The sequence below is a fragment of the Acinetobacter beijerinckii CIP 110307 genome (assembly GCF_000369005.1).
GTDB lineage: Bacteria > Pseudomonadota > Gammaproteobacteria > Pseudomonadales > Moraxellaceae > Acinetobacter > Acinetobacter beijerinckii.
Map to the genome: position 1 here is coordinate 1 of NZ_KB849767.1, position 57,212 is coordinate 57,212.

A 57,212-nucleotide genomic window follows, 5' to 3' on the forward strand; every position below is an offset into this window, starting at 1 on the left:
TATATTTTCAACATAGATAGTTGCAAATATAACCTAGGTTATATATAATAAAGACTCCTAAACCGAAATGCCGAAAGGCTTGGAGTCAGAAAATGTTAGAAATTAATAATGGTATAAGTGGTGAATCATTAGATAATCACGATGATTTAAATGTTATTCCTAATGTCTTAAATAGCGCAGTTGGTCAAGTGGTGGAAACAGAGGGGAGAATATTTTCAGCACCGGAAATTGATCTAAGTTTTTATGATCTCATTATTGTGAGTATGAGTGGTGGAAAAGACAGTATCGCATCTTTACTGCATCTAATAGATATGGGCGTGGATATGTCAAAAGTAGAGTTGTGGCATAACCTGGTTGATGGCAATGAAAGTGATACCTTCATGGATTGGCAGTTTATGGATAGCTATAATAAGCAGCTTGCCAAAGCATTTAAATTACCACTCTATAATAGTTGGTTAAAGCATGGGTTCCAGGGGGAAATGCTAAAAAATAACTCTATTAGTCATGAGTATGTTGTAGAGACACCTGATGGAAATATCATCATTCCACGTAAACGTGCAAAGGTCGGAACACGTTTGAAGTTTCCACAGCAAGCAGCTGATCTAAATGTTAGATGGTGTTCGTCAGCACTAAAAATAGAAGTTGGACGCAGAGCCTTTTCCAATCAAGAACGATTTAATGACACTAAAATTTTGTTTGTTACTGGTGAAAGACGTGAGGAAAGTCCTAATCGTGCAAAATATTTTCAGCTTGAGACTCATTTTTGTGATAACCGTAATGGCAAAAAAGGAAGATTAATTGATGCTTATCGACCTGTCTTGGAATTTACTGAACGTCAGATATGGGAGATTTTAGAACGCCATAATATTGCACCACCTGTTCCTTATCGCCTAGGATGGTCAAGATCAAGCTGTATGACTTGTATCTATAACAGCCCTAAAATTTGGGCGACAATCAAACACTATTTTAAAGAAAGAATCGAGCCGATTGTTGGATACGAAAATCAATTTAAAACCACAATTAGCCGTAAAAAGCTGAATGTTGTTGAGATTAGTGAGGGTATAGAGCCTTTCGATGTTGCTGATATGGAAGCATTAGCCCAGGCAATGAAAAAAGAATATACATTGCCCATTTTTACAAATAACTGGCAGCTGCCATTGGGGGCGTTTAGTGTAGAAGGGTGTGGTTCGGTTTAAAATAAATCTGTTAAATTCATTATATTTTCAGGAAAAGCCCATATTTTAATGGGCTTTTTTTATTTAAATAAGATTATGGATGAGGAAAAAAATTGTATATATTTTCAACATAGATAGTTGCAAATATAACCTAGGTTATATATAATAAAGACTCCTAAACCGAAATGCCGAAAGGCTTGGAGTCAGAAAATGGGTAGTTGGACTGCAAAAAAATTGATCGAGTATGACGAGAAAATTACTGAACCTGTTATTACTCAATTTAAAAAAACGGCACAGCAAGTTACATATAGCACTTTCTCAAGAAAGTTGGGTACTGATCTATTGGATATGGTACGCAAGAAAATGAACTATGCAAAAGACAAACGTTCGGGTGTCACAATCTCAACAGATGATACAACAAAGTTTTATCGTGGTTTTTACGATGAAAAACGAGCTTTGGTCATTGAAAATAATAACAAGTGCATGGTGTTTACCTATGAAGCTGGAAAATTTGGAGGATGATATGATTTTTAAAATATTAGCCTTAAAAAATTTCTGTATTGGTAATTACAGGGGTAATAAAGGCATAGGATCAATTGAGGGCATCCAGCCAAGTATTAACTTCAATGGTGGGTTAGATTACCTGGGCGAATATATGTATCACTGTGATGATTATATCATTGCTGAGCTGGGCACCTGTAAGCAATTCAGGGAGTACATTACTGGACTGGAAAAAATTAATTCCATTTTGGAAGATTGTCCATTCCTGGAAGCGTGTAAATCAACCAATACGTTAACCGGTTCAATCATTACAGAGTGTCAAATTTGGTGGGAAACGAACATAGATTTAATTTTCAAACCACACTTGTTAAAAGACTTCTTTACAAGTGAGCTGGAGCACCTACAATTTCAGGCCATGCACCTTAAAATGCTTGAACTATTCCGTTTTTGTGCAAAATTTGGATTTATCCAACTGGCTACAAGCAAGAACTAAAGTGTTACGTGTAATTAAATTAATATCTTATAAATAGGATGAAATACCATGACATATCCAGTACCAAAACTTTTTGAACCAACTCAAAAGGAAAAGGACGAAATGATGAATAATCTACTTACTTCTTTGGAAGCAGATGGGGCTTTCAGTACGAAAGCCCATGAACAAGGAGAACCAGCTCTATTCCGCTTGATCAATATCGCTGATAGTGATTCAGGTCAAAGTATCACTGTTCGCAAATTTTTATTGGGATGCTATAACGGAGCACGTTTTCCGTTTGACTTGACCGATTTAAGAAGCTTAGACACAGCTATTGTTCAAGACTGTTTAAGTGTACTGGCTATGGATTCAAGACTAACACAGGAAGTTCATCGCTATATCGAAAATGGTAGTCAAATCTTTGAGGGATGGGCGCAGACAGTTTGGTCAAGAGGACAACTGGAAACTAAGGCAAAAATGGAAGGTATGGTTGAAGTCTTGGATTACTTTATATTTGGGAACGACTTAAAAACTACGATGAGTCATGTATATACAGAAGAATTTGAAGAGCATTTAGCTATGCTGGATAGAACCGGTGATTCAGTTCGCAGATGGATAAAAAATAATTTAGATTAAGTGCATCTTTTAATTTGTGAATAGGTAAAAGTATGGCAGCAGACGTTTCGGTTGAAAACATTACCAGTGATAGATTCAGCTATGAACATGGTAAAATTTTACACCTTTCACTAAAACCGGCTAATGATTCTGAAAAAATCATTATGACCGTTGATGATAAGGAGTTTTTTTCAACTGATCTAAACTTTCAATGCCATGCAAACTTGTTACTTGTTAGTCATAACCACTATGTAGAACCTCATAGATTTGAGTTGATATTGCCTAAACATTCCTTTGTGAAAATAGAGATAACCGAAGCTGCATATAATTTACTTAGCACAGCAATTCAGGAAAATTCTTCACGATATGAGGAAGAACAACGAGAAGCACGAAGAGCACTCTTTTTTAACAGGATGAATGACTTAAATGGGAGTAAAGATAAATAGGGTAAAACTTGATTTTATAACCTAGGTTATATAAAATATAAACTCATAACCGAAATGCCGAAAGGCTTGGCGTGATTCTGAAATATATGGAATCTTGGAATAGGAAATAAAAACGATATGTATTATTTGTTAATGCTTTTGCTTGCAATACTAGACCCAACGGCTTTTACGTTTGGTGTGATGATTTCACTATGTTCATTAATTTTTGTTCTTTCGCTCTTCTATGTGAATTTTAGAGTATTGATCATGGTGATCTTGATTGTCTTTGCTCGTTTTACTATAAACAATTTCTTGTTAGTTGATATGGGGCAAGAGCAACTTGCAACATTCGCTAAGTTTGATTCAATGTTTAAACTGGCAGATATTCTTTTAGGCATTCTTCTCATTATATCAATCCTAATGGGTGTGGTCATCGGTAGACCATTAATAGGGGAAAGCCTGTACCAGGTAATCCGGAGACAATGGATAAAAAGAAAAGCAACGAGAGCCATCAATAAAGCGATTGGGAAATAAAGGGAATTGCTGTTTATGTGACAGCATTCCTTAAAATTTTGTTTAACAAAGAAGCCGAAAGGCTGGGAGTAAGAAAATGGGTTCACCTAACTTTTATACAAGTAATGAAGCTTTACTTAACTTTGGAATTGATTTTGACAGCAACCAGGATGAGGAATTGTTTTGGTCTGATGTGCGTGACAAGATCGGGGAAAGTTTAGATAAGGCCAATGATCAATTAACATTTCATAAAATCATTGAGAGCTTTGGCTACCATTCAGGAATGCAGATCTACTTGGTTAAACCAAATAGTGCAAGCTATTATTGGGAAAACTATGCTCAGTATTGGAATGAGGAAAATGATGCTGGGTTTTACAATGAGCAAGGTTACTGGGTGGGCGTTTCATTAAACGCTGAATATCAAAGCCACGTGGACAAAAAAACTTTTTCTTTTCATCACTTGGTAGAGATTATCAACTCAGAGTATCAATTTGCTGAAAAACTGATTAAACAAATAGCGCAAACATATTCCTTTGGTGAAGTGGTCGGGAAAGGCTTCACTTCATCTGTTAAATATGGATGGTTTGTAGCTTGAAAATAAAGCTGGTAGTTGCGGTGACGCAACTACCAGCTTTTTTGTGAGGACACATGATTATTTTGATTATCATTGTTGTTCTGTGCTGTTCGGGATGTGTAATAGCAATGCTGATTTCAGCTGTGAAATATAAAGAAAAACGCGAGTATTTTATAGCAAGTGCGATAGCAGTTATCCTGGGCGCAATGGGAATAATTACATTGTTAGCAGAACATCAATCAAGTGAGAAAAGCTATGTTAAGCAGACTTATATAGGAAATAGGAGGGGTTGATGATTGATCTTGTTAATGTGGTAGTTATGGTTGGAATTATTGGGGCAATTGCTACATTTGCCTGGACACGAGAGTATGAAGTACCAGTATTAATACTTATCGTGATGGGGATTTTGGGTGGAGCATTTACCGTGTTGAATCCGGATGCATTAAATGATAGGCAACGTTATATTAGTGCTGATGAAAAAAGAGCAGCCACAATGTTTAAGCAGAACTGTAAACAAGTAGGTTTTGTTCAGGCCAATAACTCAACAGATGTAGGTATGGGAGTTAGCACAAGTGGCAAGCCAGTGATTGGAACAATCTTTAGTTCTAATGAAGATAGTTATGTTTATCGCTGTGATGATGGTATCCAGTACACCTTAAAGTATGATATTGAAAAATACAGACAGTATTATAAATAAGAATGAATAAGTTGATCATGGAGGGAAAATAAAGATTGATTATATAACCTAGGTTATATATAATAGAGACTCCTAAAACTGAAAGGCCGTAAGGCTTGGAGTAAGAGAACATGAACTCTCATGTAAATCTGTGTCAGCAAGTAAGTCACTCTCGTATTGAAAATTTGAAAGCCAACTTCAAAGAAGTTTTTATGTCTTTTGATCGCAGCAAAAACCGTTATGAAGTGTTTAAAGACTTTGTATTGTGTTCAGCGTATGCATTAAGAAATAGCCTTCAAGGTATTCATAAGAGCTTTCTAGTGCAAGAGCTAGAAGATGACTTCATTAAGATCAATGCGAAATACAAACGTGAAGATCAACTCAAAATACCTGAGCTGTTTCATCTGATGAAAGAGTTAATGGAAGCCTATGCGGTTCCTCATGATGTATTAGGCGAGTTCTTCATGGAATTTGAATTAGGTTCTTCACATAATGGGCAGCATTTTACGCCCTCTGGAATTTCTGACTTGATGGCAATGGTACACGGTGAGAACATAGCAGATAAAATAAAAACTAATGGCTTCATAACAGTTAGTGACCCGGCTTGTGGTGCGAGTTCTACGTTGTTGGCAGTAGTCAAACAGGTAATTCTACAAGGTTTTAACCCTTTTCATCACATGTATGTCGAGGGGGTTGATATTGATCGCTTAGTGGCCTTGATGAGCTATATCCAGCTGACCTTATGGCATGTTCCAGCAAAAATTTTTGTTGGGGATAGTCTTACTCTTAAATACCGTGAGGAATGGATAACACCGGCTTATGTGCTGGGTGGCTGGAAGTCAAAACTTAATTAACTCTAACTAAAGTTGCCTATCTCTTTTGGGATAGGCAATACATTAATAAGATTAAAGGTAAATCACATGAAATTTAAGAAAACATTATTGGCAATCGTACTGGGAATAAGTACATTTTCTATGTCTACTATTAGTTTATCTGCTTCTAAATCAGGTTATTCATCTAGTAGCAGATCTTCTATGTCATCGAGCAGCAGCCGATCATCTAGCTCATATAGTAGCAATAGCCGGAGTACATCTAGTTCAAGCCCAGCTAAAAGTAGTAGCACATCCCTTAGCTCTCTATCTGCATCATCCAGTTCTACAGTTTATCGGCCTGTCGCTTCATCCAGCTCACTAAAAAACACACCGTACAAACAGGAACCTAAAAAATCAGTTCCACCTAAACAAGCAACGGCACCAGTAAAAAAAAGTGGTACAAGCTATAAAGAGCTGAAAAAGAAAGAATATGCAAAAAAAGGTAAAAATAGCAATTTCTTATCATGGGTGCTCTTAGCCTGGATTCTTTCTGAGTCCAGTCAGTCATCGGCAAGTAGTCCAGCAACTAAAGAAATCATTGTTGATTGTAAGCAATGGCTAAAAGATAACGCTCATAAGTTAAAAAACCCTAATGAGTTAAACGATAAGGAGTTTAGGCAGATCAAGGAATATTGCGAAAAAATAGTTGAATAAACGGTGTTCCAGGGCGTGTATTCGGTCTGAATGGACTCCCTGGTATTCAATCTGTAATATTCAGGCCAGGAATAATAAATATGTGTAGAGAGCAGCTTATCAGCCGTGTGGATGACTTCAATCGTGGCGATTTAATCAGGCTTGCCATAATGGTGAATGGTTCATATTTAAAAGGAGTAAATGATGCGTCAGCGCAACTCTAACCAAAAAGTTCAAGGAAGCGGATTGGCTGTCTATGCTTTTACGGCCACAACATTTATGCTTTTGATTGCCGTAAGCACTGCTAGTTTATATAAAGATAATCCTGAAACCCCTTTTAACTATGGAATTAGCGCAGGATGGTGGCTGTTTGGCTTTTCATGTGTTGCTTGCGTTTTGTATTTTTGCTTTGCTAACCGCAAGTCAGAAGATTTTCCATATAATATGTTCAAATTTTTAATATTGCCTGTGATTTCTCTTATTGGTGTGGTGGGTATTTATTTTTTACGTGCTCAACTATAGGCCAAGGTACTATTTGGGCGTTCCCTTTCAGGTCGGGCTAGTTGGCTTCGCTCGAACCACTTGTGAAAATCAATCCTAGAAAGATTTAAATTCTAGTTTCAAGCATAGCTTGAACCTGAATTTAATATCTTTCCAATCTTAATTTTTAATCACAAGTGTTTCGCCCCTACGGGCAACATCCCTAACGCACCCACGTCCACTGGATTACTCGATAGCAGTTCTAGGCACGATCAAAGTGGCCAGCATAGATAAATTCATCTATGAATAGGGTAGTTGATGTCTTCAGCATAGATAAAAATGTCTATGCTCGATTTAATAAAGAATACGCAAGAATAAAAGGCTAATTGGTTTCAGTGCATTTTAATGCTTTCTAGCAAGCGTTAAATAATTTTGGTTGCCTATCGTTGTATTTTTGAGATTTGTCGCTGTATGGCGATTCTATGAGCATGTAGGTGGTGTTTTATAGTTTCATGTCACAAATTGGAGTGTGCTGCAAAAAATCACAGATTTTTATTGCCCCCACCAATTTGCTTTGCTGCCACCACGTTACAGCGACTTAAGGGATTTGGTCATTAGGGAGTAGGAAGTTTCTGAATTTTAATATCCCGACTGTGGCGGTAGACACCGCCTACAGGTTACTACGGTGCGAGGTTCAAGCCATTGATTCTATTGAGGAAATATAATAAAAAGTGTGTTGAAAATAATATTTAAGTTATTGTTTTTTAAGGGTTTATATACTTGCATATATAACCTAGGTTATATATAATCTAATCTCAACCAACAAATGCCGAAAGGCTTGGAGTCAGAAAATGCAAATTCAATATTTAACCAACGTTTCAAACTTAGCAGAATTAAAAAAAGCTTATCAAAGACTATGCTTTAAACATCATCCTGATCGTGGCGGTAAAACTGAGGTCATGCAGACCATCAATGCTGAATATGATTTTCTGCTGCAAAACCTAATTGATGAAGAAGATGAAAGCAATTATTCAGAAGAAAAATTTTGGAAAAGCAAAGAGCATCAAACCGAAGTTGAAAAACTGGTGCAGGAAAAAATTTATGAGTTGGTCGGGAAAGGTTTTAAAGGCATCCGTATTGAACAAGTAGGCGTGTGGATTTGGGTTTCAGGGGATACCAAGCCATATAAAGAAGAGTTGAAAGAAATGGGCTTCAAATGGAGCACCAGCCATAAAAAATGGTCATTCGCTGGTCAAAAAAGTGGATGGACAAAAAAAGGCATGAACTATATACGGAAAAAATACGGTGCAAAGACTGTGAAAAATGAAAATGACCAAGACACAGGAAAGCAAGACAACAAACAAGGGCGAAGCATCCCGAATAAAGCAAAATTAGCCTAAGCAGCAAAAAAGCCACTGTAAAAAGTGGCTTTTTTTTCGGCTGTTTTTAATGAAAATAGTCTAATTATTTTTAACATAGATACTTGAAAATATAACCTAGGTTATATATAATTAAGCCTCAACAAATCAACAAATGCCGAAAGGCTTGGAGTCAGAAAATGTTTAACAAAGTTTTATCATATACCGCTTGGCACAATGGCAAACATATTGAATCAATGTATGGTTACATGGAAGAGCCGAGCAAGGAAACCATTAAACGGATTAAAGGGCTATCAACGGAATCAATGCAAGCTATGCTTGATTTAACGGTCACAAAGAAAGATCAAGTTGATTATGGCTATCGTAGTGGAATCATGCACCCAATGAGCCAAAAAAGAGCAAAGGATCTGTATGGGCGCAAGGAAATTTTTAAGTTGTTCCAGGATGGAACGGAAAGCCTGGTTGAAGATGAATCAGAAATTGATTCTCATGATGGGTTATTTGGAATTGAAAGCATAGATTTATGCAATTTGCTGATTGAAAATGAATGCAAAACCACATGCGGACAGAACGTGGACAGCGTGAAATTAAAACTAAAAGAATGGGGCTATAAGGACATTATCGTGCAGATCGTAGATGAACAAGCCTATTTTAGAAGTACGTTAAATGCTGGAAAGGTGGAAGAGACAGAAAAAGCGGTTTTTAATGACATGCTGAACGTATTGCCACCACAACGCCATTTTAACACTTCAACCTATGAAATCTTTATGATCAGTGAAGAAATTGGCGGAGGGATATTTCAGTTTTATGCACGTGTAGAAGATCGTTATTTTGAGTTTAAAGAGCATTTTAAAACGGATTATGATGCGCTTGAAAGACTGGTAAGGAAATACATAGAAAGCAATGCTACAGCAGCATAAGCGATAAAATGAGGGCTTAAAAGCTCTCATTTTTTTGATTATTTTCAACATAGTTGATTGAAAATATAACCTAGGTTATATATAATAGAGACTCCTAAAACCGAAATGCCGCAAGGCTTGGAGTCAGAGAAAATGAACCACAATTATTCAGCAGTTTTTAAAAAATTAGGCATCATCACACTGGAAGAGTTTAGAAGTAACGTAATAGATTTTTTTGAAAACGGTCAAAAATATAACATCATCATCACTGAGCTTGATTCATTGAGTGAAGAGGAAGTTTATAACCACCTTAATGACTATAGCAGTGCTGCAATGATTCCTTGCCACAATAAGGAACAATTTGAAACTGCATACCGATCATTTGAGAGAATGTTCAATATTGGCGGTGGGGTGAGCACTTATTTTCTGATTGAGCCAGTAGCAGAAAAGCAGAATAAGCAACAAGGGTATTTTTTTAATAATCTTACAATGCCAGTTTTTGCAATCAGCAATATTTTTACTGATACAGATAAAATTTTTATCAATAGCATTAAAGACTTTAAACGCAATCCAAAGGAAAATTTTAAGCTGTATGACTTCTTAATTGAGTTAGAAGAACGTGTTAAGGAGGAATTTAAAAACAGGGCAAAAGGATACGATAATTTATTAGATGCAAACTGGTTGCTGGGTAATGGGGCATTCATTCCAGATAACCTAATTTCATTTGAAGATGAACAAAGGGAACAACTGTTTGAGCTGGTGATCTATTGCAATATCATTGCAGTGAATCACTTTTTATTACCAAGCGAACTTAAAAAAATAAAGGTAACTCAAGATGAGTTACACGTATTAATTAAATACCTAAATTGCATACTAGATTTAAATTTCAAATATTCAATATCAAACCTAAAAATTGGCACTTTAACAGAGTATGAAATTTTGTCTGAGGGCTATTACTTCATTGAAAAACTTGATAGTGATGAAGTGGACGAAATTTTTAATGAAAGAGATTATAAGATTTATCTAATGCGTGTAGAGGAGGGAAAATATTTACCTGAAACCATTCGAGAAATACACGATTCTTATAATAATGGCTGGGTTTATGATCTTCGAGATATTATCGAAAATTTATCAGATTTCATAGATACGTCAGGCGTTCAATTTTTGGCAAGACTAAGCAAATAATTTATAGAGAATAGCCATGTATAACATGGCTATTTCTTTCATAGAAGCCGAAAGGCTGGGAGTTAGGGAAATGACTAAGCAAGCGGTAAAGATCACCAAAACCACGCTAAATTTCGCAGAACGGCGCAAATTAAAAGTAGTTGTAGACGATGAAAACAAAGTGGTGTATCTATTCAAAGAGAAGAATAAAAAACGCTGGCTGATAAGTTATGAAATTAACAACAGAGGGCTTTTTTTTAAAAAGTCATATCTGCCACAAATCATAAAAGAGGAGCTTCCATACTGGATAGAAACAGATCAACATCATAGAGAAGTGATTGACTTCATAGGGCAAGAATTGAAAAAAATAGCAAGCAAGAATTGAACAATATAACCACTGTAAAAAAGTGGTTTTTTTTCAACATAGATACTTGAAAATATAACCTAGGTTATATATAATTAACCCTCAATCAACAAATGCCGAAAGGCGTGGAGTAAGAGAATGTCTGTTAAAATTGATGCAAAACTGATTACCATTGGCAATGATCAAGTAAATTTGATGGGTGACTATGGGATAGAAAAAATCAATTATCTTGATATGTTTAAAAAACATCAAAATGATGAAGAAAATGGACACCATACAACACAGGAAATGTGGAATTTTCTGAACCAATTAGAAAACTATATATACTACTTTGCTGGTGATCTAGCTGGTGAACAATATACTGGTGGGTACTGGTCAATGGACAACGGTTTTTTCATTCTAAATGGCTCAGATGATAAAAAAATCAGATTAGAAAGTTGTTTCGGAAATCCTTATGAATTATCTCTTTTGGAGTTCTCAATTGTGGTTAACTTGTTTGCGCTAAGTCACTTATGTATGTGGGCTTACGAAAACAATAAATCGCTAATAAATAGTCTAGCGGTATTCTTTTCGGACTATGTTAAAGAGACAATGAAGGCAAATGAAGATTACTTGCAGTTAGAGGCTATATACACATTAATTGATTAACAGATGGGGAGGGCGAAAGCTCTCCTTTTTTTTAGTTGCGTCACCGCAACTAAAAAAAATCAAGTTCTATTCATTTCATTTTGTTTGTTTAATTCATCATAATGATTGATGCAATACATCAAAAAATCCTTCTTATTTTTGATGGTCTGCCACTTTTCAAAAACTTCATTTTCTACTGGCTTAGCTAAATAAAGGTCAATTGAAATAGGTTGACGCTTATTCTTGGTTTTAAATTTAGTGATTGCTCTTTCCAGTGGGGTTTTTTCTTGATCATTGGATTTAGTTGTCACAGATAAATTATTCCTTATTTGCTGAAAATTCGTTGTATCTCAAATGAGATTTGATTATAGCACAGGTTATATTTTTTTGTATTCTTTTTTATTGGGCGTTCCCTTTCAGGTCGGGCTAGTTGGCTTCGCTCGAACCACTTGTGAAAATCAATCCTAGAAAGATTTAAATTCTAGTTTCAAGCATAGCTTGAACCTGAATTTAATATCTTTCCAATCTTAATTTTTAATCACAAGTGTTTCGCCCCTACGGGCAACATCCCTAACGCACCCAAATCCACTTGATTACAGAATAGTGAATACTGGAAGAAATTTTATGTTGAAAAAGGTCATTGATCATAGGCTATCATCTAATCATATTATGGTTTTTTTGCCTGTGGATTTATGGACAATCGCAAGCGACCGCACATTCCTAATCTGTGCATAACCATTGTGGAAAAACCGTTGGTATTTACCACAAGGTTACACACAGGGAATGGCTTTGCCCACAAGCTCCACAGGCATCATAATCATTTTAAAAAATTTAAATTTTTAAGAGCATTGTTTATATGCTTGCAGTCACAAAATTTAGTGTTCTTCAAAAAATCACAGATTTTTATTGACCCCGAAATTTTGTTCGGTTGAGACCACGTTAAAGCGACTTAAGGGATTTGGTCATTAGGGAGTAGGAAGTTTCTGAATTTTAATATCCCGACTGTGGCGGTAGACACCGCCTACAGGTTACTACAGGGAGAAATTCAAAAAAAATAAAAAATATTTTCAACATAGATAGTTGCAAATATAACCTAGGTTATATATAATTAAGGCTCATTCAAGAAATGCCGAAAGGCTTGGAGTCAGAAAATGTTTAGTTCTAAAGCTGTTAAAACTGTTATAAAAAATCACATGGATTTAGATAAATCTTTTCAAAAAAATTGTGAGACATACACACGTTACAATAGTGAAAATGTTGAAATAAAAGTACACTTTAGTTATACAACAATTGAAATTTATAAGGGTGAGAATGCCAAACCAAAATGGATATATATTTTAGGTGCAGATAGTCAGAAAGAGTTTGAATTGAGCGTAAAAAGTTGTTTGAAATTTATAGAAGATAATACAAAATAATAAAGCCCGAAAGGGCTTTTTTTTTAAAGATCAACATCATTTTTTATCTTAGTGATATAGCGTAAAAGTGTTAGAAATATTGCAGCAACAATAAGTAAAAAACCTAAACTGGTTGCTGAATTTTCGGCAACAAATAAAAGATAAGCCATAATTAAAATGAGACAAATTCCAGCGATAAAAGCCAGTATCAATTTTTGACGTTTTTTCATAAAAATTACTCTTTACATGAACTTTAGACGATTAAAATTATAGGATAATTTAAACAAAAAAAAGTAATTATTTTCAACATAGATACTTGCAAATATAACCTAGGTTATATATAATTAAACCTCAATCAACAAATGCCGAAAGGCGTGGAGTAAGAAAATGTCAGCTATTAATCAAGCTAAAGCACAAATCAACTATTTCGTAAAAAAATCGGCTGAATGCACGATCTATGAACAAAGCGATGAAACAAAAGTCTGCTTTGGTGAGAATATAGTTATTGTTCTTAACCTTGCAAAAAACCGCCTAACTTATAAAGAATTTACTTTTGAGAATGGCAAAGCAAAAGTAGTTGTTCAGAACGTTGTGCGTTTGACTGGTGCAGAAATGTTTACAGTAAAACACCACTTCAAAAAAGCACATCAAATGAAAGATATTAAGTCTGCATAATGTGAATTTTTGATAAAAAAATGACTGCTTATGCAGTCATTTTTTTTTAAGCTTTTAGCTTTTCGGCTATCTCTTTTATATGTTGTTTCCAAACTGGTAATGGAATATCAAGTAATTTTTGCTTGTCCAATAATTTCATAATATCTTGTGAATTTTTTTCTTTCTCTGCTTCCTGTTCTTTCTCTAATTCCTGTTTAGCAAGCTTTAATTTTTGTTCAGCTTCATAAACTTTCTTTTGAGCTTTTGTCATATTTTTTGTTGGATCATCGCCAGTAGAATCAATATCTGATTTTTCAGTATTTTGGATATTTTGATCTTTTTTAGGTTGTATATCAGATTGATCTTTTTGTAGTGTTGAATCGGTATTTAATTCATTGGCTGGTTGAGTAGCTTGTTGTGTTTGTTGGTCATTCATAGATATATCCTAATTTAAAAAATTTTCCCTATTCTATTCAATGTATGAGTAGACGTGCAAGCCTAAATAACGACAAACCACTAGCAACTATCTTTAAAGCTAAAATGTTGTGTAAGAGTAGATAATCTCGCCACAGGGCGAGGAAAAAATTTTCACACACCACGCATCTAACGATGCAGCCACGAAACCTATACTGTGTAAGGTTTACATAGATATTTATACTTTTTAAAACATGTACAAAAAAACAGGTTAAAAATACATTAAAGCTTTGTTATTAAAGCATAAATTTATGTACAACAAGTTGTACATAAATTTATATCAAAACAACATGTAACAACATGTTTTAAAAGATAAAATTTATGTACATTGGTTTGTACAATAAAAACATAATAAATGCTTATAACTCATTGTTATATTTGAAAAACAATTTGTACATTTATGATTGAGAGTTTATGTATTACAATACGAGGGAAATTTCGAGAGGATGGCAGTATAAATGACAACAAAATACAGAACGTATGCATTACGCCTGGATGAAGATGTTGCAGTATATTATGAAGGATTGGCTGCTACTGATGGTATAAGGCCGAGTAAACTTTTTCAGAAAATACTGACTAATAACTTTCAGTCTGTAGGTATTAAACACCAGGCGGATAGAATAGAACAGTTAGTTGATGATTTTGAAAGAAAGCTAAAATTCACGCTAGAAAAATTTCAAAATGACAACTCATTGAATGAGAAGTATTTTGAAGATTTTGGAGGTATTTATATGATGTTGTTAGGTGTCTTAATGAAGCAAAATGTCGTTAAAGATGAAATCAAAGAGATGCAAAGTAAAGGGGCTATTTACGCCAAGAAAAACTTCATAGGTGAACAATCATGAAAAAGAATAATCCATCCAAATTTATTGACTTCACAAGGGGGAGTGAGATTTGGATACACCAGTTAAAAATGTTCTTAACTGGAATATCAAATGTTTTGATTTTGGGTGTGTTTTTAACAATCTCTATCATGGGATTGTTTTTATATTTGAAGCTAGACAATCGACATTTCTATGCTCTAAAAACAGAAATGGAAATTGTATATAAACAGTCTTTAAATGTTCCTAACCAGGAGATTGAGCTTGTATTAAATAATGAACCAACAAAGCTAACAATTGAGCAGGCTGAACAGGTAGTTCAACCGTATGTGAATAAGTTTTGGTGGGCTGTGAAAAGGTCACTTTTGATAGGGTTGATTTTCAGCTTTGCTATTGTAGGTGGGTTAATTTGGTACTGGTATTCTTATGGTCGTAAAATCATGGAAGATGAGCAATTAAGGGGGGCTAAATTAGTTGAAAAAGAAAAGTTGATAGAACTTATTCAGACAAACAAAGATGCTAGTCCTTATAAGATTGCTGGTGTTCCTATGCGTAAGGGTACTGAGGGTACAAACGTTTGTTTTGTTGGGGCACCATTCTCAGGTAAGTCACAGGCAATACGTGCATTATTGGCTCAAATTAGAGGACGTGGAAAAAAAGTAATTTGTTACGATCCTAGTGGAGAATTTACTCAAGAATTTTATCGAGAAGGTAAAGATATTATTCTGAATCCTTTTGATGAAAGAAGTCCACAATGGAATGTTTGGAATGAAGTAGAAGAGGATCATCACATAGATTCAATTGGTGATGCATTAATTCCTATTACACCGAATGGCGATCAGTTTTTCCCACCAGCTGCACGTAGATTAATTGCTGATGTTATAAGAGTGCTTGGGCAAAATGAAAACACCAAAACAAATAAGAATCTATATGAGTCAATTTCACTTGCAACATTGCAAGAACTACATGAAATGTTAGCTGGTACTTCTGGTGCAACCTATGTTGATCCAAAGACAGAAAAAACTGGTGTTAACATCAAAATGCAAATCCTAAACTATCTAACACCATTTAGATATTTAAAGGATGAGGGTGAAAAATTCTCTATTCGTAATTGGATTCATGAAGAAGATGATAGTTGGATTTTTATCACAACAAAAGAAGAGCAAAAGGAAGCAATTAAGCCAATTATTTCTCTTTGGATAAGTACGGCAATAAAAGCTACTATGTCGCTACCAGCGATCCATAGAGAGCGTATGTGGCTATGTATTGATGAAATGCCAACATTGCAGAAAATGGATGATTTGGTCTTATCTCTTACGAATACACGAAAGTATGGTTTATGTCATATTATTGGGCTACAAGATTTTAGCCAATGTGACAATACCTATGGTAAAGACGTTACCAGTACAATTATTTCTACACTCCAAACCAAGTTGATTTTACGTGTTACTGATAGCGTATCGGCTGAGCGATTATCAAAGATTATTGGGCAAATGGAAGTTGATGAAAAGAATATGTCTCGTAGTATGGGTGTTCAAGACAACCGTGATGGTGACAGTTTCTATAGTCAACGAAAAGAAAGAAATATTGTCATGCCATCTGAGATCATGGATTTACCTAATTTGGTTGGTTATTTGAAAATTGTAGGAAACTATCCTGTAGCAAAAGTAACAACAACCTATGTTCCATTTGCTGATAATGCAATTCCTTTCATTCCTAGAAAAAAATCAATCAATATTGAGCTTATAGATGAGTTAACAACAAGGAATCCTAAAGTTGTTATTGATTCTCTAACACATAAAACTCCATTGGAAGAAAGTATAGAAGATTCTGAAAGTCCTATAGTTAATAGTGATGCAACTTCTAGTGTAAAAGTAGAGGATGGTGTTTCTAATCCTGGTGGAGACATTGAGCAATCTAACTCAAAGAATATTGAATTAATTGACGGAAAAACTGATCCTGTAGCGGTGAATGAAGAGGTGGTTGAAGAAATTAAATCTGATGATATTGATATGAAATCTGAAACTAAAAAAACAGTTTCATTATCGGATGAATTAAAAAATGAATCCAAAGCGAATGATGATAAGAAAACTTATCAAACAAGTTTTTTTGACAATATGGATGATTTAACTGGGAGTAAATAATTATGATGAGTATGACTACTTTGAAGTCAGCGTCACAGGCTTCAACTTATTATTCAAAAGATAACTATTACACTAAAGAGAACACAGCTGAGAGCTTAGAAAATGCTGGATGGTATGGTAAAGGCGCAGCTGTTTTAGGCTTAGAAGAGGAGAGTTTTGATCCTGATAAGTTTAAGGCTTTATTGCAAGGTGAAATTGATGATGATAAGAAAATTGGTCGTACTGTATATGATGAAAATGGTGTTGCGTCAACGCAACATCGCCCAGGTGTGGATTTAACATTCTCTGCCCCTAAATCTGTCTCAATTCTTTCTGAGGTTTTTAAGAATGAAGATGTAAGGCAAGCTCATGAGGATGCAGTTAAATCCACACTTGATCTAGTTGAAAAAAAGTATGCTCAAACACGAGTTGGTGTTGATGGCTCGATGCAAAAAGAAGATACAGAAAATCTTATAATCGCTTTATTCTCACACAACAATAGCCGTGAGTTAGACCCTCAGACTCATACTCACGCAGTTATCATGAATGCTACATTGAATAGTAAGGGCGAGTGGACAGCATTAAGTAATGAACAGATATACCAAAACCAAAAATTAGTAGGTGCAATATATAATTCAGAATTGGCAAGCAACTTAAAAAATTTAGGTTTGGATTTAGAGTTTAAACCAAATGGAAATTTTGAAATATCAGGAATACCGCAAGATATAATTGATGAGTTTTCAAAGCGAAGAATGGCAATGTTAGAAAGTGCTGAAGCAAAAGGGATTGATCTTTCTACTGCTTCAGCAAGTATGCGAGAGGTTATCGCACTAGACACAAGAAAAACTAAAAAAAACGTCACACAAGAAAGTCTTGATAATGACTGGAAAGAACGAGCTGATTCATACGGATTAACAAAAGAATATGTTGAAAGCCTTTTTTCAAAAGATAAAGTCAGAGTCAAAGATAAAACAGAACCTGAAAATAAAAAACCTGAACTTAGTGCTGAAAAGTCTGATCAAGAGAAACAGCAGCCTAATAGAGCTAAAGAACAAACTGAACACGGTGCTGAGCAAGGTGATACTGGCAAGAGGCAGCCTGACGCTTCTAAAGAACAAACTGAGCATGGTAATAATCAAGCTGATACAGGCAACAAGGAGCCTGACAGTCATAAGGGGAGGTCTACAGCTGATAACAAGGAACCTGGGAATAGTAAGCAACCTGATAGCAGTAAAACTAAAATGGTTGAACAGGATGTAGAGGATACAAGTGAAAAAAAAAGCTGGTTGGATCGCCTATGGAATTTTTTAAAAAAAGATAATCCTGAGAGCAAGGGGAAGAGTAATAATATAGGCGTAAAACAAACTGATAAACCCTTAAAAGAATGGGAAGGTTTGTCTGAAAAAGAACAAGCATTAAGAGAAGCAGTGTTTTACTCGATTGGTCATCACACAGAAAGAGAAATGATGATTAAGAGGGGTGATATTGAAGCTACTGCATTGACTAAATCTGATGGGCTATTTGGGTATAAGGATGTAGAAGGCGAAGTAAATCGGTTATTAAAATCAGATATTCTAGTTGAAACTAAAGCCGGAAGGGTTACAACAAAAAGACTAGCCCATAGCGAAATATGGTCAATTGATCATGTTAGAGAAGAGCGTAAGGCCGTTGATAAAATATTAGATTCAGATGTGATTAAATCTGAAATAGCAGAAAGAGAGGCATTGCAAAAATTTAAGTATACAGATGGACAAAGGAATGCAATTGAAAGCATTTTTACAACCGATAGCCGTTACCATTCAGTAAACGGTTTGGCTGGTACAGGTAAGACTACAATGCTTACTGCATTGAATAAAATTGGCGAAAAGCAGGGGTTCATTGTTAAAGGAATGGCGGGATCGGGAACAGCTGCAAAGAATCTTGAAATTGAAACAGGGATACCATCATCGACTAACGCTATGTTCCAGCTTAATGAAAGTAAATTACAAAATGATTTGGCGAAAACTAATGGGGTAGTAAGTAGGAAGAATGAAATTTGGGTGGTTGATGAATCAAGTATTACAGGCCAGGAAAACTTTGCTGAGATTATGAAATTAGCAAAATCAGCAGATGCAAGAATAGTATTCCTAGGAGACAAACTACAACTTCAAGCAATTGATGCAGGTAAACCATTTGAGCTTTTACAAAATGAAATGTCATTCTCTTCGATGGAAAACATTAACCGCCAAAAAACACAAGAACTTAAGGATGTTGTAGCGGTAATTACGGCTAAGAACTCAAAGGGTGAAATTGCGTTATCTGAGAATGTTAAAGCATTCGATATGCTGGATGAACAAGGGCGAGTGGTACAAGTTGGGCAAGAGGACTTGCATCATGAGTTGGTTAATGAATACATGAGCCATGATCAGGCCAAAAGAGAGAATAGTTTAATTATTACACCATTCAATAGTGATAGAAAAATCATAAATGAAATGGTTAGAGAGAAGCGTGTAGAAAAAGGAGAGTTAACAGGGGAAGAGTTAAAATTTTCCACATACTCTAATAAGAATTTAACTAAAGCACAGCAAAGTGAAGTTGTAGAATATAAGCCTGGTAATGTTGTTAGATTTAACAAATCATATAATCCAGAAGGTAAGAACTTTAAAAAGGATGAATATTACACTGTGGTTGATACTTATAAAAATACAAAGGGAAAAAGGGAGCAGGGATTGTTACTTAAAGATAAGGATGGGGTTATTCAAGAGTGGAATAGTAAAAATAAAAATTTAATAGAAGTTTACGAAAAAGAAGAAAAAAAATTATTAAAGGGCGACCTAATAAAAATTAATAGAACAAATGGGGATTTTAAAAACGGTGAAAAGTACACTTTTAAAGGTATTGAGGGTGATCATGTGTTGTTAGCAAATGAGAAAAACGAAGAGCATAGAATGGCTTTAAATGAGTTTAAGCACTGGGATCATGGATATGCAACAACAATATATTCGAGCCAGGGGTTGACGAAAGAGAGTGTTTTTATGTTAATTAATAGTAACACTTTATCTAGTGCTCAAAATGATGAAAAAGCTGCAAAAAATTTAGGAAAAATTTTTGGGAATCGAGCTTTTTACGTGGGTGTGACACGTGCATCTAAAGAATTGAAAATTTACACTCATGATAAAAATGTAGCTCGAATGGCGGTTGGGTATTCACAAGACAAAACAAGTTTTGCACAAGAAACTCAATATGGAAAAGATGAAACTCAATTTGAAAAGAATAAAGGTTTTGACATGGAACATTGATGCAATTAGAAACTTAATGAGTACCTAAAAATCTAAAGACTGTACTACAAAATTATAGCTATAATGCTATACAAATAACTATGGTTATTGATGTTTTTAGGGGGTTTGGAAAATGGGCGAGTTAGTGGTTGAAAAAGGCATAATGAGTAATGTAAGTGCAAAATTATACGATGAGAAAAGGACAGTAGATACTCTGTACCTGGAGCCTGAGTTAAAGAAATTTGCTACTTCATTAGGTAAGAGAACTAATCTTTCTCTAACTTATGTTGTATCAAGGATTATTGAATTTTGTGTGGAAAATAAATCAAAAATATTTTTTGATGAAAGCCAGCTTGAAAGTAAAATTTCAAAGAATGGATTAAAAACCACTGTGCGAGTAAAAAAGAATATTTATTCTAGCTTTACAGGTTTTGTAGAGCAGTTGGGATCGCAGTTGGATAGAGAAGTCAGTAGATCAGCATACTTGAATATGATTTTAAGAAAAATGTATGAAAGACAAGAAGCGGATTATGAATTTAGTGCTAAGTTTTTAGAAGAAGCTTTGATTGTATAAAAAAGCATAATTAGCCCATTAAGGGCTTTTTTTTTGTTTAAAGATTTATTTTTCTGTTGAAAAAAAGTAAAATGAAAAAAAATAGAGTTGACTGTTCTGTCTATTTTTGAAAATAGACCAAAATAAAAGCGATTTTTATATTTTGTTAAAAAGTTTTGTTAATAAGAAGTAATAATAAATTTGTAAATACTTATATAAATCAATTACATGTTAAATATGGTTTGAAAGATATTTTTAAACGTCACTTTGACAGCCAAAAAGAAAACAGTGATAATTATTGAGCAGTTAAAAGGTGCAACAATTCTCTGAGTTTGATTGACTGGTCGATAAAAATAAAAAGTGTCTACTAATTCACTTTATTATGTTATTGGGTTGTTAATGAAATGTAAGTGGGTATGGGGTGGAAATCTCTATCTTTGAAGAGATTTAAGAAAGTACAAGTTTTACGCATAAGAAAAGAAATTTATTGGAGTCTTTATGGACTTAACAACCCAAATGCTTTTGCCGATAAAAATGGTAGTTGAGCGTAAACAACACTTTATTTGTTAGCTATATCAACAATTGGCTGTACTCAGCAACTCTAAAATTCAGGTGAGTACTGCCAAAAGATTAATACTCTTCCGGATTATTAATCTTTGTGTGTTAAGCCCTGGTCACAAAAAAATTGGGGCACTATTAAAACATATTGAGAGGAGTTCCACATGGAATTGGCGTTACAGACCCCATCACAAAAGATGGATCAATTCATGGTGCGTGTTCGCCCATTGCTTCGCACAGTTTTGTTAGTGCTTGCTGTATTGGCAATGGGAACAATGCTGGCAATGTTTGCAGAAGCAGCGTCAACAACAGCTAAAGAGTTCGATGCATCTGCTACCAAGGTAGAGGCATGGATCAAAGGTAACTTAGGTAAAACGATTATTTTAGGTGGCTTGATCTTCTCATTAGCAGCATTCGCATGGACACGTGATTTTAAATTGTTGTTCTTGCCTTTAATCGCAGCGGTGGTTATCGGTGTTGTGATCGGGATTATTAACTCGTCATTTACGGCAGTTATCTAATTCTAATTAGCTAAAAAGAAAGGTGATGTATGAACGATGATCTACAACATTATGTACCGACTAAATTAGATGATCCGGGTAAGTTTTTGATCTTTGATCAAAGCGTAGCAATCCTAGCGTTAATGTTATTCATTGCTGGTTATTGGGTAAATCATCCGTTTATAGGCTTGGTTGTAGGTATCGGCTTGGCATATTGGTTTAACAAAGTGAAAGCTGGGTATCACATCGGTTTTGTACAGCACCTTTTTTACTGGGTTTCGGGTACTCCTAAATTGGAAGAACTGCCCGAATCAGGTAATAGATTCTTCTTTGGATGAACTTTTGTCGAAGATTTTTAATTATTTTATTGAGCAATTTTTGGAATACCGCATAAGACAATGTTTTTTATAAAGAAAATATTGTCTTATGCGGTTTATTTTTTTGGACTTCACTTTGACAGCCAAAATAGAAAAAGTGATAATTATTAGGTGCTTTTAACACCATTTGGACTTTGAATATGAGTGTTTTTAAAGATCTGAACTTACTGACTAAGACCAAGAAAATATTTGGTGGAATTGTGTTGGTAGTGGGTGCTTTCAGTGTTCAGGCAGTTCATGCCGAGTGCTGGGATGAAGCAGCTGCTATGTATGGTCATGATCCATATTTACTAAAAGCAATTGGCTGGAAAGAAAGTAGAGGGCATGTCGGGGCGGTTGGCTCATTACTACGTGATGGAAATAGAGCATTAGGGTTAATGCAGATAAACACCATCCATTTGCCAGCTTTAAGCAAGCAAGGCATAACCAGGGCTGATCTATTTGACCCATGTACATCACAAAAAGTCGGTGCATGGGTTTTGGCTGATTGTTTAAAGAAAAAAGGTGAAGTGTGGACAGCGGTTGGTTGTTACTACGGTGGCCCAGCATCTAAGGCTTACACAGCAATGAGGAATTATGCGAATGATGTAAGACGATATTACGAGGGGTATAAGCGAAAAGCTGGACTCCCTACAACATATCAGCCTTTGATTGGTTATAAACAACCAGCAACATTGCCAAGTCCTTTATCGAATAAGAGCCAACAGGTTTCTTATAAGAATAAAGAAGAAACGCAAGTAAGCAGTTTCAAGATAATCCAGTTCTAAACATCCCTAAATGGTGAGGTGATAGCAGATGAAGTTAAAAAAAATATTGATAGTTGCTGCATGTTGCGTTACCGCAACAGCAGCAATGGCAACTGAACCGAATAAGTCTAAAAAGGAAAAGGCTCAACCAATGAGTGAACCTAATCCAGTTCAGGCTTATGTGAATGTTATACCTCAAGGGGGCGAAGGACGTGACACGTCCTTTATCCTTTGTGAGCATTCACAAAAAGGTTGTGAGAAGCCAGTTCGGACAAAAAAGCATTTGGCAGTATCCAACAACTCAACTCAAATTCAGGTGGGTACTGCCAAAAAAAACAATAATCTTCCGGATTATTGATTTTGGTGTGTTAAGCCTTAGTCACATATAAAAAATTGGGGCATTTCGTCAAAAAACAAGTTAAAGGAGTTCCACATGGAATTAGCGTTACAGACCCCATCACAAAAGATGGATCAATTCATGGTGCGTGTTCGCCCATTGCTTCGCACAGTTTTGTTAGTGCTTGCTGTATTGGCAATGGGAACAATGCTGGCAATGTTTGCAGAAGCAGCGTCAACAACAGCTAAAGAGTTCGATGCATCTGCTACCAAGGTAGAGGCATGGATCAAAGGTAACTTAGGTAAAACGATTATTTTAGGTGGCTTGATCTTCTCATTAGCAGCATTCGCATGGACACGTGATTTTAAATTGTTGTTCTTGCCTTTAATCGCAGCGGTGGTTATCGGTGTTGTGATCGGGATTATTAACTCGTCATTTACGGCAGTTATCTAATTCTAATTAGCTAAAAAGAAAGGTGATGTATGAACGATGATCTACAACATTATGTACCGACTAAATTAGATGATCCGGGTAAGTTTTTGATCTTTGATCAAAGCGTAGCAATCCTAGCGTTAATGTTATTCATTGCTGGTTATTGGGTAAATCATCCGTTTATAGGCTTGGTTGTAGGTATTGGCTTGGCATATTGGTTTAACAAAGTGAAAGCTGGGTATCACATCGGTTTCGTACAGCACCTTTTTTACTGGGTTTCGGGTACTCCTAAATTGGAAGAACTGCCCGAATCAGGTAATAGATTCTTCTTTGGATGAATATTAGATGCTTAGAAAAAATGGTGAAAAAACAATAGGAGAGTTAAGTGCTGATAGGAGGGCAAGTAGAGTATTTTCGCTGATTATGAGTATATCCAATATAGGTCTGATCGGATTGCTTGGATATGCACTCATGAATCAAAGAACAATTGTTATTCCCTCACAGCAGTCAGCTCAATATTCAATCGGCAATGATCAGGCTAATAAAGAATATTTTATCGACACCACAAGAGACTATCTCAACCTTTTATACAACGTAACTCCAATCAATGTTGATGAAAATTTTGGAAAGTTGCTAGAGGGTGCATTACCTGAACATCAAAAAGATATGAAAAATTATCTTGATAAGGCAGCAGAGCAAATCAAACGTGATCAAGTAACTCAAGTTTGGTCAACCACCGGAATGTATGAATTTATCCCAAGTGAAAACGCGGTAATTGCTAACGGTGTAACAAAAACATATTTAGCAGACAAACTCGTTACATCCAAAAGTCAATACATTCGTTTTGATTATGTGATGAAAAATGGCCGTTTGTATCCTAAAAGCATAATGGAAGTTAAGCAGGATGAGACTCAGTAAATTCGCATTAATACCACTATTGCTTGCAGTTAGTGGATTTACATGCGCTGCACAGCATGTAGAGAAAGCTTACCTTGATAACGTTACTGTCAATGTGTCGAGCACTGAACAAAACGTTTTGGCAGTAGATGGAAGAAAAATTACAAGTGTCATCCCATCAATTGGTGATGCGCTTGAATATCAAAAGGATATTAACCAAGGGGTTCTGTATTTCAAAGTTGCACCTTGGTATGCAAATCGCACGATTTCGGCATTTGTTAATGATGATCAAGGTACACGATATAAACTCGTAATGCGCCCAACCGCAAGCTTAGGTGCAGAAGAAGTCATTTTAATACCACCCAAAGCAAATGATTCAGCTGGCTCAGATAAAGGGGCGCAATCATTTTTACAGCAAATTAAAGAGCTGATCTATGTGATGGGTGATGATTCAGATGATCCACAAGATGAACTGGCAATTTCAGGGATCAATCGTAGCTTTGTGAATCAACCTATCCCATTGTGGAAAGAAGCAAATATGCTCTTTGTTGCACGTTATGAGGGTGACGAATTATACGGTGAACATTATCAGGTTACGAATAGTACGGCTTCTAATTTAATTCTATTAGAGCAAGAATTTTATCGTAAAAAGGTTCTAGCTGTATCAATTGAGCACCTTAATTTGCTGCCTGGTCAAACTACCAATGTGTATGTGGTTCGAGAGAGATAGGGAGTAGATTATGAGTGACGATATAGAATTAAACCCTAATGATAAGAGAAAGAAACAACAGACGACTATTCTAGTTATAGGAGGTGTTCTTTTACTCTTTGCAATTATTGGTTCATTGTTTTTTTTAGGTGAAGATCCACAGCAAGAATCTCCACAAGCTAAATCAGAACAGGTTCAGTTGACACCGCCTGGTGGTGTTGATGATAACGCTGCATTGCGTACAGGCTTATCACAGGAGCTTGCTACAACAAATGAACGATTGTCAGGTTTAGAAACTCAGCTGAACAACCGTGATCAAGAAATTAGCGGCTTAAAGGAAGAGCTGGTAGATATTGGCTCAAGAGCAAGAGAAGCTGAAAGACTGGCTAATGAAGCATCAAGAGCACCTAGAACAATGGCTGCCCCAACTAATACTAATCCACCGGCTAATACATCATCTGCATTTGGAAGTATTCCACCAAATCGCCAGGGGTTGCATGGAAACTCAATATTGTCTGATCCAATGGGATCAACAGTTGACCCAGCTACAGGTCAAGTTATTCCTTTACAGGGTAATGAAAATGTAGCAGCTGCTAAAGGATTTGGAATTATTGATTTAACTCAGGGAGAGACAGGCCAAGGTGGTAGTGGAGTTGCGTCAACGCAACCTAAAACACAAAGCACATTCATTAGTGATGGTTCATTTGTTCGAGTTGTGATGGTTACAGGGATTGATGCGCCAACAGGCGGACAGGCACAAAATGATCCTTTACCAGTGTTATTTGAAACCGTTGGTAAATTAGATATGCCAAACAATTACAAGGTTAACATTAAGGGATGTCGTTTCTTGGGTTATGCCTGGGGTTCACTATCTACCGAACGTGTTAATGCTCGTATTGAGTCAGGGAGCTGTATTGTCAATGGTAAAGCCGTACAGGTGAATGTAAAAGGTGTCTTGATTGGCGAGGATGGTAAACCAGGGATTCGTGGCAAGGTAGTTAGTAAGCAGGGGCAAGCATTAAGTGCAGCTGCTTTGGCAAGTGCATTAGAAGCTATTGGTGGCTTATATAGCAATACACAAGGCACAACAACAATGGGTGCGTTAGGTGTGCAACGGACTGTAAGTGGGCAAGATTTGAAGAACAGCGCAGTGGGTGGAGCTATTTCAGGTGCAGCAGAAAAACTATCAGATTTCTACTTAAGACGTGCTGAAGAACTATTCCCTATTGTTGAGGTTCATGCAGGACGTGCAGTAGAAATATTGGTAACAAAAGGTGCTGAGGTTGATGGGTTAAATCTTCACGGTTCAGCTGGTAGCAATAGAAATAAACGTATTTTATTGGATGATTAACATGAAAAAAACGGCATTAGTTATTAGTTTACTGGCGGTTTGTAGTTTGAACGCAAATGCGAATGTTGCAAAAGCTACAGCTAACCTAAAGAAGTCTTATCCAGCGACAACATTCAACAAAGTTAATGAAACGCCAATCAAAGGGATATACGAAGTAGTCATGGGGCAAAATGTCGCATATACCGATGATAAAGGTCGCTATTTTATCTTTGGTAATCTATACGATATGCATACACAGAAAGATATTACAGCGGAAGCTGACAATAAAACTAAAGTCTACTTTCCGAATGCTGAACAGTTAAAAAATGCAATTAAGGAAGTTAAGGGAAATGGGCAACGTAAAGTCGTTGTATTTTCTGATCCGGATTGTCCTTACTGTGCTCGTTTAGAGCAAACATTAATAGGACTAGATAACGTAACAATTTATACATTCCTTTATCCATTAGAACAGCTGCATCCAACGGCAAAATCTACAGCAATAAATATTTGGTGTTCGGGCAACCCTGTTAAAAGCATGAAAGATTATATGCTTGCAAAAATTAAGCCTGAAATCAAAACATGCAAAAACCCAATAGATAGCAATATAGCGTTTGGTGCGAGTTTTGGAGTTCAGGGAACACCGAGTTTAATTTTTGAAGATGGTACTTTAATTCCTGGTGCTATGAGCCTGGAAGCAATAGAACAACAATTGCAAAAATCTCATGACAAGGTGGTGAACAATGCGAATTAAATTATTAGCAATGTCATTAACAGTAGTTGGGCTGGCTGGTTGCAATACATTGGACGGATTAAATTCAAAAGGTAACTTTGATTGTAAAGCACCTGATGGAATTGTGTGTGACTCAATGACTGGTGTAATGGCAAATGCGAAAGCAAATAATCTGCCTGGGCAACAAGTACGAAGATCAGAAAAAACACCAGCGAAAGGCAGTGAATATATGCCTGTCAGATCAAAGCCTAGTGCTTCTGTTTTACCAACGATGGAATACACCGGTGCGCCAATCCTACGGAATCCAAAGACATTACGTGTATGGGTTGCACCTTGGGAAAGTGCAGACAGAACTTTATTCGATCAGCAATTCTTTTACATCGTAATTGATAACTGGAAGTGGAATATCGAGCATAACAGGAAACGTGTTCGCATGGCCTATGCGCCTAGCTCAGCAAGTGATTATGTCGTTTCAACTGGCAGGTCTAACACAAATAGCCAAGATTCTTATAAATACAAAATTGATGGCGATAAAGCTATTCCTGATGAAAATGCACCTATTCCTATAAATAGTAGCAAGGTTGATTCAATAAATCCTATGCCAAGTAAAAGAGATGTTGATGCAAGTGTGGCTAAAGAGCTGCAAAACATGAATGTTGATATTTCTCAGTTTACTAAACCTCTAGCAACAGGGGGGCGTTAAAAATATGTTGGATATTAGAGAAACACTAAAACGATTTTGGAATGAATCTGTTTTAGGTGAAACTCCGGATTCTAAAAAGCCTTCACCTGTGAAACTCTCAAATAAAATTTTAGAGTCATACGGGATGCACCAAATCTTTAAATACGATATGTATGATGAAGAAAGTGGACTATTTATCAATGAAGGAACTTTAGGGTTTTGCCTAGAAGTTTTGCCACAGACTGGTGCGAATGAAGAAATGGTTAATCGTCTATTAACCATGTTCACACCAATTCCAGCAGAGACAGGTATTCAGATACAAATGTTCGGGAACACTGTATTTGATGGAATGATTGATCGTTACTACCAAATTAGGGAACAAGCTAGAGAAAAGGGTGATATTGATAGTTTTGGAATTGAGCTTGCAAAAAAACGTGTAGAAGCTGTATTTACAAGAAAAATTGGTGAACCTTTATATGGAGTTCAGGCAAACTATTCTATTAAAAAACCAACACTTGTTATTTCTGTAACAAGGGATGGAGATTTTAATAACGAAGAACAAGTAGCAAAAATGATCACTATGAAGCACTCAATGCTTGCTTCATTGCGTCAGGCTGAACTATTGGCTTTTCACATGGATGTGACAGCTTTAATTGCTCACTTAACGATTATTTTGAACCCTGAAATTCTATTCAAAAAAGATGCTATGCCTGTTATTGAATATGATGAGCATAAACGAGTTAAAGAGCAAATTACCAAGATAGGTCATACAGCCGAAGTTAGAAGAAAATCAATTGTATTTGGTGCAATTCCTGAAAAGGGCGAAGCAGATGAACGTATTGCAATGCGCCACTTTGGGATTACACGCTATCCGAAAAGAAAACAGCTGTGGGAAATGGGCGATATTATCGGGGCAATGTTTGACGATGCACTACAATATCCTTGCCCTTATATTATTACATGCGGTATTTACACATTAGACGCAAATCAAACTGAAACAATGGCACGAATGAAACAAGCACGTGCTAAGCAAAATGCACAGTCTAGTATGGCTAAATTTCAGCCTGAATATGCTGAAATTTCACAAGACTGGGATTCAGTGGTTTATCACACAAACAATGGCGGTGCTATGTGTGAAATGTACCACATGATCACTCTAATCGCACCTTTAAATAAGATTGATAATTACACACAAGCTGCTGTAAATATTTGGAATAATAATAAATTTAATATTATTCCATTGGATTTTATACAACTAGCTTCTTTGTATGTTTCATGTCCAATGACATTAAGCAAAAAAACACGTGATGATCTTAAAAAGTTAAAGATCATGACAACAAAGAGCACGATCAATGCAATTGATATGAGTCCTTTGCTGGGTGAGTGGCAAGGTGTTGGTGATCCAGTGGTTATGTTGTTTGGCCGGAAAGGAACGCCTTGTTTTATTGACTTCTACGCAAATACAGATGGTAACTATAACCTTTACGTTTGTGGTGTATCGGGAGCTGGTAAGTCTGTTCTATTACTTGAAATTCTTGCAGCTTACCGAGCTGTAGGCGCACAGCTATTTATTTTGGACGTTGGGCGTTCTTTTAAAAACTTTGTTGATTTAGCTAAAGGCACCACGTTTGATTTTAACAGTGGTAGACGTTTGTGTATGAATCCTTGGTCGTGGATTCAGGTAGCAGAGACAGAAGAAGTAGATGGACTCAATACATTCCAACAAGAACTTCGTATGTTATTGCCAATTTACGCAAAAATGGCTTCACCAAGAGGTTCTTTGAGTCAATTCCAGGAAGCATTACTAAGCGAAGCTCTAACAGCAACATGGGAAAGATTCGGGAATCAGAACAATGTTGATAATGTTCAATCGTATCTACTGCAAATCAAAGATGAAACAGGTGTCAATGTAGACCGTATTGCATTTGAGCTTGGTAAACAGCTACAGCCATTTACTACAAAGGGGATGTACGGAGCTTATTTCAACGGTGAAGCAAATATATCATTTGATAATGATGTTATTTACTTAGAGCTTGAAGAACTCAAAGATGCGCCTGCTTTACGTGCAGTAGTTATGTTCTGTGTAACAAGCAGAATTATGAAAGAAATGTACTTGTCACGTGACCGCAAAAAACTGTGTTTTATTGATGAAGCTTGGCAATTGTTGGGTGATGATGCTGAAACTGCAAAGTTTATTGAAGAAGGCTACCGAAGAGCACGTAAATATAACGGTATTTTCGGAATCGGTACTCAGGGTATTGATGATGCTTTTAAAAATGAAGCTTCACGTGCTGCTTATACAAACGCTGACTGGAAAATCTTCTTACGTCAGGACGAAAAAAACTTCCAAGAATTGATTGATTCTAAAAAAGTTAGTTTCTCGCCATACATGCAAAGAACCATTAAATCATTGCGTAAAGTGAATGGTATGTATGCAGAAATGATCATTAGTTCACCAAGGGGTGAACACTTGTTACGTCATATTCCTGATGACTTCTCATTAGCAATGGCATCAACAAATGCCAAAGACTACACACGCCTAGATAAGCTAATGAAAGAAGGAAAAACAACAATCCAGGCTATCGAAATTTTACTTGCTGAAAAAGAAGCTGAGAAATTTGGGAGAAGTGCATGAGTGAACAATTGGATGAAGTGAAAACAACTGTAGAGCCAAAAAAACAGAATAGTAAATCCAGTGATAAATGGTTAGACATGACAAAGTTTGTTATGGCAATAGCACTAATTTCATCATTGATCACTATTCCTGGGTTGTACATTGTAAAACAAGGCCAAACGAAAATTGGTGTGGTTGATGTTCAAGCTCTAATTATGGAGCATGAGAAAAAAGTTACCCAACAACTCTATGCAAACCAAGGAGCATACCAAAGCAGTGATGCAGTAAGTTTGAATAGTGGTGTGGTAGAGCAGCAGACCAAACAATTTATACAAAAAATGGAAGCTTCCATTGATGATATTAATAAAAATTGTGGCTGTGTATTAATTAATAAAGCAGCGTTGTTAACTCAAACAGGTAAGGTTTCTGATTATACCCAAACAGTTAGGGAAGCATTAGAAAAATGAAACTGAATCAAACCAACGTAATAAATATGATTTTCTACTTTTTCATATTGTTGTTAGCTATAGCAGTGATGGTCGCAATTAGTAATCGCTGGTTTATTTACAACATCAATGTGACACATAGTTTAAATGGATTGGTTTATGCAATCCATAAGGGAGCAAAGGTTGAAAAAGGGAATTATGTTGGTTTTCGGTGGAAAGGTGATCAGTTTTATAAATCAGGATCAATTTTTGTGAAAATTGTTTCAGGTGTACCAGGCGATGTGGTTAAGGTTGAAGGGAGAAAAATATTTGTAAATGATCAGTTTATTGGTATTGCAAAGGAAAAATCAAATGAGGGTATGCCACTTGAAGCGATAAAGCCTACTGTTATCAAAGAGGGTGAAATTTTTGTTAGTACACCAGCCAAAGATGGTTATGACAGTAGATATGCAAGAGTTGGATTAATTCAAGACAAAGAAATTTTAGGAAAAGCTTATGAAATATTTTAAAGGGCTTGGAGTAAGTTTAATTGCATTTAGTTGCGTTACCGCAACTTGGGCAGCTGACTTAGGTAAACATGGTGAAGTATATAAAATTGAGGAAAAAAATGCCTTAGATGCTATTTATGAAAAGCTCAAAACAATGGAAAAGTCAGGTGAACTAGCTAAGAAAAAGAAAGAAGCAATTGACCGATCTATGCATTCTGCAAAGAATCCAAAACCAGTTGAGGGAATAGTAACTTCAACTCAAAAACGTGTTTTTAATTTTGACCCAAGTATGGTTTTGAGTAACAACATAACCACTGATGAGGGGCAGATTATTGCATTAGCTGGAACAAGAATAAATCCATTAGACACAATTACTATGTCACGAACACTTGTGTTTTTTGATGGAACCAAACAAGACCAAGTTGATGCAGTTGAACGGCTACTTAAAGTTTATGACCGAAAAATTACACCTGTACTGGTAAATGGTACATGGCTTGAATTGACAAAAAAATGGAAACGCCAGGTTTATTTTGATCAAGCTGGTTATATGACTACACGCTTTGGGATTAAGGCAGTGCCAGCAATAGTACGTCAAAGTGGCAAGGTTTTAGAAATCACTGAAATGCCAGCACAGGAGCTTAAGCCATGATAAGAAAAATCATATTCGCATTTATTCTAATTTTTAGCTCTTTAAACGTGTTAGCAGAAGAAAGTAATAACAATGGTAGTGGCGGATCAAGTATCAGATGTGCTGGAGAATTTGCCAATCCATTAACGGATATTTGCTGGAGCTGCATTTTTCCGCTTTCAATTGGTGGGCTAGAGCTATGGAGTGGTGGACAAGAAGATATTAAAAATCCACCGGAAGTATTGTGTAGCTGTATTGATGACCTGATGTTCCTGGGGATTACACTAGGGTATTGGGAGCCAGCACGAAGAGTTGATGTAACACGTACACCATACTGCTTTGTAAGTCTTGGAACTCAAATTGATGTTGGTGGGGCAGCACCAGAAGGTGAAGTTAGACTTCATGATGATAATAATAGAAATTCATTCTATCAGGCGCATTGGTATTCAGATCCAATTCTATATTGGTTAGAAGTAATGTACGAACATCCTTGTTTAGAGACAGGGAAGCTAGACATTGCATACATGACTGAATTAGACCCGCTATGGAATGATGATGAGTTGTCTGCAATTTTAGCTCCTGAATCTAACCTTGTGGCAAATCCACTCGCCCAGGCTGCTTGTGCTGGCGACTGTGTTCTTGCTTCTAAGGGATTTGGTACAAATGCATTGTTTTGGTGTGCTGGTTGCCAAGGAAGTATTTATCCATTTACAGGGAATGTGGGATACCACGTCAGTCATATTCAAGCTAGTTCACTCATTGCACAGCGTTTAGCTGCAAAGATGCACCGCCAGTTTTTGACATGGGGTACACACGGTTCACAAGGTTTGTGTGGTGTATATCCATTACCTGTAATGGATAAAACTGCATACAAATATCAGATGCTTTACCCAAGGCCACAAACTGACAAGATCGGTAGTAAATGCTGCCAACCGTTCGGGCGCACAACGGTTAAGTGGGGAGCTGGACGTTCATATCCAGTTAAAGGCGAACATTTCTCTTATGAAATGTTTAGAAAGAAAAACTGCTGTGTCGGCATCATCACATATAAATAATAGGTGTTCCCATGAAGAAAAGTACATTTTTGGCAGCATTACTTATTGGTTTAGTCGGGCAAAGTGCTCACTCAAATTACTATGTAGATGATGCAGATATTAAAAAAAATATGCTCAATCCAAATGTGTTTAATGAAGATAATGCAAATTGGAAAAAAGCACAGGAAAAGGCAACTGAGCAACGTCAGGCTTTCGATAAGGTAAAAGTTCCTGAAAGAAACAGTTTTCCGAATGTACAAGTTGGAAAATTCAGCAATATTGATGTCCAAAAAATTGCTGAACGTTATAAAAAGCGAGTGGATGAAGAGCAGAAATCAGTAAGCGGAGTAATCGCTTTTGTTAGTTTCTCAATGCCCGATGCATCTATTAAAAAGATCATTGCGGATACGTTAAAAGTTAATGGAACAGTACTTTTTATTGGATTCAAAAATAATGAGTTCAAAGAAACAGCTAGAGAGATTAGACGTTTAGATATTCGTAAGGGAAATATTCAGATTAACCCGAACGCCTTTAAACAATACAAAATAGACGTGGTGCCAAGCATTGTTTTAGTAAAGGCCAAAGCAGAAGAGCGTATTGATGAAGAGGGATGTGTTCTGCCTGAGAATTACTCAAAGGTAACAGGTGATGTATCACTTGAATATGCCTTGGAATTGATGGCAAAAAATGAAACTGCTGATCTTAAGAGCCTAGCAAATGATTATCTAAACCAAGCTAGAAGAGGGAAAACCAATGAATAAGTTTTTTATTCCCTTTATAGCAATACTTTTAAGCAGCAATATCTATGCAAACACTTCTCAAGGCCAACAGTTAGGGCTAGAAGCTGGAAATCAGGGATTAGGTGGTGCGTCAAGTACAGTCAATCAAAATAATGGTAGTCAATGGCTTCCTGGATATTCAGAAAGTGCAAAGGAGGAGGGCTATTACAAGGATGGCATGGGTAACGTTAATCAGAGTGGCGCAGATAAATATGCTCGTTGCGCCAATGCTAATGCAGTTCTAACGGCAGATGAAAAAATTGAATGTGATGCAATCAATTTCGTAAATAAAAATCCACGTTCAAGAAAGCTATACGAAGTTGATGCGAAAAAAGACCCTGTGATCAAAAGTAGTAATGAGATCAGAAACAATACTTATGAGTCATTTAAGAACAATCAAACCTGTTTTCAAAAAACGGTAAAAACAAATGCTGTCTATGAAGAACAAGTTTGTACACAAGGGGTAGCTTTTTCAGAACAACAATGTTTTGAACAAACTGTTAATGATGTATGTCCTACTTCTTTTGATGGAAATACTTGTAATGGTGAAACAGGGATTGAGCGTGGTGCATTAACCTCAAGTGGGGATCATAATTCATATATTTCTTACGAGGGTAATAAACTAAAGTTTGGATTGGGCTATAGATTTAATACTGCTACAGGATCAGCAACCTCAACATTCAAAGTAACAATTAGAAATAGAGCGAAACTAATAAACATTAAGTTGTTAAGTAGTAAATACGATGATGCTTATTTGCTGAAAATTAATGGCGTAGAAGCATTAGCGGTCAATATTGGTGGTGCAAATGATGGAACTACTGGATTTTCTTCAAATCAGGAGTTAGGTCAGTATTTTGTTGAGGGTGAAAATAAAATTGAACTCACAGTTTATAACAACGTGAGAAATTCGCCTTACTATGCTGATTTAATAATTGATATTCCTATGTACTGTGAGTGTACAAAGAAAAAAACTAATACATGCAATGAAGATGTTTTAAAAAATGCTCATTGTGGAGTTAAAGACAGTATATGTCTTGAGAAAGACTGGAAAGGAAATTGTGTTAAAAAGCAGCTGAATTATTTGTGTAAAAACACGATGTACACTCAGAAAAAACAAAGCTGTCAAACACAAACACAAATGCAATGTAAGAATCCTTCAGGTGTCTTAAGAGACAAGTCCACATGTGACCAAGGGATTGATTACGACACGTTAAAACTAACACAAAATGATGGAAATGCGGTTTTAAGTAAGTTGCATAACTCCTTTACTTTAAATGGAAGTGGTGATGATAGAGGTGGCTCAGGTAATCGTAATTTTATAGTGAATTTCGACATAAAGGACGTAAATTCAACATCAATGAAATTACTAAACGTGGGCTATGATAATAGAGGTGTGGTGTATGTAAATGGCACAGAAATTTTTAATCGGTCAGTGAATGGAAATAGATTTGATACTGTAAATATTGACCTGAAACCATACCTAAAAACTGGCTCTAATACGATCAGATTATACATTGAAAACTGGCATGGGCCTTGGTCAGGGTTTATAGGTGTTGAAACTAATTATCAATGCTCATGTCAGGAACAAAAAATCGACACATGCAGCACAAATAGTTCTTGTCAGTTAATTTCAGAAACGTGCTCAGATGATTCTACAAAAATTATAAATGGTGTGATGGTTAAAGGTTGCTGGAATACTACCAAGAATTATAGCTGTGAAGCTAATGGAACAACCGTATCAGATTGTCGCCCTTTGTTAGAGCGTGGTTGTTCTCAGATTGGGAGTGTTTGTACCAGTAAAGATGCCAATGGAACATGCCTAACATATAGTCAGAAGTACCAATGTGAAAAGACACCAGCTAAAGAAGAAGAACAAACAATATGTGTTGATGTGGATTGTGTTGATGGGAAGTGTTTAGAAAAAGCAGCAGATGAAAAGGATGCTGATTTTGCTCAGGCAGTTACCATGATGGAAGCAGCACGTGAAGCCGGTGTGTATATGGAAAAAGACTATAAGAACACTCTAAGATTATTTGTAGGTGAGGAAAATAAATGCACAGTTAAGTTACTTGCTGGAAGCAATATTATGAGTTGCTGTAAAGAAGTAAAGATTGATGCAAGCTCAGCAACAAATAAAAACTCAGGTAGTACGGCTACTGGTGCGTTTGGTAATAGTCCTGATGCACCAACGCAAGAAACCCAAGGTTCGAGCTATCAATATGACGATGTTTATAACGATGACAAAACCATTAAGCAATTGCAGTCTCAACTTACGTTTGGTTGGTTGGAATGTTCAGAGGGTGAAAGAGAGTTAGGAATTAAACGTGGCAGCAGTCTATGCACACATGCAAGAACTTGGTGCTCAAAGAAAGACCCTATTTTTGGTTCATGTCTTGAAGAAACTAGAGCTTGGTGCTGTTTTAAATCTATCTTAGCTAAAATTATTAATAGACAAGGTAGAGCACAATTAGGCTTATCACTTGAGACGTGTGAGGGTATCAAAATAGAGGAATTGCAGCGTTTAGATTTTTCTAAAATGGATCTGACTGAATTTAAAAATTCAATTACACCAGCGAACATGAATTTAGATGAGCGTGTAAAAGAGTTGCGTGATCAGGTGACAAAACGTTCAGTTGGGGGTTACTACAATGATGCTGAATAAAATGAAATATCTTTCTTTATTAATCTTGGCGTTAATTGGAACAGAGGTAAAGGCTGAAAAATCTGTTTTTGATTACGATTCAATTTGGAAGTGTGACCAGGCCAAACGTAATTGGTATTGTGATGATGAAGAGAAGAAATCAACCCCAGCTCAACGAAATGAAGAAAAGCCAGTTGCGTCACCGCAACAAGTACCGCAATTAAAAGACTTGAGCAAGATCAGAACAGCAGAAGAGCTTAGACAGGAACTCAAAGTCAGAGAGGATATTGCTGTGATGATTCCCACTGAAAAAAACATTAAAAACTATCTTGATGCCTGGCACATGACGATGGATAAGGGAACTGTTTTTGCTGATCAATGGCGCAGAGTTGTATGGAAAAATCCGGAATACGATTATTCATTAAAGAGTCCTGTAAACAATACGGCAGTAAGAACAAACAACCAAGCTAAAGATCAAGATCGTAGTAACTATATGCGAGAAATCGCTAAAGAACATGGGCTGATTTTCTTTTTTAGAAGTGATTGTCCTTATTGCCATCAATATGCACCAACTTTGAAAATGCTTTCTGAAATGTACGGAATTGAAGTGCTTGGAGTTTCTATTGATGGTGGTGGGCTACCTGAGTTTCCAAATCCTAGAGATGGAAGAGCAGTTGCTCATAAATGGGGAATTGAAAAAGTACCAGCAACATTTATTGCTTCTAAGAAAACTGGTGAACGTGCCCCTGTAGGTTTTGGCTTAATGTCTCTACAGGAAGTTATAGAACGTATTTGGACGTTAACGAATACACAACCCGGACAAGATTTTTAAGGTGAAAATATGAACAAGAAAATTAAAGCCCTAGTCTTGGGCGTTGCATTAGGTAGTGCTTCGGTGAGTGTAAATAGCTCACAATCAATGGGTGATGTATTTGACCAAATAAACTCTTATGGAAACGTAGCTGGTGGAGCTGCAATTGAAGGACAAACAATGAACTACTACACAGGTGGTTCAGCATTTGTTCGCATCCCGAAAAATACATATAACCTTGCAAGTTTAACGCCACCATCTGCAAGTGCTGGTTGTGGTGGTATTGATTTATATTCAGGTGGTTTTAGCTTTATCAATAAAGAGCAATTTGTAGCAATGGCTAAAAACATTGGATCAAATGCTTTAGGGTATGGTTTTAAACTAGCAATCCAAAATCTGTGTCCTACCTGTGATAACGTGATGCAAGCGTTACAATCAACAACTCAAGCAATCAATAGAATGAATATTGATAGTTGTGAGGCTGCAAAAGGGATAGTAAATGCAACGACCGCACAGCTCGATCTAAAAGGGCGAGAACAGTCAGCGATCAACTATGGAACATTCAAAAATATCTTCTCAGATATAACCGATGCTTGGGGAGGAATTAAAGGTAATGCAGGGAAAACAGAACAAGTTAATCAGAGTGTTCAGCAAAACGACCCTAATTTAAAGGATCATACGCCGACCAATGGGAACTTAACATGGAAAGCTTTAAGTCGTGCCGGTTTAACTACTACAGAAAAACAAATGATAATGGGAATGGTTGGTACAGTCGCCATTACGAAGGATTCCAACAACAACAATATAGTTAAACCATACGCTAGACGAGTTAACAATATTACTGACTTTATTGGAAAGCCTGGTGAAACAAGTGTGAAATTACCAGTTTGGGCTTGTGCAAATGGTACAGGGATTGACCAGTGTACTGAGTTAACGGCAGCTGAACAAAACAGCACAAGTTTCTATTGGATGGTTAAATTAAAGCTAGATGGCCTAATCAATGCTATATCAAATAGACAGAATATAGCTAACTCACAAGAACTTATTGATTTTGTGAATGTGACAGATATTCCAGTTTATAAACTTGTAGCTGTAAATACTCGTTATGGGAATGGGGATGCAGCTCGATTTGCTTTAAATAACTATTACGAATTATTAGCAGCTAAATATGCTCAAGCTTATGTGGAAATGGTTGCTCGTGATGTGAATGCTGCATTGGATAACTATTTGGCTGGTACACAAAGCGAACTATATTCTCAGGAATTAAAAAGGCTGAAAGAAGAAATTATTCAGCTAAGAGCAGAAATCAACACTTCTATTTCAACTACATATCAAAGAACAAATGTAGCTTACAACATAGCAATGGAAGTAAATCAAATGGAGAGAACTTTGCATTCAAATATGTCTCAGTCTCTTCGTCAGTCAGTTAACTTTGCAAACTCCTTACAACAATAAGGATAGGGGGGAGTATGGATTTTGAAATTAACACTTACTGGAATGTAGAAGTAACATACCAAATATTTAATGGTGTTTCGGCCATTATGCAAAGTGGAAACTTTGTTGGCCTAATTAAATTAGCATTTTTGATTATGTGCCTTATATCACTTATCACTTTTATGTGGAATAAGGATATGGGGTTCTTTAGGTGGTTCTTCCAAGCTTTACTTTTCACAATGTTAATTAACATGCCAATTGCAAAAGTAGTGCTAACAGATAATTTGTCTCAACAGCCACCAAAGATTGTGCAGAATGTACCCTGGGTTCTAGCAGCTGGTGGAGCATTTATTAACAATGCTTCGGGTTGGGTGGTCAAAACTTATGAAACTGTTTTTAATGTTCCAAGTGAATTAAGTCTGCATGGAACAGGTGACATGGGGTATGGTCAAGCACTAATTAAACATGCAAATAAGATAACGATAACCGATCCTATATTGCGTAGTGACGTAATGCAATTCTTCAAAGAATGTACGATTTACGACATTCAGGATGGTTATGTTAGTCCAGTTGAATTAGCAAACAAAACGGATACGTGGAACTATGTCTTAAATAACACTAATCCAGCTCGATTTGTTACTTTTGGTTCGTTAAGTGGTACACGTACTACAAGAACATGTACAGAAGCAGCAGCGGACTTAAAAACAAGAGTACAGAATGGGCTTGAAGCATCCATGAAAATGTATGGGAAAACTTTCTTTAATAGATTTCCCGACAATATGGCATATCAAATGTATCTAAACTCATTAGGAACTTCATATAGTTGGTTAATTAACTCAAATCAAAGTGCAAGTGACGGTGTTAAACAAGCCATGTTTAATAACGTATGGCGTGAAGCAGGAACAGAGCTACCAGCATTATTAAATGATCCTAGTCGTGTTGCCGAAATAACAGCTAATGCTGGTGCAGCATTGGGAGCACAACAAGTACAAGGCAGCATGAGTGTGGTGAGTAAGCTGGCTTATGAAGTAATTCCACAATTACGAAATTGGCTTGAAGCAATCCTATACAGTATTTTCCCTATTGTTCTTGTAATGATGGTTTTAAGTAAAGCTGACAATATGATCGGTATTTTGGGAGCTTATTTTTCATCATTACTGGCTCTTGGAATGATTCCAATCTTTTTTGCTGTTATCAATCACATTTCATTGATCTATATGAAAATGAAAGCTGATGCTCTTAGTTTGTCAACAGGTGTGCCTTTTGGGAAGATGGGTGTGCTTGATAGTACATTGATTGATGAGCAAACAATGGTTGGATATATGGTGATTCTATCTATTGGATTGGCTTCCTGGTTAGCATTCAAGATGAACGGATCAATAACTGGTGTAGGTCAAAGAATGATGATGGCTTGGAGTGCAGCTGGTGGGGCTGGCTCAAGTCTCTCAACTGGTAACGCAAGCATTGGTGAGCAAACAATAGATAACATTAGTGCTAATAACACTAATATGCACAAAATGGATACGAGTGCGCTTTATAACAATAACGGTCGTACTTATGTTGGTAGTGATGCAACAAGAACCCAATATAATAATGGGGATGTTGCTACTCAATACCATAATAACGATTTACATTATGGTGCAAGTGTTGGTAGTGGGCTTTCAAGAAACTTAGGTTCTGAGAGAAGTGCTGAAACTGCTTTAGGAAGAAATTCTAATTTTGAAACTAATAGTACACAAGGCACAACTTTTAGTCATGAAGCAAACCAAGGGCAAGGACGTTCTGATCTGCAAAGCATTGGTGTAAATGCAAGTAATGGTATTAATGGTGGTGATCGTAGAGGGTTTGATAATAACTTAGGTGTAGGTTCAAGCTCAGCTCAACATGGTGGTTATACTGATAGTAGGTCATTTGATCAAACGCTAAATGGCGGTTTGAATGGAAACTTAGGACTTGCATTGCCTAGTGGTGGTGGTGGTAACTCCGGAGCAATAAACCCTAATACTGGTGTGCCAGCTGCAAGCTCACAGGGCGTTCCTGGTGTTCCAGGTACACCAGCTGGAGCGAATGGTGTTCCAGGTACACCAGCTGGAGCGAATGGTGTTCCAGGTACACCAGCTGGAGCAAATGGTGTTCCTGGTGCAAATGCAGTGCCTAATGCAAATAATGCAGCACCAGGTAAGGGTGGTGGAAAAGGATTACCTGTTTATGGAAGTTTGGGTGCTCAGGGTGGAATCGACTTTAGATATAACGAGGGTGCTCAAGTTACAAATGGTGCTGAATTAAGAGTACAAGGTGACAAGAACCAGGGTGTTAACCAAAATATTTATCACGACAAAACAGGTAGTCTAACAGACACGAATGAGTCTCAACGACAATCTAATCAAACATGGGGAGTGCAAAACACAGGCTCTATCTTTAATAATGATCAGGTTATTACTGGTCAAAGTGCTAACTTGAGTCAGCAACAGGCATCGAGAGAGAGTGCTGGAATTAACTATTCTCGCTCACTTAATTTTGATACAGACTATGGTCGTAGCGTTACTCATGCAACAGATGTTGCAAGAGCAAATAATATGTCACCTGGACAGTTCTCTTTGTTAACTCCAAAAGAGCAACAGGAATTGTCACAAGAGTATTTGATGAAGCAAGAAGCAAGTTCTTTGCAAATGCCAAAGCAGTTCCTTGATGGTTCTAATGTACAAAACAGACCTGATTTATATGTCAGTTTTGATCAATACAAAAACGAAATTGCTGAACGTTATGGATTTGATCAGAAAGCTCAGGATAATTTAGATCGAGTTGGTGTAAGTAATAATGATGTTGCAGCATTAAAACCAAATCTAAGTACACCGGAAGTTGTTTCGGGAGCAGCTGGCGTGATAGGTAATCAAGCTGCTGATCTAAAAGAAAGAGAGAAAAATTTACGTGAAAATGCGAAAGATCGAGTTGATTATGATCAGAAGCTAGAACCAGACAGTAAAATCACCAAAGTTCTACAAGATAAATTGGGAACGTGGGGGGATGGAGATAATCAGCCAAAAAAGTAAATGACCATGCCTTAAGGCCAAATTTTGATAGGCATGGTAATTACGTGATACAGGCAGCTAAAGAAGTGGGGGCAAATCCTAATCTAGCTGTAACAATGGCAGCGGTAGAGAGTTCATTTAATCCTGGAGCAGTGTCAAGTTCGGGAGCAACTGGATTAGGACAATTTACAAGAGGAACATGGCTTGATCGGATTAAGAAAGCTGAGCATCCGGAGTTGAAAGCATTACAGAAATTGCCAGCTGGACAGCAACTACAGTACCGTGATAACCCTAGGTTAAATTCACTGGCTCTTGCTGAAAATATTGTAGAAGCTGAAAAGCGGATACAAAATGCGTTCAAACTTAATGGGATTCAAAGTAAAGTGACACCAGCTGATATTTATGCTCTACATAATATTGGAAATCCTGGTATGTCAGTGGCAGCAAGACAAGGGAAAATGGCTAGAGCTGCTGTGAGTGAATCTGCTTTGGAGCTTAACAAGGGGTTATATAAAAAGGGAGTTAATACAACTGCCAGTGAATATATGAACCAGGTGACAAAAAAGTTGAACCAAAGCATGTATGACATACAACATGGTAAGTCTAGGAAATAAACTGCAATAATCAAAAAAAACCGCTTTTTTAAAAGCGGTTTTTTTTATCAGATAATTATTCCGGAAGAGGCTTAATTTTCTTTAGAGTCATAAGCCATAAGTAGAGATGCTAGAATCGCCTGTTTCTCAGGAGCAGGCAAACTAAGGAACTTTGAAGCCCATCGTTCAGACTTTCGTTTTATGCGCTGGCGATCAGTAAAATCTTTACCAGCAAAGGTATGGTAGTGTACTTGTCCTGGGCAAAAGTTAGCCCAAACTGTTTCAGTCCTTACGCCACCTCTAGTCATAGCCTGAAAATCGACACTCCACCAATCAGAAATAAGTTGGGTATACAAATCACTTCTATATCCCGAAAGTAAGACCTTACAAGTGGGTGGAAGTTGTTTAAGTGCCTGGATCAATTTTATATGATCATCATCTGTAAATTCATACAAGTAACGTTTGTTACTGGTACGAGTATTATGAACATAAGGGGGATCACAATAGACTACAGTGCGACCAGCTTCATCAAACTTAAAATTACTTATAAAATCGAAAGCGTCAGTATTGTATAGCTCTATATCGGGATGATATTTCCTAAAATCGTCAATACAAAGCTGATTCAAATCAATGCCAATCTCTCGTTGTGATTTTTCTTTTTTAGACAGTACGGCACCTGTACCCAAAAATAATTCTATATAAGTGTCATGGGGCGGGATCAAATTTATTATTGCTTGAAATACACCGCTGCCGGACTTGGCACCAAGATAGTTTTTCATATCTACGGTCATATACAATTTTTACTCGATTTTAAGTTAATAGAATTATAGATAAAAATGACTATGTTGGCCAGCAGATCTTGCATAGATAAAAACGTCTATGTGATCAGGATTTAAGAGCATTGGCCAGCATAGATAAAATTATCTATGGTGAACGGATAAAGGATTTCTTCAGCATAGATAAAAATGTCTATGCTCGATTCAAAGGAAGAGACAGGGAAAACAAATAAACGTATCTGCAATGAGTGTAGGGTTTTATGAATTACGGCCTACAGAAGCCTGTAGGCGGTGTCTACCGCCACAGTCGGGGTATTGGCCTAGGCACAGCCTCACTCCCTAATGACAGCATCCCTTAAGTCGCTGTAACGTGGTGGCAGCAAAGCAAATTGGTGGGGGCAATAAAAATCTGTGATTTTTTGCAGCACACTCCAATTTGTGACATGAAATAATTAAGATTTCTCATTTTTTCTAACTTCATTAAATTTTAGAGTATTAAACTGGATAGCGAACTCACATAAGCCCAAGGCTTTATCAATATTCAAATTATCTTTCGGAAGAACCTTAAATACTTCGGTTTTATCTAGGTGATTCTTTAGGTCACGATCATAACTTTCCAGTGCATTACCATAATCATAACCTCTAACAAAACCTGATGGGGTGTGAGAACATGGGAAAACGATTGAGTTTACAAAAGCATTTGATCCGACACCATCCTTTGCTTGTTGAAGTAATAAATGTTTTACATTGTCTTGAAGTATCCAAGGAATCGGGGCTGCATTCATGGATAGATAGCTGATCAAGGTTAAAGGTAATGCAAAGGAAAATGCAAAATTTAAAGGCTTTTTAAGTAAGAGTAGGACAAGGGAAGTTAATAGGAGCATAAGTAAGAACAATACAAATGTGGAGTAAAGGCTACTCTCATACATGAAATTTAAAAAACTAATCATTAGTAAGTCCTAATTAAAAAATCTAATAGCTATAATTTTGGCTTTTAAAATACTAAAAAAGTGTTACCTATATACAAGAAACAATTGGCTTAATTGCACTGCTATTACACTTTAATAAGAATGTATTTGATAAATTAATATACTTGATAACTCATTAAAATTAAATATAATTAAATGACATCGAACAACATAAACAATGTTGCTAATTAAGTAAACGAGAAAATTATGACAGATATTCGGAACCTATCTATTGAAGAATTAAAAAAACTTCAAGATGAAGCTGGTGCTTTAATCGTTGTTAAGCAAGAACAAGAAATTCTTGATGCTTATGACAAGGTGTATGCAATCGCTGACAGTGTAGGTCTTACACTTGAAGTTTTATTGGAAGAGGGTGCGAAAAGAAAGCGTAAAATTCAGAAAAAACCAGTTGAGCCAAAGTATCGAAATAAGACTAATTCAGATGAAACCTGGACAGGACGTGGAAAGCAACCGAAGTGGTTGGTTCAGGAAATAGAAAAGGGTGGGAAACTAGAAGATTTCGCTATTTAAAATAAAAAAGCTTCTGATACATTCAGAAGCTTTTTTTATTATTGCATTATAAAGCAATAAATAATACTCAAAACTAATAGGTGAAAAATGTTTAATAATTGAAACAACGGAATAAGTTAATGCTTATTGGTGAATTGATCATGTAAAGGATGAGCAGGTAGATTCACAATGTTTTGAGGATTATTATTTAAAATGGGGCTATTTGCTGCATCTTGACACCATTTTTCGGCTTCATATTTATCTTTGATTATTTTTATACATAAAATAAAAAGTCTTAGAAAAATTATGCCAAATACCATTGCCATGATAGGGTTAAATTCAAAGAATACAGGAACGAAAAGCACTAATATCATTCCTGTAATTAGTGCATTAAAAAACCAAATAAGTTTCGACATAAACTACTCCTAGAATGAAGTAGAAATATACAATTAGTCCTAGGCTTATTGCTGTTCAACAATTAGAGCTGCAATGTTTCCTTGGAATGCTAAAGATGCAACTCTATAGCCTTTGTTGTATATTTCTGCAATTGTTAAACGTTCAGAGCCTAGATCAGGGCAAAGAAATTTAACCTCATATATGTTAGACATTTGACTAGATACACTCGTACAAGCTGTACCCTTTTTAGCTGCCTGGGCAGAAGTCACTAGCCCAAGTGATAAAGTTGTAGCTAAGGCCACGAAACTAAGTTTGGTTAAGAGTTTGTTTGAGTACAGCATAAATTTTCCTTTTTGTTAAAGTTTTAACAAGATTTTTTATAGGGTAATATTGGTTTCAGAGTGAAGTCAAACTTTTTAAACAACAAAAATTGAACATAGTGTTTGTGTTTTAGGTAGATCAAAGCATAAAATGGACTTCAATGTGAAGTCTAAAATCATGAAAGGGTAGCTTTAATGAAAAAAAGAATTGCGTTAACAGCACTGATAGGTTTGTGTTTTCTTTCGGGTTGTTCAACATTTCACCAGTCAGATTATAACGGTGTAGGTCAATGCCAAACAAGTACCGTTAATTGCGGATCATGCTAGTAATTAAGGCTAGAAATGGCCTATTATTTGTGATAATTTAATTAAATATTTGGACTTCACAATGAAGTCATTTAATTTATATAGGGTTTTTTTTCTTTATTGTTTTGATAAATAAAATGAAGAAAAATTAAAGCCCAAGTCTGGAAAACTTGGGCTTTAATCGGTTTCAGCGGAAACTAAAACCTTAAATTTGGGATGGCACCCATATCAGGACTAACATACAAGTTATAGAATTGGCGTTCAGACTTGTAATGTACTTAAGCAATAATACATGCGGTTTTTTCTTTTCGCAAGTGTATTTCGATGCATGAAGGCTGTCCTGGTTGGTTACAACAGGATAAAACCATGTTCGGAATGGCAAATAATAGCTTAGCACTTGCAAGCAATGATTCATTAACCATTGTTCTCAAACGATTTTATAATAATCTACCCGATAAACCATATCACTCAAACGGATTTGATGTTGAGGGATTAAAAATTAATCGGAAAATAGAAGCAGTTAAGAAAAAATATATTCAGTTTAACCATCCAAATTGGAAAAAATACATATTAATTGACATAGATCGTCCTGGTGCAGTCACCGATTGGCTCTATGAGTCTCCGCATCTACCAGCTCCGAACCTGATAATTGAAAATAGAAAAAATGGACACGCTCATTTCGTGTATGAACTAATTGATGCAGTTAGTTTTACAGAGCGTAGCTCATTAAAAGCACAGAACTATTACAATGCTGTCGAAAAAGCCTTGACTAGAGAGCTAGGGGGGGATGAAAGATACAATGGTGTGGTTGGGAAAAACCCATGTTCTGAGGAATGGAGAACATCAACATATCGCACAGAAGCTTATCACTTAAAAGACCTAGCTTCTAAATTAGAGCTAACAACAGGTTTAACACCGTTTGAGGTGCCACAGAAAGCTCAAAATGATGAAAGTGCTATTAACGGTCGTAATGATGAAATATTTCACTCAGTACGTCACCTGGCTTATAAAGATATAAGGGATTTTAAAAATAATGCTGGACTGCTATTCAATCATTGGTTTGATCATGTATTAAAACTGGTGCAGGAAAAAAACTCATATTACATAAATCCGATGGATTACAAAGAATGCACACATATTGCTAAATCAATTAGTAAGTATTGTTGGCGCAATCATGCAGAGTGTCATAGACAATTCGTGGAAAGACAGCGAATCAAAGGCTCAAAAGGTGGAACCAATAGATCTGCAAAATATGAAGAAGCCAGGAGAATGACAAAGCTATTGTTCCGCCAAGGTGTTTCACTTAAGCAAATAGCTGAAAAGGTCAATATTTCGTACCGCAGTGTCGTCCGGTACACAAAAGGGCTATTACGCATTAAATTATTAAGTTTCAATGATATAAATAATTTACGCAAATCCGCACTTGCGGACAAAAAAGCACGAAGCGGAGCGAAGTGCATAAAGTCCGAGCAGAGCGAGGGCATTAATAATGTTTTAAGTTCGTGTGACACTAGCCCAAATCAGGTATTAGCCGCTAGGCATACCAACCCAGCCCATTTCGGAGTATTTTTTAAAACCTTCTTGAGCTTAACTTTTAAAAATTTAAAATTTGAATGGTTAAATGAGAAAACTATACTTAATTATTATTCAAAGATACCTTAAACAATCTTATGCTTAGGCTATTTAGTGCCTTATCTATTACTGAGCATTATATCAAAGTGGCAGGTAATGATCAATTACAACTCTAAGTTTAGAATGAATTTATGTTGTTAATTAACAAGTTATATAATTTGATTGTTGGTGAGCTTGTAGCTTTTGTTGTTGTCTAAGTTGCGTCAACGCAACAATTAAACTTTTGTTGTTTAAAGTTTAATTGTGCTTAAAAGATAACCTTTATAATGTAGTTAAAGGAGTTATTTATGTTATTAGCTTTTGATGAATTAGAACGCAGAGAGTTTGATCGTAGATTTTATTTACTTACAAATATTCAATACGCTATTTCAATTTACCAAGGTGTTTTATTGGAAAAGTATGTTGAAAATCCAAAAGAGAAGATTGTAGATGATTTTAGATCATTAAGCGAATTGCAAGCGAATTTAAGTCAACAAGACACTCAAACTTTAAGGAATATATATCACGATATTTCAATTAAAATGGGAGGAATTTTAGATGCGAGATAATTTTGATAATTTTATTAAAGGTCTTGTTAATCTTTCAAGTGCTCATTGTATTCAGCAAGAACATCCGATTGCGATTATAACTGTTGGAGAGGAAGGATCGGGGAAAGAGGTTCTTGCATTACAGGCACAAGATGAACTTTCAAGGCGTGGTGGAAGTGTATTAATAGGTGAAAACTATTATAAAGGGTTTACTGAAAATTATTTAAATAATGTTAAAGATAATGACATTAAGGCATCAAAAGACTCAGTAAAAGAAGCGAAATATTTATCTGACAAGGTTTTAGATAAAGCTATCGAAAATAAACATAATGTTGTTATCAATGAAAAAAGTGAAAATCCTTACGATTTCAAAGAAGTAAGTGAAAAGTTACATGATAATGGCTATCAGGTTGAAGTCAGGGCTATGGCAACTCCGCATGAGCATAGTTTGATCAGGAATAATACTCAATATGAAGATCAAAAAGGTAACTTAGGTTTTGGTGATCATAAAGGATTTAAAGATTTTGATTCAAAAAATGTTGAATCAATTCTAGCAATTTCGGAAGAACATAATGATGCGGATAAAGTCAAAGTTTATGATCGAGTTGGTAATGAAGTATATAATAATGAATTGAACCCTGATAAAAAAACCTGGTTTAAATCCATAGATGCTGAGAATACTTTTAAGTTTGAAACAAATAAGCCATTGGCTACAAGTGAATATCAATATAATCAAGTGGCCTGGGAACAGCTGGTACACATGAAAAATTCACTTAAAGCACCGAAAGGTGAAATTGATCAGACCATTGCTGAAAAAGAATCATCTAAGGAACAGTTTTTAAATAAAGATAAGGTCGTGGAAAAAGACTTAAGTAAGCTGATCGTTAAAACACCGGATTTATATAAGGGTTTGCAACAAGGCCATGTTGTAAGCCAAGACGAAAACCATGTTCTTATGCAGATTAATCGTTATACAGCAATTAAATATGATCGTGACAGATTACAAGATAGTAATAATCAAGAACTGGAAATAGGCCAGCAACTTTTTATTAATCATAGTGGGCAAGGTAGTTACCAAATATTAGAGCACAAAGAAGCCCAACAAATGCAAGAGCAGCAAGAAGTAGCTCAGCAGCAAAACCAGCAACAAGATTTAGACCATGAACTTACGAGGTAACTATGTTAATTAGAATTAGTGGAATGGAAGTTGAATCAGATGCAGAAAATATTCAAGAAATTTTACGCCAAGCTTATAACGAACGCCAAAGGCCGTTATGTTTGTGTGTAAATGGCGGTGTACCGTTGTACATAGCAAAAGTGAATAACTCATATATTTTAAAGAGAATGCCGAATACTGGCGGATCACATAACCCTGGATGTGTAAGTTATGAACCGCCACATGAACTCTCAGGGCTGGGAGAAGTTTTAGGACAGGCTATTCAAGAAAATCCGGAAGATGGATCAGTTGCTTTGAAGTTTGATTTTGCTTTATCAAAAAGGGGAGGTAAAGCACCACCACCGCCTACAGGTAAAGAACATGATAGTGTTGCAACAGATGGGAAAAAACTTACTTTACGTGGGTTATTACATTATTTATATGAAGAGGGTAGGCTGAATTATTATCAGCCTAAAGAAAAAGCAACGAACTGGTATTCTGTAAGGAAACAATTGTTGAGGGCTGCATCAGACAAAACAGCAAAAAGACAAGATTTAGCATCTACATTATATATACCTGAAACTTATAATATTGATATTAAAAAGGATATAGCAGCAAGACGACATGAGCAATTATCAAATTTAAGTGCTCAGAATTTGATGATAGTTATTGGTGAGGTTAAGTCAATTGAAAAAGCACGTTATGACTATAAACTGGTTGCTAAACATTGCCCTGACTATCATTTTTTTATGAATGAGGATGTTCATAACAGAATAAATAAACGTTTTGAACGAGAGTTGGGTTTGTGGAATATGTATGGGGATCAAGGTCATTTGATGTTTATTTGTACTGTTCTAAAAACAGCGAGTGATTTACCTTTGATTCAAGAAATATCTTTTATGCTTGTTAATAAGCAATGGATTCCTTTTGAAAGTAAATATGAGTATGAATTAATTGAAGAAATGATAGATAATAGCCGGCAATTTATAAAAGGATTGCGCTATAACTTACCATCTAATAAGCCGTTAGCTTCTCTTGTTGCTGTAGACACGGAACCAAAACCTACTGCAATGTATATCATCCCATATAGTGAAAGCGAGAGCCAGTCATACGCTCAAGGGATCGAACAGATGATAGAAGAGAGTGATTATGCGAGTTGGCAGTGGTTTGTTGATAATGCAATGCCTAGTTTGCCTAGCAAAAATCTTGAATGAGGTGTGTAATTGAAAATTTCTTATACTTTCACGAGTGGTCGTTTGGAAGCTGTTTTTAAAATATCTAATCATATTCAATATGGTGAGAAAAATGACACTGCAAAAGAGAAAGAAATTATTGAAAAATTTAGAGCTGATGTATCTTCAGGAAAATCACATGAAGATACTGAACTCTTTAAGGCGTTAAGTAGTGTTGATGAAAAAATTGTGATCAATAGGTTCACCAGGGTTCTAAAAGAGAATACTGGTAGTAAAAATGACCCCTTTTCATTTAATGAATATAGGGCAGGTGTTTATCACGAATTAGATGACTATAAATTAGCAATAAGATTCAGTGAAGCAAAAGAACTTTTGAATAAGAAACATTTAGAAAAAACAGGTATGAATATTACAGTTCGAGATATTTGTGCAATGAGTGGACATAATCCAACAAATATTAAAAATAGTATAAACCATAAGAGAGGAATTGTTCTTGGTATGCTTGAAGCTATTGAGAAATTAGCAAAAGACTATTAATATATGAGTGTGTTTTTTGTGTATTTATTCTTATGTTAAAAATGAATTTAATTTATCCTGTAATTAAAAGAAAAGAACATGGAACGCTTTCATTCCATTCTAAAGATTTCAATTTGCATGTTGAAGCTGAAAGCGTTCCGGAAGGTATCCGGAAAATCAAAGATCAAATGGTTCTAAAAATTACAGAGATAGCTAAAAGTGGTAATCCACTTCCTGATCCGGATTTAGAACTGGATGAACCAGGTGTTATTTTTATTGAAATTGATTCAAGCCTGGCTAAATATAGGGTTGAGCGTGTAAACATGACGATTCCTGTTAATCAACTAAAATGGATGGATGATAGGAGTTTGAATAAGAGCAACTATGTGTCTGAACTGATTTGGGAAGATATGAAGAGGCAAACTCAGATTAAGTGAACGGTGAAACTTTTGGCTAAAATAAGCAAATAAATAAAATAGTTATAAAAAACCTTTTTAAAAGGTGTGTTTTTTGTGTATAATTAAGGGGTAAAGCTAATGGCTTTGAGTAAGATGATGAAAAAACACTTTAATTTTTGGGCGTTCTCTTCCGAAATTATTCAGACAAATGGAGTTCATGAAGATCTTCATAGTCTTGAAATTATTATTGGAAAAGACGTGTTGGAAGCTTTAAATGACCAAATAGGTTATTTAAAGGAAAATGGCTTAAATCGGTATTTTGCTACCTATATTCTCAATTCAGAAGAAATGAAGCATGTATCTGTTTACATGAATGAACCTGAAATGGTTGAGGTCAGTGATCTCTACTTGATGGGAAATATAAGTGGGCTATATGCTAAGTTTTACATAACGCTGCATGAAAAACTTATTTTTTACCTGGTGAAACTGATAGCTTATGAAAAAGGTAATTGATCATAGGCTATCATCTAATCATATTATGGTTTTTTTGCCTGTGGATTTATGGACAATCGCAAGCGACCGCACATTCCTAATCTGTGCATAACCATTGTGGAAAAACCGTTGGTATTTACCACAAGGTTACACACAGGGAATGGCTTTGCCCACAAGCTCCACAGGCATCATAATCATTTTAAAAAATTTAAATTTTTAAGAGCATTGTTTATATGCTTACAGTCACAAAATTTAGTGTTCTTCAAAAAATCACAGATTTTTATTGACCCCGAAATTTTGTTCGGTTGACACCACGTTACAGCGACTTAAGGGATTTGGTCATTAGGGAGTAGGAAGTTTCTGAATTTTAATATCCCGACTGTGGCGGTAGACACCGCCTACAGGTTGCTACAGGATGAAATAGGAAATATAGTTTGCATTAATTTGGAAGGTGAAGTAAGATTATTATATAACCTAGGTTATATTTATGTATATGAAATGCCGAAAGGCTTGGAGTCGTGATGAATAGTTTAAAAGAGTTGTTATCGTTAAAGCCTGGATTCTTAATTGAAGCACATGGGAATGGTCATAGTATTTACTTTGCATCATGTGGAAGTAAACGCAAAAAAATTAAGATTTCTCATTCACTTTTTTTATATGCAAAAAAAGCAAATTTATTCCCTATTGTTAATAAGCATTTGAATCTAGTGAAATAATCAAGAACATGGTTATATACTGCAATGATGATAAATAAGGGTGAAAGATTATGTCTCAGTTTGTTCTTCAAGAAAAACAACTGCAATCACTAATGGCTGATGGTGCTTTAGAATACGTTAAGTTTCATTATGAAAAAGAAAGCAATAATGGCGAGTTGTCGTTATGGTTTTTTTTTAATTCAAAATTTCAGCATTCATCACGATCTTTAAAAAATGAAAATGGTGAAGTAAAGACCTGGCGATCAAAAGAAGATGCAACTGCCTATTTACGAAGTATTGGGTATACTGGTGACGTAGGAGAAGCTGGGGTTGATTGTCCGGAGCCTGAGAATGATGATTTCCTATTGAAACGTGCTGAACATGCCCAGGATTACAATCAGTTTAAAAATCCGTTTGATTTAGCTGCTGAGTTGATTTTTGATGAGTTCGCAGATCGTTTTAATGCCGTAGAGGATATTCAGGAAAATAACGAGCTGAGCACTGAAATCAAAGAAGAAGTTGCCTTATTAATTACAAAGGCACTCGAATACTGGAATAAAAGTAAAAAGAAAAATGAGGAATAAAATAGTGACAACGCCATTAGATGTAAATGAAGCAGAAGAAAAGCTAAAAAGACAAAAAATGTTTTTTGAGCCATTGAATAAAGTTACGAAAATATCATTTTGGATGTATTTTGCTGTATTTAGTTGTTTTCTTTTCTACTTGGAATATCTGTTTATTTTCAAGCATGAGCTTCCACGCTTCCAAGGTTATTATGGGTATCTTTTAACATTCAGTGCTTGTTTTTTAATCTGTTTTTATGCATTTAAGAATTTTTTGGCTGCATTAGAAAAACGAATGAGTTTGAATGTGTTAAGTAATTTAGTAGCGGTGGATGGTTATAGTGACTTAGCCTCATTGAGAATTAGTCACAATAATCTCTATATTTCAAGTCATGTTGCACTGTTCATTTTTGGATTGTCTTTGGCTTTCATGTTGCATAACTATGGAAATTTTCCTCTTACGGATTTTAGGATTGTTCTATCTAAGCCTATATCAATAATTTGTTTAAGTAGTCTTGTTTACTATATATTAACTAGGATTTTTTACTATATTAGAAATAAGCAATTGGATGATGCAATATTTTATGCTCAGATTGAGCATCATAAAGAAAGATATTATAAAGAAAAAGCTGAAAATGGGATGCTTGATTCAGAAGATAAGATTTAGGATTTATATATGTCTTTACATAACTGGTTAATATTTAAACCATTCGATGAAGAAGAAGAGGTGTTGCATTTTGACTTGAATCGCAATCCAATTTATTTATTTCTAACGATTGTAACCTGGGTTCTAGCGTTATGTATGATCAGTGTGATGATCTATGATATAGAGAACTTTGCAGCATTGGTGTTTATAGGATTGTATTTGGCGACAAGATCAGTACAGGTGTTGATTGAGTGGCATTCAGGATTTAAGAACATGGCGAAAAACCATCTTTACTTTATAGGCGTTATGACTATTGGTTTCTTGTTGTTGCGATCAACATGGTAATCAGTGAAGCTATATTTTTAGAGTTGCGTTAACGCAACTTTTTTTTGCTTGCGACTTGCAAAAGGTGTGTAAATTGTGTATATTAAAGACTAGATACCGAAAGGTAGGGAGTGAGGAAAAATGAAATCAAACAAGGTTAATCCTATGAAAAAATTAGTAGTTAGCAATCGTAAAGGTGGTGTGGGCAAAACTTTTATTAGCACACATTTGGCTCATTCTGCTTTAGAAAAAGAATTGAAACTATTGTTTGTTGATAATGACCCACAAGGTAATGCTGGTGATAGCCTTGAAGCTTATGCTACCAATGTTTTTAAAACAATTGATATTTTTACGCAAAAAATTGATTTTGCAAGTTGCTGTACTGGTGATAAATATTTCGTTCTTTTTAAGGGTACTGATGACCTAGAAGAGCTGGAAGTTGAAAACCTTGAAACGCTGGTAGAAAACATTGTTGAAGCGAGTAAATATTTTGATCTTTGTTTGATCGACACACCGCCAACAAGCGGAAAGCTACAGAACTACTCATTCTTAATTTCAGACTTTATCTTAAGTCCGTTCCAGTTAGATAATTATTCATATACTGGATTCGCAACTCTAATTGAAAGAATTGCAGAAATTCAAACAATTAATGAATCAATTCAATTCTTGGGTTTTATTCCTAATTTGGTAGACCTAAGAAGTAGCTTTGATCGTGAGCAGCTAAAAACAGTCACAGAAGAATATGGAAGTTATATGTTTGGTGATGGTGCATATATTCCACTAAGAACGCATGTGAAACTAGCGAATCATACTGGTGTTCCAGTATGGAGAGTGAAAAATGGCGCAAAAACTGGAAAACTGGTTCGCCAACTGAATAATGCTATTTTTGACAAGATTGGAGTGTAATCACGATGAACGAACCTAAGAAAAAAGGATTAGATGCACTAAAAGGTGCTGTGTCAAAACTCCACACGAATAATTTAGCTGGTGAAAAAATTCATCTTCTGCCTATTGATGATGTGCAAGAAGATCCGGATAACCCGCGCAAAGAATACAATGAATCAGAAATTATCGAACTGGCACTGTCTATAGCTACAAACAAACAGTTACAGCCAATTTCTGTGCGTGATAATCCGGAACAGAAAGGAAAGTATTTTTCTAATTTCGGATCAAGCCGTGTACGTGCAATCCGGTGGTTAAAAGATAATATGCCGGAGAACCCAAACGGTGCTCATGTTCGTGCGGTGATTGACAATAACTTTGGTCGTATGGGTAAGCTGGTTGAAAACATTCAGCGTAAGGGGTTGAGTGCAATTGAAATTGCAACACGGTTAAAGGAAGAGGTAGATGAAACTGGCATTACACCGAAAGAGATTTGTGAGCAACTAGGCAAGGATAAGACTTGGGTATCACGTCACTTGAAAATTGCAGAAGTGTCAGACTATGTTAAATCACTGATCAATGAGGGTGTATTATCAAATGTTGAAGTTATATTGAATGTTGAAAAACTTTATAAGGAACATGCAGATAAACTAAAGTTAACCATTGATGCGTTTTTATTTGAGAATAAAGATAGTGATACAAGGGTGGTGAGTTTAGCTCAAAGCCGTAAATGGTTAAAAGATGCAGTTACACCTGTTGTCATTGAAAGTAACGAAACAAAGGATGGTGATCTTGAAGCTACTAACATTGCCATAGAGCATGAAGAACAAAATAATGGTGCCGAAGCAGCTAAGTTAATTGCTGATATTGAGACAAATCAGGTCAATGATACAGACAGCTTTAAATTGGCTGAAACGGATTCTGAAACTTCACAAGATACAAAAGAAGATGTTCATAAAATCGAACCAAATGATTATGTGAAGATCGTTATTAACGATAAAAACGGAGATGGAGAAAAGCCGGCACCGAAAGACAAACAAACGTCTAAAGAAAAATTGAGTGCTGGATTGAAAAAAGAATATGCAAGCGGTGCTCTTGTGGGTTATCGCCATTTATATGAAATGGCAACCGAAAGTGAAGATGAAAATGAAGCAAAACTAAGCAAGGTAATGTTGAAAAGTTTTGCAGGTAAGTCAACGGCTCTTAATTGGTCGGAAATTGGCGAATATCCAAATTTATTGGAGGAAGTTAGTCAAATCCTAGTATCATTTCAAAGCGTAGGTTTTGTATCACCATCGGCATTGAATGATGAAGAGATAAATTATCTGATCAATCAAGAAGATTTAATTTAGTAAGTATGGGCGGTCAATTTGACCGCCTTTTAGGTGTTTTATGAATAGATACATTAGCCTATACGACAAGCAGAAATTAGAAGATTTAGACTTTATTAAACCAGGAAAGAAAGCACTTCTTTATGGATTTTCAGGAATTGTATTGGGTGTTTTTGGGTGTTTGCTGGCACCGTTGGCAAATTTGAACGATTATTCTATCGGCAATCTTTTTCTAGGGATAGTCATTGGTTTGATCATTTTTAGTATCTGCTTTAAAAGCTTTTTAAGACTCAAAAGGCTACAAAAAGCGAAACTTGCAATGCTGGGAAATATTGCTGAGATCGAAAATAAACTGTTTATCGAATCAGGTGTTAATCCTTGGGAAACATTGATTGGATTGTCCAAAGAAAATGCTTTGCTGGTATTAGGGAGAAATAAGGACTCAAAATACTATGTTTTTATAGCAACGCATAAGTATCTACACTTTTCACCAGTTAGGATGACAGAAAATCAGGCATTGGATTTTGAACATAGCCTACAGGGTGAAAAAATGTTTTTCCAAGTCAAAGAAAGCTTGTAGGAGATTTTTATGTCAACGCAACAAGACGTGATAGCTGTAATTGTAAACAATGAATTTCAGGAACAGTATTTTACAAATGAAAATCAATTAGCAACTTATATTGAGTCAGTACGTTCAGCTGGACACGATGCTAAGGCTTTGGTTGTTCCTTTCTATAAATTTAAAGCTTTGCTGAATATTCAAGAGCTGGTGAGTACCTATCCTGATTTTAACTCGATCATGCTGGCAATAGAGCAATTTCCACTGGATCAACAGGAAAGTATTTATAAAAACATTAGCATGATACACAAATCAGCTTTTGCAAAAGAATACCTGGATTACTTTGTTGCAAACAGATTGTTGTTATCCAGTGATCCGGAGTTTATGCCTGAGTTTGCTGAACGAGAAAATACAGCTTCATATAAATCTTATGTGCAGCTGCAAGCTAATTTTCTAACAGATTTACTTGCTACACTGTAATAATTTTAAGGTAAGCAAGGAGTGATTTATCCATTTCTTGCTTACTATTTTTTTGCCTTCAGTATAGATAAGAATGACTATACTCGATTCAAATAAAAAAGC

General features: G+C 35.9%; 68 protein-coding genes. 61 read left to right on the forward strand and 7 right to left on the reverse strand.

From position 1 onward, the window contains the following. The first annotated feature begins 92 nt into the window (after positions 1-92). From F933_RS16400 to F933_RS16480, 17 genes are all read left to right on the forward strand, one after another. Positions 93-1,196 carry a phosphoadenosine phosphosulfate reductase domain-containing protein gene (locus F933_RS16400; RefSeq protein WP_005063254.1) on the forward strand — a complete coding sequence of 368 codons (1,104 nt, stop codon included), beginning with the start codon at positions 93-95 and terminating at the stop codon, positions 1,194-1,196. Positions 1,197-1,385: 189 nt separating this feature from the next. Beyond that, the gene (locus tag F933_RS16405; protein ID WP_005063255.1) at positions 1,386-1,697 is read left to right on the forward strand and encodes a hypothetical protein; all 312 of its coding nucleotides are present in this window, start codon (positions 1,386-1,388) and stop codon (positions 1,695-1,697) included. Continuing rightward, positions 1,672-2,169, forward strand: coding sequence for a hypothetical protein (locus F933_RS16410; protein ID WP_228127880.1), 498 nt, complete (start codon positions 1,672-1,674; stop codon positions 2,167-2,169). Before F933_RS16405 ends, F933_RS16410 begins: the two co-directional genes overlap by 26 nt. 48 nt (positions 2,170-2,217) lie before the next feature. Then, positions 2,218-2,784, forward strand: coding sequence for a DUF7673 family protein (locus tag F933_RS16415; RefSeq protein WP_005063261.1), 567 nt, complete (start codon positions 2,218-2,220; stop codon positions 2,782-2,784). A gap of 32 nt (positions 2,785-2,816) precedes the next feature. Continuing rightward, the gene (locus F933_RS16420) at positions 2,817-3,209 is read left to right on the forward strand and encodes a hypothetical protein (RefSeq protein ID WP_005063263.1); all 393 of its coding nucleotides are present in this window, start codon (positions 2,817-2,819) and stop codon (positions 3,207-3,209) included. A 117-nt stretch (positions 3,210-3,326) separates the two neighbouring features. Then, positions 3,327-3,722, forward strand: a complete 396-nt coding sequence (locus F933_RS16425) for a hypothetical protein (RefSeq protein ID WP_005063265.1) — start codon at positions 3,327-3,329, stop codon at positions 3,720-3,722. A gap of 76 nt (positions 3,723-3,798) precedes the next feature. Next, a complete protein-coding gene (locus F933_RS16430) occupies positions 3,799-4,296 on the forward strand; it encodes a hypothetical protein (protein WP_005063267.1) in 498 nt (165 codons plus the stop codon). Positions 4,297-4,349: 53 nt separating this feature from the next. Then, entirely contained in the window at positions 4,350-4,568 is a 219-nt protein-coding gene (locus tag F933_RS16435) for a hypothetical protein (RefSeq protein ID WP_005063272.1), read from the forward strand. Next, complete coding sequence (locus F933_RS16440; RefSeq protein ID WP_005063275.1) at positions 4,568-4,972, forward strand: hypothetical protein; 405 nt, start codon at positions 4,568-4,570, stop codon at positions 4,970-4,972. The genes F933_RS16435 and F933_RS16440 overlap by 1 nt, the downstream gene beginning before the upstream one ends. Positions 4,973-5,082: 110 nt before the next feature. Further along, entirely contained in the window at positions 5,083-5,805 is a 723-nt protein-coding gene (locus F933_RS16445) for an N-6 DNA methylase (protein ID WP_005063278.1), read from the forward strand. A 66-nt stretch (positions 5,806-5,871) separates the two neighbouring features. Beyond that, entirely contained in the window at positions 5,872-6,477 is a 606-nt protein-coding gene (locus F933_RS16450; RefSeq protein ID WP_005063280.1) for a hypothetical protein, read from the forward strand. 180 nt (positions 6,478-6,657) lie between these two features. Further along, positions 6,658-6,978, forward strand: coding sequence for a hypothetical protein (locus F933_RS16455; protein WP_228127881.1), 321 nt, complete (start codon positions 6,658-6,660; stop codon positions 6,976-6,978). Between the two features lie 809 nt (positions 6,979-7,787). Continuing rightward, positions 7,788-8,336 (forward strand): hypothetical protein, encoded by a 549-nt coding sequence (locus F933_RS16460; RefSeq protein ID WP_005063285.1) that lies wholly within the window; start codon positions 7,788-7,790, stop codon positions 8,334-8,336. A 158-nt stretch (positions 8,337-8,494) separates the two neighbouring features. Then, positions 8,495-9,235, forward strand: coding sequence for a hypothetical protein (locus F933_RS16465; protein WP_005063287.1), 741 nt, complete (start codon positions 8,495-8,497; stop codon positions 9,233-9,235). A 132-nt stretch (positions 9,236-9,367) separates the two neighbouring features. Continuing rightward, entirely contained in the window at positions 9,368-10,399 is a 1,032-nt protein-coding gene (locus tag F933_RS16470; protein WP_005063289.1) for a hypothetical protein, read from the forward strand. 16 nt (positions 10,400-10,415) lie between these two features. Continuing rightward, positions 10,416-10,763, forward strand: coding sequence for a hypothetical protein (locus F933_RS16475; RefSeq protein ID WP_155757866.1), 348 nt, complete (start codon positions 10,416-10,418; stop codon positions 10,761-10,763). A gap of 117 nt (positions 10,764-10,880) precedes the next feature. Further along, positions 10,881-11,390: an antirestriction protein gene (locus tag F933_RS16480; RefSeq protein ID WP_005063293.1), complete on the forward strand. Its 510-nt coding sequence runs from the start codon at positions 10,881-10,883 to the stop codon at positions 11,388-11,390. Between the two features lie 59 nt (positions 11,391-11,449). Here the strand turns inward: F933_RS16480 and F933_RS16485 are convergent, their stop codons facing one another. Next, on the reverse strand, positions 11,450-11,680 hold the full coding sequence (locus tag F933_RS16485; RefSeq protein ID WP_005063294.1) for a hypothetical protein: 231 nt from the start codon (positions 11,678-11,680) through the stop codon (positions 11,450-11,452). A gap of 840 nt (positions 11,681-12,520) precedes the next feature. Between F933_RS16485 and F933_RS16490 the strand changes: the two genes are divergently transcribed. Next, on the forward strand, positions 12,521-12,784 hold the full coding sequence (locus F933_RS16490; RefSeq protein ID WP_005063295.1) for a hypothetical protein: 264 nt from the start codon (positions 12,521-12,523) through the stop codon (positions 12,782-12,784). Between the two features lie 23 nt (positions 12,785-12,807). On the opposite strand, the gene F933_RS16495 is transcribed toward F933_RS16490, so the two are convergent. Then, on the reverse strand, positions 12,808-12,993 hold the full coding sequence (locus F933_RS16495) for a hypothetical protein (RefSeq protein ID WP_005063297.1): 186 nt from the start codon (positions 12,991-12,993) through the stop codon (positions 12,808-12,810). Positions 12,994-13,150: 157 nt separating this feature from the next. Between F933_RS16495 and F933_RS16500 the strand changes: the two genes are divergently transcribed. Continuing rightward, positions 13,151-13,438, forward strand: a complete 288-nt coding sequence (locus F933_RS16500; RefSeq protein ID WP_005063299.1) for a hypothetical protein — start codon at positions 13,151-13,153, stop codon at positions 13,436-13,438. A 46-nt stretch (positions 13,439-13,484) separates the two neighbouring features. On the opposite strand, the gene F933_RS16505 is transcribed toward F933_RS16500, so the two are convergent. After that, a complete protein-coding gene (locus F933_RS16505; protein ID WP_005063300.1) occupies positions 13,485-13,853 on the reverse strand; it encodes a hypothetical protein in 369 nt (122 codons plus the stop codon). A gap of 496 nt (positions 13,854-14,349) precedes the next feature. Here F933_RS16505 and F933_RS16510 point away from each other — a divergent pair, with 496 nt between their 5' ends. From F933_RS16510 to F933_RS16635, 26 genes are all read left to right on the forward strand, one after another. Beyond that, entirely contained in the window at positions 14,350-14,736 is a 387-nt protein-coding gene (locus F933_RS16510) for a hypothetical protein (RefSeq protein ID WP_005063301.1), read from the forward strand. Then, positions 14,733-16,856 carry a type IV secretion system DNA-binding domain-containing protein gene (locus tag F933_RS16515; RefSeq protein WP_005063302.1) on the forward strand — a complete coding sequence of 708 codons (2,124 nt, stop codon included), beginning with the start codon at positions 14,733-14,735 and terminating at the stop codon, positions 16,854-16,856. Before F933_RS16510 ends, F933_RS16515 begins: the two co-directional genes overlap by 4 nt. 2 nt (positions 16,857-16,858) lie before the next feature. After that, complete coding sequence (gene mobF / locus F933_RS16520) at positions 16,859-20,113, forward strand: MobF family relaxase (RefSeq protein WP_005063304.1); 3,255 nt, start codon at positions 16,859-16,861, stop codon at positions 20,111-20,113. Between the two features lie 112 nt (positions 20,114-20,225). Next, on the forward strand, positions 20,226-20,666 hold the full coding sequence (locus F933_RS16525) for a hypothetical protein (RefSeq protein WP_005063305.1): 441 nt from the start codon (positions 20,226-20,228) through the stop codon (positions 20,664-20,666). Positions 20,667-21,367: 701 nt separating this feature from the next. Beyond that, complete coding sequence (locus tag F933_RS16530; protein WP_005063306.1) at positions 21,368-21,724, forward strand: hypothetical protein; 357 nt, start codon at positions 21,368-21,370, stop codon at positions 21,722-21,724. A gap of 29 nt (positions 21,725-21,753) precedes the next feature. After that, positions 21,754-22,041: a type IV conjugative transfer system protein TraL gene (gene traL / locus F933_RS16535; RefSeq protein ID WP_005063307.1), complete on the forward strand. Its 288-nt coding sequence runs from the start codon at positions 21,754-21,756 to the stop codon at positions 22,039-22,041. 179 nt (positions 22,042-22,220) lie between these two features. Then, on the forward strand, positions 22,221-22,847 hold the full coding sequence (locus F933_RS16540) for a lytic transglycosylase domain-containing protein (protein ID WP_005063308.1): 627 nt from the start codon (positions 22,221-22,223) through the stop codon (positions 22,845-22,847). 28 nt (positions 22,848-22,875) lie between these two features. Beyond that, positions 22,876-23,184, forward strand: a complete 309-nt coding sequence (locus F933_RS16545) for a hypothetical protein (RefSeq protein ID WP_005063309.1) — start codon at positions 22,876-22,878, stop codon at positions 23,182-23,184. Between the two features lie 75 nt (positions 23,185-23,259). Then, positions 23,260-23,616, forward strand: a complete 357-nt coding sequence (locus tag F933_RS16550; protein ID WP_005063306.1) for a hypothetical protein — start codon at positions 23,260-23,262, stop codon at positions 23,614-23,616. A 29-nt stretch (positions 23,617-23,645) separates the two neighbouring features. Further along, positions 23,646-23,933: a type IV conjugative transfer system protein TraL gene (traL, locus tag F933_RS16555; protein ID WP_005063307.1), complete on the forward strand. Its 288-nt coding sequence runs from the start codon at positions 23,646-23,648 to the stop codon at positions 23,931-23,933. 7 nt (positions 23,934-23,940) lie between these two features. After that, positions 23,941-24,513, forward strand: a complete 573-nt coding sequence (locus F933_RS16560; RefSeq protein ID WP_005063310.1) for a TraE/TraK family type IV conjugative transfer system protein — start codon at positions 23,941-23,943, stop codon at positions 24,511-24,513. Beyond that, on the forward strand, positions 24,500-25,222 hold the full coding sequence (locus F933_RS16565; protein WP_005063311.1) for a TraK domain-containing protein: 723 nt from the start codon (positions 24,500-24,502) through the stop codon (positions 25,220-25,222). The genes F933_RS16560 and F933_RS16565 overlap by 14 nt, the downstream gene beginning before the upstream one ends. Before the next feature lie 10 nt (positions 25,223-25,232). Then, positions 25,233-26,552: a TraB/TrbI/VirB10 family type IV secretion system protein gene (locus F933_RS16570; RefSeq protein WP_005063312.1), complete on the forward strand. Its 1,320-nt coding sequence runs from the start codon at positions 25,233-25,235 to the stop codon at positions 26,550-26,552. A 1-nt stretch (position 26,553) separates the two neighbouring features. Continuing rightward, entirely contained in the window at positions 26,554-27,282 is a 729-nt protein-coding gene (locus F933_RS16575) for a DsbC family protein (protein WP_005063313.1), read from the forward strand. Then, positions 27,272-27,964 carry a type IV conjugative transfer system lipoprotein TraV gene (traV, locus tag F933_RS16580; protein WP_005063314.1) on the forward strand — a complete coding sequence of 231 codons (693 nt, stop codon included), beginning with the start codon at positions 27,272-27,274 and terminating at the stop codon, positions 27,962-27,964. Before F933_RS16575 ends, traV begins: the two co-directional genes overlap by 11 nt. Positions 27,965-27,968: 4 nt before the next feature. Then, positions 27,969-30,578 carry a type IV secretion system protein TraC gene (gene traC / locus F933_RS16585; RefSeq protein WP_005063316.1) on the forward strand — a complete coding sequence of 870 codons (2,610 nt, stop codon included), beginning with the start codon at positions 27,969-27,971 and terminating at the stop codon, positions 30,576-30,578. Further along, a complete protein-coding gene (locus F933_RS16590; protein ID WP_005063320.1) occupies positions 30,575-31,024 on the forward strand; it encodes a hypothetical protein in 450 nt (149 codons plus the stop codon). The genes traC and F933_RS16590 overlap by 4 nt, the downstream gene beginning before the upstream one ends. Then, complete coding sequence (locus F933_RS16595) at positions 31,021-31,512, forward strand: S26 family signal peptidase (RefSeq protein ID WP_005063322.1); 492 nt, start codon at positions 31,021-31,023, stop codon at positions 31,510-31,512. The genes F933_RS16590 and F933_RS16595 overlap by 4 nt, the downstream gene beginning before the upstream one ends. Continuing rightward, entirely contained in the window at positions 31,499-32,140 is a 642-nt protein-coding gene (gene traW, locus F933_RS16600; RefSeq protein ID WP_005063324.1) for a type-F conjugative transfer system protein TraW, read from the forward strand. Before F933_RS16595 ends, traW begins: the two co-directional genes overlap by 14 nt. Further along, on the forward strand, positions 32,137-33,174 hold the full coding sequence (gene traU, locus F933_RS16605) for a conjugal transfer pilus assembly protein TraU (protein WP_005063326.1): 1,038 nt from the start codon (positions 32,137-32,139) through the stop codon (positions 33,172-33,174). The genes traW and traU overlap by 4 nt, the downstream gene beginning before the upstream one ends. An 11-nt stretch (positions 33,175-33,185) precedes the next feature. Further along, positions 33,186-33,914 (forward strand): type-F conjugative transfer system pilin assembly protein TrbC, encoded by a 729-nt coding sequence (trbC, locus tag F933_RS16610; protein WP_005063328.1) that lies wholly within the window; start codon positions 33,186-33,188, stop codon positions 33,912-33,914. Beyond that, complete coding sequence (gene traN, locus F933_RS16615; RefSeq protein WP_005063333.1) at positions 33,907-36,594, forward strand: conjugal transfer protein TraN; 2,688 nt, start codon at positions 33,907-33,909, stop codon at positions 36,592-36,594. Before trbC ends, traN begins: the two co-directional genes overlap by 8 nt. Continuing rightward, positions 36,581-37,405 (forward strand): conjugal transfer protein TraF, encoded by an 825-nt coding sequence (locus tag F933_RS16620; protein WP_005063336.1) that lies wholly within the window; start codon positions 36,581-36,583, stop codon positions 37,403-37,405. Before traN ends, F933_RS16620 begins: the two co-directional genes overlap by 14 nt. A 9-nt stretch (positions 37,406-37,414) precedes the next feature. Then, entirely contained in the window at positions 37,415-38,839 is a 1,425-nt protein-coding gene (locus F933_RS16625) for a conjugal transfer protein TraH (protein WP_005063338.1), read from the forward strand. Between the two features lie 14 nt (positions 38,840-38,853). Then, a complete protein-coding gene (locus F933_RS16630) occupies positions 38,854-41,868 on the forward strand; it encodes a conjugal transfer protein TraG N-terminal domain-containing protein (RefSeq protein ID WP_005063339.1) in 3,015 nt (1,004 codons plus the stop codon). A gap of 44 nt (positions 41,869-41,912) precedes the next feature. Continuing rightward, positions 41,913-42,461, forward strand: a complete 549-nt coding sequence (locus F933_RS16635; protein ID WP_005063341.1) for a transglycosylase SLT domain-containing protein — start codon at positions 41,913-41,915, stop codon at positions 42,459-42,461. A 71-nt stretch (positions 42,462-42,532) separates the two neighbouring features. Here F933_RS16635 and F933_RS16640 read toward each other — a convergent pair whose 3' ends face one another. Together F933_RS16640 and F933_RS16645 are read right to left on the reverse strand one after the other, a co-directional pair. Next, on the reverse strand, positions 42,533-43,219 hold the full coding sequence (locus F933_RS16640; RefSeq protein ID WP_228127882.1) for a DNA adenine methylase: 687 nt from the start codon (positions 43,217-43,219) through the stop codon (positions 42,533-42,535). 449 nt (positions 43,220-43,668) lie between these two features. Then, entirely contained in the window at positions 43,669-44,166 is a 498-nt protein-coding gene (locus tag F933_RS16645; protein WP_005063344.1) for a hypothetical protein, read from the reverse strand. Between the two features lie 222 nt (positions 44,167-44,388). On the opposite strand from F933_RS16645, the gene F933_RS16650 reads away from it, so the two are divergent. Then, positions 44,389-44,715 (forward strand): H-NS histone family protein, encoded by a 327-nt coding sequence (locus F933_RS16650; protein WP_228127883.1) that lies wholly within the window; start codon positions 44,389-44,391, stop codon positions 44,713-44,715. A 116-nt stretch (positions 44,716-44,831) separates the two neighbouring features. Here the strand turns inward: F933_RS16650 and F933_RS16655 are convergent, their stop codons facing one another. Both F933_RS16655 and F933_RS16660 read right to left on the reverse strand, forming a co-directional pair. Further along, positions 44,832-45,110: a hypothetical protein gene (locus F933_RS16655; RefSeq protein ID WP_005063349.1), complete on the reverse strand. Its 279-nt coding sequence runs from the start codon at positions 45,108-45,110 to the stop codon at positions 44,832-44,834. A 45-nt stretch (positions 45,111-45,155) separates the two neighbouring features. Continuing rightward, on the reverse strand, positions 45,156-45,431 hold the full coding sequence (locus tag F933_RS16660; protein ID WP_005063351.1) for a hypothetical protein: 276 nt from the start codon (positions 45,429-45,431) through the stop codon (positions 45,156-45,158). A gap of 609 nt (positions 45,432-46,040) precedes the next feature. Here F933_RS16660 and F933_RS16665 point away from each other — a divergent pair. From F933_RS16665 to F933_RS16735, 15 genes are all read left to right on the forward strand, one after another. Beyond that, positions 46,041-47,378 carry a replication initiation protein gene (locus F933_RS16665; RefSeq protein ID WP_005063352.1) on the forward strand — a complete coding sequence of 446 codons (1,338 nt, stop codon included), beginning with the start codon at positions 46,041-46,043 and terminating at the stop codon, positions 47,376-47,378. A 257-nt stretch (positions 47,379-47,635) separates the two neighbouring features. Further along, the gene (locus F933_RS16670; RefSeq protein WP_005063356.1) at positions 47,636-47,896 is read left to right on the forward strand and encodes a hypothetical protein; all 261 of its coding nucleotides are present in this window, start codon (positions 47,636-47,638) and stop codon (positions 47,894-47,896) included. After that, positions 47,886-49,052, forward strand: coding sequence for a zeta toxin family protein (locus F933_RS16675; protein ID WP_005063357.1), 1,167 nt, complete (start codon positions 47,886-47,888; stop codon positions 49,050-49,052). The genes F933_RS16670 and F933_RS16675 overlap by 11 nt, the downstream gene beginning before the upstream one ends. A 2-nt stretch (positions 49,053-49,054) precedes the next feature. Continuing rightward, positions 49,055-50,245 (forward strand): DUF1173 domain-containing protein, encoded by a 1,191-nt coding sequence (locus tag F933_RS16680; protein WP_005063358.1) that lies wholly within the window; start codon positions 49,055-49,057, stop codon positions 50,243-50,245. Positions 50,246-50,254: 9 nt separating this feature from the next. Next, positions 50,255-50,761, forward strand: coding sequence for a hypothetical protein (locus F933_RS16685; protein WP_005063359.1), 507 nt, complete (start codon positions 50,255-50,257; stop codon positions 50,759-50,761). A gap of 32 nt (positions 50,762-50,793) precedes the next feature. Next, a complete protein-coding gene (locus F933_RS16690; RefSeq protein ID WP_005063362.1) occupies positions 50,794-51,177 on the forward strand; it encodes a type II toxin-antitoxin system HicB family antitoxin in 384 nt (127 codons plus the stop codon). A gap of 99 nt (positions 51,178-51,276) precedes the next feature. Continuing rightward, a complete protein-coding gene (locus F933_RS16695; RefSeq protein ID WP_005063365.1) occupies positions 51,277-51,651 on the forward strand; it encodes a hypothetical protein in 375 nt (124 codons plus the stop codon). A 500-nt stretch (positions 51,652-52,151) separates the two neighbouring features. Then, positions 52,152-52,346, forward strand: coding sequence for a hypothetical protein (locus F933_RS16700; protein WP_005063368.1), 195 nt, complete (start codon positions 52,152-52,154; stop codon positions 52,344-52,346). Positions 52,347-52,396: 50 nt separating this feature from the next. Continuing rightward, positions 52,397-52,909 (forward strand): hypothetical protein, encoded by a 513-nt coding sequence (locus tag F933_RS16705; RefSeq protein ID WP_005063370.1) that lies wholly within the window; start codon positions 52,397-52,399, stop codon positions 52,907-52,909. A gap of 4 nt (positions 52,910-52,913) precedes the next feature. Beyond that, on the forward strand, positions 52,914-53,555 hold the full coding sequence (locus F933_RS16710; protein ID WP_005063371.1) for a hypothetical protein: 642 nt from the start codon (positions 52,914-52,916) through the stop codon (positions 53,553-53,555). Positions 53,556-53,564: 9 nt separating this feature from the next. Next, a complete protein-coding gene (locus tag F933_RS16715; protein WP_005063374.1) occupies positions 53,565-53,879 on the forward strand; it encodes a hypothetical protein in 315 nt (104 codons plus the stop codon). Positions 53,880-53,999: 120 nt separating this feature from the next. Next, positions 54,000-54,764, forward strand: a complete 765-nt coding sequence (locus tag F933_RS16720; RefSeq protein WP_005063377.1) for a ParA family protein — start codon at positions 54,000-54,002, stop codon at positions 54,762-54,764. A 5-nt stretch (positions 54,765-54,769) separates the two neighbouring features. After that, a complete protein-coding gene (locus F933_RS16725; protein WP_005063379.1) occupies positions 54,770-56,092 on the forward strand; it encodes a ParB/RepB/Spo0J family partition protein in 1,323 nt (440 codons plus the stop codon). A gap of 40 nt (positions 56,093-56,132) precedes the next feature. Continuing rightward, the gene (locus tag F933_RS16730) at positions 56,133-56,651 is read left to right on the forward strand and encodes a hypothetical protein (protein WP_005063382.1); all 519 of its coding nucleotides are present in this window, start codon (positions 56,133-56,135) and stop codon (positions 56,649-56,651) included. A 9-nt stretch (positions 56,652-56,660) separates the two neighbouring features. After that, entirely contained in the window at positions 56,661-57,110 is a 450-nt protein-coding gene (locus tag F933_RS16735; protein WP_005063384.1) for a hypothetical protein, read from the forward strand. Positions 57,111-57,212 lie beyond the last annotated feature (102 nt).

Excerpts from the sequence above, each read along its gene's own strand:
- F933_RS16400 (WP_005063254.1), top strand. The coding sequence starts at position 93 with ATGTTAGAAATTAATAATGGTATAAGTGGTGAATCATTAGATAATCAC.
- F933_RS16405 (WP_005063255.1), top strand. The coding sequence starts at position 1,386 with ATGGGTAGTTGGACTGCAAAAAAATTGATCGAGTATGACGAGAAAATT.
- F933_RS16410 (WP_228127880.1), top strand. The coding sequence starts at position 1,672 with ATGAAGCTGGAAAATTTGGAGGATGATATGATTTTTAAAATATTAGCC.
- F933_RS16415 (WP_005063261.1), top strand. The coding sequence starts at position 2,218 with ATGACATATCCAGTACCAAAACTTTTTGAACCAACTCAAAAGGAAAAG.
- F933_RS16420 (WP_005063263.1), top strand. The coding sequence starts at position 2,817 with ATGGCAGCAGACGTTTCGGTTGAAAACATTACCAGTGATAGATTCAGC.
- F933_RS16425 (WP_005063265.1), top strand. The coding sequence starts at position 3,327 with ATGTATTATTTGTTAATGCTTTTGCTTGCAATACTAGACCCAACGGCT.
- F933_RS16430 (WP_005063267.1), top strand. The coding sequence starts at position 3,799 with ATGGGTTCACCTAACTTTTATACAAGTAATGAAGCTTTACTTAACTTT.
- F933_RS16435 (WP_005063272.1), top strand. The coding sequence starts at position 4,350 with ATGATTATTTTGATTATCATTGTTGTTCTGTGCTGTTCGGGATGTGTA.
- F933_RS16440 (WP_005063275.1), top strand. The coding sequence starts at position 4,568 with ATGATTGATCTTGTTAATGTGGTAGTTATGGTTGGAATTATTGGGGCA.
- F933_RS16445 (WP_005063278.1), top strand. The coding sequence starts at position 5,083 with ATGAACTCTCATGTAAATCTGTGTCAGCAAGTAAGTCACTCTCGTATT.
- F933_RS16450 (WP_005063280.1), top strand. The coding sequence starts at position 5,872 with ATGAAATTTAAGAAAACATTATTGGCAATCGTACTGGGAATAAGTACA.
- F933_RS16455 (WP_228127881.1), top strand. The coding sequence starts at position 6,658 with ATGATGCGTCAGCGCAACTCTAACCAAAAAGTTCAAGGAAGCGGATTG.
- F933_RS16460 (WP_005063285.1), top strand. The coding sequence starts at position 7,788 with ATGCAAATTCAATATTTAACCAACGTTTCAAACTTAGCAGAATTAAAA.
- F933_RS16465 (WP_005063287.1), top strand. The coding sequence starts at position 8,495 with ATGTTTAACAAAGTTTTATCATATACCGCTTGGCACAATGGCAAACAT.
- F933_RS16470 (WP_005063289.1), top strand. The coding sequence starts at position 9,368 with ATGAACCACAATTATTCAGCAGTTTTTAAAAAATTAGGCATCATCACA.
- F933_RS16475 (WP_155757866.1), top strand. The coding sequence starts at position 10,416 with ATGTATAACATGGCTATTTCTTTCATAGAAGCCGAAAGGCTGGGAGTT.
- F933_RS16480 (WP_005063293.1), top strand. The coding sequence starts at position 10,881 with ATGTCTGTTAAAATTGATGCAAAACTGATTACCATTGGCAATGATCAA.
- F933_RS16490 (WP_005063295.1), top strand. The coding sequence starts at position 12,521 with ATGTTTAGTTCTAAAGCTGTTAAAACTGTTATAAAAAATCACATGGAT.
- F933_RS16495 (WP_005063297.1), bottom strand. The coding sequence starts at position 12,993 with ATGAAAAAACGTCAAAAATTGATACTGGCTTTTATCGCTGGAATTTGT.
- F933_RS16500 (WP_005063299.1), top strand. The coding sequence starts at position 13,151 with ATGTCAGCTATTAATCAAGCTAAAGCACAAATCAACTATTTCGTAAAA.
- F933_RS16505 (WP_005063300.1), bottom strand. The coding sequence starts at position 13,853 with ATGAATGACCAACAAACACAACAAGCTACTCAACCAGCCAATGAATTA.
- F933_RS16510 (WP_005063301.1), top strand. The coding sequence starts at position 14,350 with ATGACAACAAAATACAGAACGTATGCATTACGCCTGGATGAAGATGTT.
- F933_RS16515 (WP_005063302.1), top strand. The coding sequence starts at position 14,733 with ATGAAAAAGAATAATCCATCCAAATTTATTGACTTCACAAGGGGGAGT.
- mobF (WP_005063304.1), top strand. The coding sequence starts at position 16,859 with ATGATGAGTATGACTACTTTGAAGTCAGCGTCACAGGCTTCAACTTAT.
- F933_RS16525 (WP_005063305.1), top strand. The coding sequence starts at position 20,226 with ATGGGCGAGTTAGTGGTTGAAAAAGGCATAATGAGTAATGTAAGTGCA.
- F933_RS16530 (WP_005063306.1), top strand. The coding sequence starts at position 21,368 with ATGGAATTGGCGTTACAGACCCCATCACAAAAGATGGATCAATTCATG.
- traL (WP_005063307.1), top strand. The coding sequence starts at position 21,754 with ATGAACGATGATCTACAACATTATGTACCGACTAAATTAGATGATCCG.
- F933_RS16540 (WP_005063308.1), top strand. The coding sequence starts at position 22,221 with ATGAGTGTTTTTAAAGATCTGAACTTACTGACTAAGACCAAGAAAATA.
- F933_RS16545 (WP_005063309.1), top strand. The coding sequence starts at position 22,876 with ATGAAGTTAAAAAAAATATTGATAGTTGCTGCATGTTGCGTTACCGCA.
- F933_RS16550 (WP_005063306.1), top strand. The coding sequence starts at position 23,260 with ATGGAATTAGCGTTACAGACCCCATCACAAAAGATGGATCAATTCATG.
- traL (WP_005063307.1), top strand. The coding sequence starts at position 23,646 with ATGAACGATGATCTACAACATTATGTACCGACTAAATTAGATGATCCG.
- F933_RS16560 (WP_005063310.1), top strand. The coding sequence starts at position 23,941 with ATGCTTAGAAAAAATGGTGAAAAAACAATAGGAGAGTTAAGTGCTGAT.
- F933_RS16565 (WP_005063311.1), top strand. The coding sequence starts at position 24,500 with ATGAGACTCAGTAAATTCGCATTAATACCACTATTGCTTGCAGTTAGT.
- F933_RS16570 (WP_005063312.1), top strand. The coding sequence starts at position 25,233 with ATGAGTGACGATATAGAATTAAACCCTAATGATAAGAGAAAGAAACAA.
- F933_RS16575 (WP_005063313.1), top strand. The coding sequence starts at position 26,554 with ATGAAAAAAACGGCATTAGTTATTAGTTTACTGGCGGTTTGTAGTTTG.
- traV (WP_005063314.1), top strand. The coding sequence starts at position 27,272 with ATGCGAATTAAATTATTAGCAATGTCATTAACAGTAGTTGGGCTGGCT.
- traC (WP_005063316.1), top strand. The coding sequence starts at position 27,969 with ATGTTGGATATTAGAGAAACACTAAAACGATTTTGGAATGAATCTGTT.
- F933_RS16590 (WP_005063320.1), top strand. The coding sequence starts at position 30,575 with ATGAGTGAACAATTGGATGAAGTGAAAACAACTGTAGAGCCAAAAAAA.
- F933_RS16595 (WP_005063322.1), top strand. The coding sequence starts at position 31,021 with ATGAAACTGAATCAAACCAACGTAATAAATATGATTTTCTACTTTTTC.
- traW (WP_005063324.1), top strand. The coding sequence starts at position 31,499 with ATGAAATATTTTAAAGGGCTTGGAGTAAGTTTAATTGCATTTAGTTGC.
- traU (WP_005063326.1), top strand. The coding sequence starts at position 32,137 with ATGATAAGAAAAATCATATTCGCATTTATTCTAATTTTTAGCTCTTTA.
- trbC (WP_005063328.1), top strand. The coding sequence starts at position 33,186 with ATGAAGAAAAGTACATTTTTGGCAGCATTACTTATTGGTTTAGTCGGG.
- traN (WP_005063333.1), top strand. The coding sequence starts at position 33,907 with ATGAATAAGTTTTTTATTCCCTTTATAGCAATACTTTTAAGCAGCAAT.
- F933_RS16620 (WP_005063336.1), top strand. The coding sequence starts at position 36,581 with ATGATGCTGAATAAAATGAAATATCTTTCTTTATTAATCTTGGCGTTA.
- F933_RS16625 (WP_005063338.1), top strand. The coding sequence starts at position 37,415 with ATGAACAAGAAAATTAAAGCCCTAGTCTTGGGCGTTGCATTAGGTAGT.
- F933_RS16630 (WP_005063339.1), top strand. The coding sequence starts at position 38,854 with ATGGATTTTGAAATTAACACTTACTGGAATGTAGAAGTAACATACCAA.
- F933_RS16640 (WP_228127882.1), bottom strand. The coding sequence starts at position 43,219 with ATGAAAAACTATCTTGGTGCCAAGTCCGGCAGCGGTGTATTTCAAGCA.
- F933_RS16645 (WP_005063344.1), bottom strand. The coding sequence starts at position 44,166 with ATGATTAGTTTTTTAAATTTCATGTATGAGAGTAGCCTTTACTCCACA.
- F933_RS16655 (WP_005063349.1), bottom strand. The coding sequence starts at position 45,110 with ATGTCGAAACTTATTTGGTTTTTTAATGCACTAATTACAGGAATGATA.
- F933_RS16660 (WP_005063351.1), bottom strand. The coding sequence starts at position 45,431 with ATGCTGTACTCAAACAAACTCTTAACCAAACTTAGTTTCGTGGCCTTA.
- F933_RS16665 (WP_005063352.1), top strand. The coding sequence starts at position 46,041 with ATGCATGAAGGCTGTCCTGGTTGGTTACAACAGGATAAAACCATGTTC.
- F933_RS16670 (WP_005063356.1), top strand. The coding sequence starts at position 47,636 with ATGTTATTAGCTTTTGATGAATTAGAACGCAGAGAGTTTGATCGTAGA.
- F933_RS16675 (WP_005063357.1), top strand. The coding sequence starts at position 47,886 with ATGCGAGATAATTTTGATAATTTTATTAAAGGTCTTGTTAATCTTTCA.
- F933_RS16680 (WP_005063358.1), top strand. The coding sequence starts at position 49,055 with ATGTTAATTAGAATTAGTGGAATGGAAGTTGAATCAGATGCAGAAAAT.
- F933_RS16690 (WP_005063362.1), top strand. The coding sequence starts at position 50,794 with ATGTTAAAAATGAATTTAATTTATCCTGTAATTAAAAGAAAAGAACAT.
- F933_RS16695 (WP_005063365.1), top strand. The coding sequence starts at position 51,277 with ATGGCTTTGAGTAAGATGATGAAAAAACACTTTAATTTTTGGGCGTTC.
- F933_RS16700 (WP_005063368.1), top strand. The coding sequence starts at position 52,152 with ATGAATAGTTTAAAAGAGTTGTTATCGTTAAAGCCTGGATTCTTAATT.
- F933_RS16705 (WP_005063370.1), top strand. The coding sequence starts at position 52,397 with ATGTCTCAGTTTGTTCTTCAAGAAAAACAACTGCAATCACTAATGGCT.
- F933_RS16715 (WP_005063374.1), top strand. The coding sequence starts at position 53,565 with ATGTCTTTACATAACTGGTTAATATTTAAACCATTCGATGAAGAAGAA.
- F933_RS16720 (WP_005063377.1), top strand. The coding sequence starts at position 54,000 with ATGAAATCAAACAAGGTTAATCCTATGAAAAAATTAGTAGTTAGCAAT.
- F933_RS16725 (WP_005063379.1), top strand. The coding sequence starts at position 54,770 with ATGAACGAACCTAAGAAAAAAGGATTAGATGCACTAAAAGGTGCTGTG.
- F933_RS16730 (WP_005063382.1), top strand. The coding sequence starts at position 56,133 with ATGAATAGATACATTAGCCTATACGACAAGCAGAAATTAGAAGATTTA.
- F933_RS16735 (WP_005063384.1), top strand. The coding sequence starts at position 56,661 with ATGTCAACGCAACAAGACGTGATAGCTGTAATTGTAAACAATGAATTT.